The sequence below is a fragment of the Trinickia caryophylli genome, from assembly GCF_034424545.1.
Taxonomy (GTDB): Bacteria; Pseudomonadota; Gammaproteobacteria; order Burkholderiales; family Burkholderiaceae; genus Trinickia; species Trinickia caryophylli.
Genome location: NZ_CP139971.1, coordinates 976,601 through 1,033,335 on the forward strand (window position 1 = coordinate 976,601; position 56,735 = coordinate 1,033,335).

The 56,735-nt window shown below is 63.1% G+C and carries 52 protein-coding genes and 1 pseudogene (2 of these 53 running past the window's edge); 18 read left to right on the forward strand and 35 right to left on the reverse strand.

The features are described 5' to 3' along the window. Window positions 1–636, forward strand: partial view of a universal stress protein gene (locus tag U0034_RS23550; protein WP_085229758.1) — the 3' portion only. It extends 189 nt beyond the left edge of the window; only the last 636 of its 825 coding nucleotides appear in the window; the start codon falls outside the window, past its left edge; the stop codon is at window positions 634–636. 107 nt (window positions 637–743) lie between these two features. Here U0034_RS23550 and U0034_RS29285 read toward each other — a convergent pair whose 3' ends face one another. The 5 genes from U0034_RS29285 to U0034_RS23575 form a co-directional block, all read right to left on the reverse strand. Beyond that, window positions 744–1,118, reverse strand: coding sequence for a transposase (locus tag U0034_RS29285; protein ID WP_407702980.1), 375 nt, complete (start codon window positions 1,116–1,118; stop codon window positions 744–746). Continuing rightward, window positions 1,119–1,367: a hypothetical protein gene (locus U0034_RS29325; protein WP_233212125.1), complete on the reverse strand. Its 249-nt coding sequence runs from the start codon at window positions 1,365–1,367 to the stop codon at window positions 1,119–1,121. 64 nt (window positions 1,368–1,431) lie between these two features. After that, complete coding sequence (locus U0034_RS23565; RefSeq protein WP_085229737.1) at window positions 1,432–2,079, reverse strand: hypothetical protein; 648 nt, start codon at window positions 2,077–2,079, stop codon at window positions 1,432–1,434. A gap of 392 nt (window positions 2,080–2,471) precedes the next feature. Then, window positions 2,472–2,849 (reverse strand): type II toxin-antitoxin system VapC family toxin, encoded by a 378-nt coding sequence (locus tag U0034_RS23570; protein ID WP_085229739.1) that lies wholly within the window; start codon window positions 2,847–2,849, stop codon window positions 2,472–2,474. Further along, window positions 2,849–3,082, reverse strand: coding sequence for a type II toxin-antitoxin system Phd/YefM family antitoxin (locus U0034_RS23575; RefSeq protein ID WP_085229740.1), 234 nt, complete (start codon window positions 3,080–3,082; stop codon window positions 2,849–2,851). The genes U0034_RS23570 and U0034_RS23575 overlap by 1 nt, the downstream gene beginning before the upstream one ends. Window positions 3,083–3,477: 395 nt before the next feature. Here U0034_RS23575 and U0034_RS23580 point away from each other — a divergent pair, with 395 nt between their 5' ends. The 3 genes from U0034_RS23580 (at window position 3,478) to U0034_RS23590 (ending at window position 6,872) form a co-directional block, all read left to right on the forward strand. Next, the gene (locus U0034_RS23580; RefSeq protein ID WP_085229759.1) at window positions 3,478–5,643 is read left to right on the forward strand and encodes a PAS domain S-box protein; all 2,166 of its coding nucleotides are present in this window, start codon (window positions 3,478–3,480) and stop codon (window positions 5,641–5,643) included. After that, window positions 5,640–6,290 carry a response regulator gene (locus tag U0034_RS23585; protein WP_085229742.1) on the forward strand — a complete coding sequence of 217 codons (651 nt, stop codon included), beginning with the start codon at window positions 5,640–5,642 and terminating at the stop codon, window positions 6,288–6,290. Before U0034_RS23580 ends, U0034_RS23585 begins: the two co-directional genes overlap by 4 nt. A 156-nt stretch (window positions 6,291–6,446) precedes the next feature. Next, on the forward strand, window positions 6,447–6,872 hold the full coding sequence (locus U0034_RS23590) for a response regulator transcription factor (RefSeq protein ID WP_085229743.1): 426 nt from the start codon (window positions 6,447–6,449) through the stop codon (window positions 6,870–6,872). A gap of 53 nt (window positions 6,873–6,925) precedes the next feature. Here U0034_RS23590 and U0034_RS23595 read toward each other — a convergent pair whose 3' ends face one another. From U0034_RS23595 to U0034_RS23660, 14 genes are all read right to left on the reverse strand, one after another. Next, window positions 6,926–7,240: a hypothetical protein gene (locus U0034_RS23595; protein ID WP_085229744.1), complete on the reverse strand. Its 315-nt coding sequence runs from the start codon at window positions 7,238–7,240 to the stop codon at window positions 6,926–6,928. 304 nt (window positions 7,241–7,544) lie between these two features. Further along, window positions 7,545–8,249: a glycine-rich domain-containing protein gene (locus U0034_RS23600; protein ID WP_176072617.1), complete on the reverse strand. Its 705-nt coding sequence runs from the start codon at window positions 8,247–8,249 to the stop codon at window positions 7,545–7,547. 12 nt (window positions 8,250–8,261) lie between these two features. Beyond that, window positions 8,262–11,651 carry a bifunctional diguanylate cyclase/phosphodiesterase gene (locus tag U0034_RS23605; RefSeq protein ID WP_244951889.1) on the reverse strand — a complete coding sequence of 1,130 codons (3,390 nt, stop codon included), beginning with the start codon at window positions 11,649–11,651 and terminating at the stop codon, window positions 8,262–8,264. Between the two features lie 398 nt (window positions 11,652–12,049). Further along, window positions 12,050–13,138: a porin gene (locus tag U0034_RS23610; protein ID WP_158243594.1), complete on the reverse strand. Its 1,089-nt coding sequence runs from the start codon at window positions 13,136–13,138 to the stop codon at window positions 12,050–12,052. A gap of 209 nt (window positions 13,139–13,347) precedes the next feature. After that, window positions 13,348–16,863: an ImcF-related family protein gene (locus tag U0034_RS23615; protein ID WP_102623150.1), complete on the reverse strand. Its 3,516-nt coding sequence runs from the start codon at window positions 16,861–16,863 to the stop codon at window positions 13,348–13,350. After that, window positions 16,860–18,104 carry a hypothetical protein gene (locus U0034_RS23620; protein ID WP_085230866.1) on the reverse strand — a complete coding sequence of 415 codons (1,245 nt, stop codon included), beginning with the start codon at window positions 18,102–18,104 and terminating at the stop codon, window positions 16,860–16,862. Before U0034_RS23620 ends, U0034_RS23615 begins: the two co-directional genes overlap by 4 nt. A gap of 10 nt (window positions 18,105–18,114) precedes the next feature. Further along, window positions 18,115–18,363, reverse strand: coding sequence for a PAAR domain-containing protein (locus U0034_RS23625; RefSeq protein ID WP_085230867.1), 249 nt, complete (start codon window positions 18,361–18,363; stop codon window positions 18,115–18,117). Window positions 18,364–18,366: 3 nt separating this feature from the next. Next, window positions 18,367–20,463 carry a DUF2235 domain-containing protein gene (locus U0034_RS23630; protein WP_085230868.1) on the reverse strand — a complete coding sequence of 699 codons (2,097 nt, stop codon included), beginning with the start codon at window positions 20,461–20,463 and terminating at the stop codon, window positions 18,367–18,369. A gap of 11 nt (window positions 20,464–20,474) precedes the next feature. Further along, complete coding sequence (locus U0034_RS23635; RefSeq protein WP_085230869.1) at window positions 20,475–20,936, reverse strand: DUF3304 domain-containing protein; 462 nt, start codon at window positions 20,934–20,936, stop codon at window positions 20,475–20,477. A 16-nt stretch (window positions 20,937–20,952) separates the two neighbouring features. Beyond that, window positions 20,953–21,402, reverse strand: coding sequence for a DUF3304 domain-containing protein (locus U0034_RS23640; RefSeq protein ID WP_085230871.1), 450 nt, complete (start codon window positions 21,400–21,402; stop codon window positions 20,953–20,955). 16 nt (window positions 21,403–21,418) lie between these two features. Next, window positions 21,419–21,868: a DUF3304 domain-containing protein gene (locus U0034_RS23645; RefSeq protein WP_085230872.1), complete on the reverse strand. Its 450-nt coding sequence runs from the start codon at window positions 21,866–21,868 to the stop codon at window positions 21,419–21,421. Window positions 21,869–21,929: 61 nt separating this feature from the next. Then, complete coding sequence (locus U0034_RS23650; RefSeq protein ID WP_170151708.1) at window positions 21,930–22,148, reverse strand: hypothetical protein; 219 nt, start codon at window positions 22,146–22,148, stop codon at window positions 21,930–21,932. 54 nt (window positions 22,149–22,202) lie between these two features. Beyond that, window positions 22,203–23,129: a DUF4123 domain-containing protein gene (locus U0034_RS23655; protein ID WP_085230870.1), complete on the reverse strand. Its 927-nt coding sequence runs from the start codon at window positions 23,127–23,129 to the stop codon at window positions 22,203–22,205. A gap of 10 nt (window positions 23,130–23,139) precedes the next feature. Continuing rightward, window positions 23,140–25,488, reverse strand: a complete 2,349-nt coding sequence (locus U0034_RS23660; protein ID WP_102622993.1) for a type VI secretion system Vgr family protein — start codon at window positions 25,486–25,488, stop codon at window positions 23,140–23,142. Window positions 25,489–26,418: 930 nt separating this feature from the next. Here U0034_RS23660 and U0034_RS23665 point away from each other — a divergent pair. From U0034_RS23665 to U0034_RS23675, 3 genes are all read left to right on the forward strand, one after another. After that, window positions 26,419–26,826, forward strand: a complete 408-nt coding sequence (locus tag U0034_RS23665) for a DoxX family protein (RefSeq protein WP_085228916.1) — start codon at window positions 26,419–26,421, stop codon at window positions 26,824–26,826. A 237-nt stretch (window positions 26,827–27,063) separates the two neighbouring features. Beyond that, entirely contained in the window at window positions 27,064–27,399 is a 336-nt protein-coding gene (locus tag U0034_RS23670; protein WP_085228917.1) for a DUF4148 domain-containing protein, read from the forward strand. A gap of 291 nt (window positions 27,400–27,690) precedes the next feature. Continuing rightward, window positions 27,691–28,692: a VTT domain-containing protein gene (locus U0034_RS23675; RefSeq protein ID WP_085228918.1), complete on the forward strand. Its 1,002-nt coding sequence runs from the start codon at window positions 27,691–27,693 to the stop codon at window positions 28,690–28,692. A gap of 25 nt (window positions 28,693–28,717) precedes the next feature. Here the strand turns inward: U0034_RS23675 and U0034_RS23680 are convergent, their stop codons facing one another. The 3 genes from U0034_RS23680 to U0034_RS23690 all read right to left on the reverse strand — a co-directional run bounded on the left by U0034_RS23680 (window position 28,718) and on the right by U0034_RS23690 (window position 32,077). Then, window positions 28,718–29,770 (reverse strand): aldo/keto reductase, encoded by a 1,053-nt coding sequence (locus tag U0034_RS23680; RefSeq protein ID WP_085228919.1) that lies wholly within the window; start codon window positions 29,768–29,770, stop codon window positions 28,718–28,720. A 286-nt stretch (window positions 29,771–30,056) separates the two neighbouring features. Next, window positions 30,057–31,544 carry a YncE family protein gene (locus U0034_RS23685; protein ID WP_085228920.1) on the reverse strand — a complete coding sequence of 496 codons (1,488 nt, stop codon included), beginning with the start codon at window positions 31,542–31,544 and terminating at the stop codon, window positions 30,057–30,059. Further along, complete coding sequence (locus U0034_RS23690; protein ID WP_085228921.1) at window positions 31,541–32,077, reverse strand: DUF305 domain-containing protein; 537 nt, start codon at window positions 32,075–32,077, stop codon at window positions 31,541–31,543. The genes U0034_RS23685 and U0034_RS23690 overlap by 4 nt, the downstream gene beginning before the upstream one ends. 257 nt (window positions 32,078–32,334) lie before the next feature. On the opposite strand from U0034_RS23690, the gene U0034_RS23695 reads away from it, so the two are divergent. Further along, window positions 32,335–32,853: an RNA polymerase sigma factor gene (locus tag U0034_RS23695; RefSeq protein WP_085228922.1), complete on the forward strand. Its 519-nt coding sequence runs from the start codon at window positions 32,335–32,337 to the stop codon at window positions 32,851–32,853. Beyond that, on the forward strand, window positions 32,850–33,713 hold the full coding sequence (locus U0034_RS23700) for an anti-sigma factor family protein (RefSeq protein WP_085228923.1): 864 nt from the start codon (window positions 32,850–32,852) through the stop codon (window positions 33,711–33,713). The genes U0034_RS23695 and U0034_RS23700 overlap by 4 nt, the downstream gene beginning before the upstream one ends. Window positions 33,714–33,807: 94 nt before the next feature. Here the strand turns inward: U0034_RS23700 and U0034_RS23705 are convergent. Next, a pseudogene (locus U0034_RS23705) lies at window positions 33,808–34,491 on the reverse strand (FadR/GntR family transcriptional regulator); the annotation flags it as partial. Window positions 34,492–34,812: 321 nt separating this feature from the next. Here U0034_RS23705 and U0034_RS23710 point away from each other — a divergent pair. From U0034_RS23710 to U0034_RS23725, 4 genes are all read left to right on the forward strand, one after another. Continuing rightward, window positions 34,813–36,144, forward strand: a complete 1,332-nt coding sequence (locus U0034_RS23710) for a C4-dicarboxylate transporter DctA (protein ID WP_085228925.1) — start codon at window positions 34,813–34,815, stop codon at window positions 36,142–36,144. 60 nt (window positions 36,145–36,204) lie between these two features. Then, window positions 36,205–37,215, forward strand: a complete 1,011-nt coding sequence (gene alc, locus U0034_RS23715; RefSeq protein WP_085228926.1) for an allantoicase — start codon at window positions 36,205–36,207, stop codon at window positions 37,213–37,215. Beyond that, window positions 37,212–37,721 carry an ureidoglycolate lyase gene (locus U0034_RS23720; protein ID WP_085228927.1) on the forward strand — a complete coding sequence of 170 codons (510 nt, stop codon included), beginning with the start codon at window positions 37,212–37,214 and terminating at the stop codon, window positions 37,719–37,721. The genes alc and U0034_RS23720 overlap by 4 nt, the downstream gene beginning before the upstream one ends. Window positions 37,722–37,964: 243 nt before the next feature. Beyond that, complete coding sequence (locus tag U0034_RS23725; protein ID WP_085229067.1) at window positions 37,965–38,915, forward strand: hypothetical protein; 951 nt, start codon at window positions 37,965–37,967, stop codon at window positions 38,913–38,915. A 9-nt stretch (window positions 38,916–38,924) separates the two neighbouring features. Here U0034_RS23725 and U0034_RS23730 read toward each other — a convergent pair whose 3' ends face one another. From U0034_RS23730 to U0034_RS23745, 4 genes are all read right to left on the reverse strand, one after another. Further along, the gene (locus U0034_RS23730) at window positions 38,925–39,332 is read right to left on the reverse strand and encodes a GFA family protein (RefSeq protein WP_233211946.1); all 408 of its coding nucleotides are present in this window, start codon (window positions 39,330–39,332) and stop codon (window positions 38,925–38,927) included. A 43-nt stretch (window positions 39,333–39,375) separates the two neighbouring features. Further along, window positions 39,376–39,693 (reverse strand): YnfA family protein, encoded by a 318-nt coding sequence (locus U0034_RS23735; protein WP_085228929.1) that lies wholly within the window; start codon window positions 39,691–39,693, stop codon window positions 39,376–39,378. A gap of 71 nt (window positions 39,694–39,764) precedes the next feature. After that, a complete protein-coding gene (locus tag U0034_RS23740; protein ID WP_085229068.1) occupies window positions 39,765–40,814 on the reverse strand; it encodes a porin in 1,050 nt (349 codons plus the stop codon). 285 nt (window positions 40,815–41,099) lie between these two features. Then, the gene (locus U0034_RS23745; RefSeq protein ID WP_085228930.1) at window positions 41,100–41,936 is read right to left on the reverse strand and encodes an NAD(P)H-dependent oxidoreductase; all 837 of its coding nucleotides are present in this window, start codon (window positions 41,934–41,936) and stop codon (window positions 41,100–41,102) included. 86 nt (window positions 41,937–42,022) lie between these two features. On the opposite strand from U0034_RS23745, the gene U0034_RS23750 reads away from it, so the two are divergent. Continuing rightward, on the forward strand, window positions 42,023–42,916 hold the full coding sequence (locus U0034_RS23750; protein ID WP_085228931.1) for a LysR family transcriptional regulator: 894 nt from the start codon (window positions 42,023–42,025) through the stop codon (window positions 42,914–42,916). 98 nt (window positions 42,917–43,014) lie between these two features. Here U0034_RS23750 and U0034_RS23755 read toward each other — a convergent pair whose 3' ends face one another. Further along, window positions 43,015–44,559 (reverse strand): methyl-accepting chemotaxis protein, encoded by a 1,545-nt coding sequence (locus U0034_RS23755; RefSeq protein WP_158243532.1) that lies wholly within the window; start codon window positions 44,557–44,559, stop codon window positions 43,015–43,017. A 252-nt stretch (window positions 44,560–44,811) separates the two neighbouring features. Next, the gene (locus tag U0034_RS23760) at window positions 44,812–45,510 is read right to left on the reverse strand and encodes a phosphatase PAP2 family protein (RefSeq protein ID WP_085228933.1); all 699 of its coding nucleotides are present in this window, start codon (window positions 45,508–45,510) and stop codon (window positions 44,812–44,814) included. 322 nt (window positions 45,511–45,832) lie between these two features. Here U0034_RS23760 and U0034_RS23765 point away from each other — a divergent pair, with 322 nt between their 5' ends. Continuing rightward, a complete protein-coding gene (locus tag U0034_RS23765) occupies window positions 45,833–46,966 on the forward strand; it encodes a 3-deoxy-7-phosphoheptulonate synthase (protein WP_085228934.1) in 1,134 nt (377 codons plus the stop codon). A 39-nt stretch (window positions 46,967–47,005) separates the two neighbouring features. Here U0034_RS23765 and U0034_RS23770 read toward each other — a convergent pair whose 3' ends face one another. Further along, window positions 47,006–47,200 carry a hypothetical protein gene (locus U0034_RS23770; protein WP_085228935.1) on the reverse strand — a complete coding sequence of 65 codons (195 nt, stop codon included), beginning with the start codon at window positions 47,198–47,200 and terminating at the stop codon, window positions 47,006–47,008. Between the two features lie 474 nt (window positions 47,201–47,674). On the opposite strand from U0034_RS23770, the gene U0034_RS23775 reads away from it, so the two are divergent. Continuing rightward, on the forward strand, window positions 47,675–48,538 hold the full coding sequence (locus tag U0034_RS23775; RefSeq protein WP_085229069.1) for a DMT family transporter: 864 nt from the start codon (window positions 47,675–47,677) through the stop codon (window positions 48,536–48,538). Window positions 48,539–48,577: 39 nt separating this feature from the next. Here U0034_RS23775 and U0034_RS23780 read toward each other — a convergent pair whose 3' ends face one another. Further along, window positions 48,578–50,053, reverse strand: coding sequence for an aminotransferase-like domain-containing protein (locus U0034_RS23780; protein ID WP_085229070.1), 1,476 nt, complete (start codon window positions 50,051–50,053; stop codon window positions 48,578–48,580). A 212-nt stretch (window positions 50,054–50,265) separates the two neighbouring features. Between U0034_RS23780 and U0034_RS23785 the strand changes: the two genes are divergently transcribed. Next, window positions 50,266–50,634 (forward strand): hypothetical protein, encoded by a 369-nt coding sequence (locus U0034_RS23785; RefSeq protein WP_139831187.1) that lies wholly within the window; start codon window positions 50,266–50,268, stop codon window positions 50,632–50,634. Window positions 50,635–50,747: 113 nt separating this feature from the next. On the opposite strand, the gene U0034_RS23790 is transcribed toward U0034_RS23785, so the two are convergent. Both U0034_RS23790 and U0034_RS23795 read right to left on the reverse strand, forming a co-directional pair. Next, window positions 50,748–51,665 (reverse strand): transporter substrate-binding domain-containing protein, encoded by a 918-nt coding sequence (locus U0034_RS23790; RefSeq protein WP_233211945.1) that lies wholly within the window; start codon window positions 51,663–51,665, stop codon window positions 50,748–50,750. Between the two features lie 170 nt (window positions 51,666–51,835). Continuing rightward, window positions 51,836–52,063 (reverse strand): hypothetical protein, encoded by a 228-nt coding sequence (locus U0034_RS23795; RefSeq protein ID WP_085228937.1) that lies wholly within the window; start codon window positions 52,061–52,063, stop codon window positions 51,836–51,838. A 306-nt stretch (window positions 52,064–52,369) separates the two neighbouring features. On the opposite strand from U0034_RS23795, the gene U0034_RS23800 reads away from it, so the two are divergent. After that, window positions 52,370–52,543, forward strand: coding sequence for a hypothetical protein (locus U0034_RS23800; RefSeq protein ID WP_170151707.1), 174 nt, complete (start codon window positions 52,370–52,372; stop codon window positions 52,541–52,543). 20 nt (window positions 52,544–52,563) lie between these two features. On the opposite strand, the gene U0034_RS23805 is transcribed toward U0034_RS23800, so the two are convergent. Beyond that, entirely contained in the window at window positions 52,564–53,223 is a 660-nt protein-coding gene (locus U0034_RS23805; protein ID WP_085228938.1) for a response regulator transcription factor, read from the reverse strand. A 72-nt stretch (window positions 53,224–53,295) separates the two neighbouring features. Further along, on the reverse strand, window positions 53,296–56,735 hold the 3' portion of the coding sequence (locus tag U0034_RS23810) for a trifunctional serine/threonine-protein kinase/ATP-binding protein/sensor histidine kinase (protein ID WP_244142498.1). It continues 2,074 nt past the right edge of the window; the window shows 3,440 of its 5,514 coding nt (coding positions 2,075–5,514); its start codon lies off the right edge, out of view; the stop codon is at window positions 53,296–53,298.

The window sequence follows — 56,735 nt, forward strand, 5'->3', positions numbered from 1 at the left end:
CATGCCGAACGGCTGCGCGAAGCGCAAGACCGCTTCACCGCGGCCGGCGAGCAGGCGGGATGCAAATGGGAATGGCGCGCACCCGCCGGCCCGCCAGCCGATGCCGCGATCCTTCACGCGCGTCACGCGGACCTCGTCGTGCTCGGCCAGGAAGATCCGGACGATCCGGCCACCCACGTAGCCGGCCATTTCGTCGAAGACGTCGCGATGTGCGCGGGCCGGCCCGTCGTGGTCGTACCGTATGCTGGCCCGGTGGCGACGTTCGGCGAGAACGTCATCGTGGCCTGGGACGGCGGCCGCGAAGCAGCCCGCGCGCTTGCCGATGCCCTGCCGATTCTCGAACGCGCGCGCTTCGTGACCGTGGCCACCGTGGAGAAGCGCGAGCGCGAGGCGCCGGCCGGCTTCGACGTGGCGAGATACCTGGAGCGCCATCGCATCCGCGCGGGCTTCGTCACGATCCCGCGCGATTCGGGAAGCAGCACGGGCGCCACGTTGCTGAACCAACTGAGCGATCGCCACGCCGATCTGCTCGTGATGGGCGCCTACGGCCACGCACGCGCGCGCGAGCGGATCCTCGGCGGCGTCACGCGCACCCTGCTCGAAACGATGACCGTGCCCGTATTCCTATCGCATTAGCGCCGCACCGACTCCGGACCGCCCAGTTGAAACTTCTGTGCGGTTTTCCGCCCGTGCCCGGCATGGGCGGCTTTTTTGGGGTATCCGCATTTCGCGGTTGAAATGGGTCAGATTTCGCCTTCCTCGATCAACCTCGCCAGTGTTGATATGTCCACGCCATGGTTTTTCGGCTCATGTGTTGATGCTATCCGCTCGCGAGGTGCCTTCCCGGGTTTTTCGACGACAACCAAGTCCACCACACCCATACCCATCGCGTCGTCAGGTACGCCATGCTTCAACATGTCGCCAATCTCGCGCGGTTTCACACGCTGCTCGAACTTCGGGCGACTGTTTGTCCGCTTGAACGCGCCTTCGGCAAACAGGATCTTCGCGCGCAGCGCCTCGAAGCTGTAGCCGCGCCCGAGCCGGTTCATCACGCGGATTAGGTTGTTCAAACTCTCCGTGTACGCGTTCGTCACGGGGTGGTCGAAGTACGCCAGAATCTATGGCATCCAGTTCTGGAACGCCTTCGTCAGCGGCTCGAAATGCCCGTGCAGGCCGTGCGGAATGGACTTATACCAGTTGCCAAAGGCTTCATAAGCCTCGTCCGGAGTGGTGGACTCATAGTCGCCTGCGGCAGCACCGCGCGCGCGGCGTCGCGGTACGGCCGCCACATGTCCATTGCGACGTACTGCGTCGTGCTCGACCGCTAAAACGGCATAAGCGGGCAGGTTCAGGATGTTCGCAGGCATTTTTTACTTCGAGCGGCCGGGGACGAAATCATGCAACCTGCGTCGATGCAATGCTCCGCGCTCCCTACCTGCACTCTGTACCAGATTGCGTTTCGAAGTTGGGGTTGCTCATGTAGACCTTAGCGCGCCCCGTCCTTGGTACGATGTGTCCATCCTCGTAGATGATCCAGGAAAGCGCGATTGAGTCCTCCTTACCTAGACCTTTCATTTGGATGATCGGGTAATAGACAGCATCCATAAATGCCTTCGGGCCAAGGCCTTCGTAAGCTCCCGACGCCCCGGCAGGAATTCGAGAGGCGAACATGTTCTCGCCCAGCGCGAGTGGGCACGAGTGCAGCCAGGAGTAGAGCGTTTGGCCGTTGGCAAGAGGAATCTTCTTGGCGAAGTAGAGCGCTCGTCGCTCGTCGTTGGGAAGATGCCCGTCAGTACCGCTCGCCAGGCGAGGGTCCGCCCTGCGGATCACCCTGTCAAACGTGTCCTCATCGACGTCGCCCCGAATGTATTGACGCTCTATATCATTGACTAAAATCGTTACCGACGGCTCGGGTGCCTTGGCTACTGGGGGGGCAGATTGAGCCGGTTTGGCGCTCAACGTGGCGTCATGATTGCTACACCCGACAATACACAGCGCTGCGAGCGCAAGAGTGGCGTGCCTCAGCCATTCATGCGGCCAGCTCTCGTTCTGCTCGCGAAACTTCAGTTCCTCAGCCATGCTGTTTTCCGTGCTATTGCTGAACGGTACGGTTTTCTATAATCGCAGTAGGTGCGGGCTGTATATTCGGGCGCGTGTACGCTGGGTCATTCGCATCCAGACAGCGAAATGTCACGTCACTTGTGGTATCGATGCCCATGCGGGTCCGACGCGAATCCTCGGTGACTAGCTGAAAATGCTTGCCCATTGAAGCGCACTTCTCGTTTCCCGCCGCGAACGCACTTTGGCGGCCGGATGACGCCGCGCGCATACCGTCGGAAGTAGCCGAGACGCTGTAGGTATCTTTGCCAACTTCTACGACGTCCGAAGTGCTGATACAGGCAGCCAGGACAGTCGTCAGCGCTGCGATAAACAACACGTGGTTCCCCTTCATCACTGCTCCTGTTTTCCGATTAGAGCGAAATTACAAGGTCGGAGTACCGACTCACGGTGTCATCGTTGGTTAGCAGCCGCAATGGCTCAGTAATGGCCTGTGCGACTAGCATCCGGTCAAACGGATCGCGGTGAATATCGGGCAGATTGCGAACCGCCGCAGCGTGTGTCGCCGTCACGGGCAGTTCGCGAAAGCCCGCTTCTTGCATGCGGGCTACTAGCTCGTTCACGTCTGCGTCCAGCTTCCCGATTCCAGACTTGATTGCGATTTCCCAAATGCTCGCGGCGCTGACGAAAACGGTTTCTGCGCTCAACATGATGGTCTCGGCCTTCTTCGTGAGTTGTTTGTCGCCGCTCATGGCCCACAGGAAAATGTGCGTATCGATCAACAGGCGCATCAGCGACCCTCAAATGTCGCCAAGACATCGTCCGGCAAAGGCGCGTTGAAATCGTCAGCGACCTTGATCTTCCCCTTCATCAGACCGAAGCGAAGTTTGGGCTTCGCCTCGACCGATACGAGGCGCACCACCGGGGTTCCAGCCTTCGCGATAACAACTTCTTCGCCACTGACAGCAGCCTCAATGAGACGCGAAAGCTGCGACTTTGCCTCATGAATATTTACGGTTTGCATAACATCCTCATCAATGTGAGCTTAGTTTAGCCTAGCTAACACGAAAATGCAAGCAGCGCATACATCGCACGCGGGCGGTGGTCCAGCTCCGCATGGCCTGGAAGCTGCTGCACGAAATACGGATACCCCTTTTTCGAAAGCCCCCTCAGCCCCTCGTCCCGCCATCCAGCCCCGTCCGCGGCCACCAGCCGTACCGCCGAAGCTTCCGACCCCCGCATCCGCCACATCACCCGCCCGCCACGCGATCCGCCATTGGCATCCCGTCCGTATTCGCGCACAATTTGACAAAGCCGTCCGCGGCCGCGCAAGCGGTGCGGACACCCGCGACTTCAACGAATGCGCCGCGGCTCACCGTCACTGCCGCGCCGATTTTTCCGCGCCCATACAACGATCGCATGCCTGCCGCCGGTCTACCGACTCCGCCTGTTCCGCGCAAACACTCCGCAGGCCGGCGAGCCGCCGCTCGCGGGCCGCTCGCCGCCGCCGTGCTGACGGCCGCGGTCGTGCTCGCCATCACGTCCATCACGGCCTTCATCGTGCGCGAACATCTGATCGATGCCGCGCGCTCGAGCTTCGATGCGCGGGCCGCACGCGTCACCGCCGATCTGCGCCGCGAACTGGGCCTGTGCACCGAGGTCCTGCGAGGCGCAAGCGGTCTGGTCGCGGCCGAAGAGGCCTCCCCTGGTACGCCGTTATCGGCCGATGCCTGGGAGCGCTATGTCGCCCGGCTCGCACTCGAAGACGCCCCACCGTGCGTGCGCACGCTCGATTATGCGCGGGCACCCGGGGCCCCCTCGGCGGCGGGCGCGGGACCGACGTCGGGCACGCCCGAAGGGGTGCCGGCACGCCTCCTGCTGACCTGGCCCCGACGCGGCGACAGCACGGCGGACCAGATGCTCGGCCTGCGCCCGGACACGCGTGCCGCGCTGCTGCGCGCCGCCGACTCCGGCGAACCCGCGCTGCTCGTGCGCAGATCGCAGATGGCCGAGGGGCCGGAATCGCCCGATGCCGCCGGCCGTGCGCGTGTCGACCTTTACCTGCCGGTCTACCGCGTTGCGCCGATTCCGCTCGCGCCGGCCGCGCGCCGCGCGGCGCTCGCGGGCTATGTCGCCGCGCAGCTCGATACCGAGTATCTGTTCGCGAGCGTGGCCGCGCGCACGCCGCACATCGACATCCGGGTGGCCGCCGGCAGCCCGGCGCTCGCCCTTTATCCGCCCGGCTCGGCGCTGCTCGATATCCGCGACGACTCGCCCCGTTTTCGCCGTACGGACACGCTGCGCTTCGGCGGCCAGGTCCTGGCGCTCGCCTATGCGACGGATGACCCGGCCCTCACCTCGCCCGCCGATTTCGGCAGCGCCGCGTTCGTGGCGGCGGGCTGCGTGGCGGCTCTGCTGGCGGGCCTCGGCGCGTACGTATTCGCCCGCCGGCATGGACCCCGGACCGCGGCGGGCGGGGAGCGCGCGCTGTCGTCGCTGACCGAAGCGCGCATGATGGCGATCATCCGCTCGTCGTCGGAGGCGATCATCACGATCGACGAAGTGCAACGCATCGTCATCTTCAACCCGATGGCCGAGCAGGTGTTCCGCTGCTCGGCCATGGAAGCGATTGGCGAGACGCTGGACCGCTTCATTCCCGCGCGCTACCGCGAGGTACATCGCAAACACGTCGAGCAGTTCGGCGCGACCGGCGTTGCCGAACGCCAGATGGGCAGGCAGCGCATCCTGACGGGCCTGCGCGCCGACGGCGAGGAATTCCCGATCGAGGCGTCGATATCCCAGATCGCCGACGGCGATGGCCGCCACTTCTACACGGTCATGCTGCGCGATGCCACGGAGCGCCTCAAGGCCGAAAACGAACTCAAGGCCTCGCGCCAGGAACTGCGCAAGCTCTCGGCGAACCTGCAAAACGTTCGGGAAGAAGAAAAGACGCGCATTGCGCGCGAGTTGCATGACGATCTGGGCCAACAGCTGACCGCGCTGAAAATGGATCTTTCGTCGGTGCAGCAATTGCTGGCCGGCGCCACGACGGTGCCGCCGGCCGCGGTCGCCCAGTTGCAGGGCATGCGCCGGCTGATCGACTCGACGGTCGGCTCGGTGCGCCGCATCGCGGCCGATCTGCGCCCCGTGATGCTCGACGACCTCGGGCTGCTGCCCGCGATCGACTGGCTGCTCAACGACTTCAAGACGCGCTACGGCATCGAGGTCGAGCGACGCATCGAGCTTGGCGACATGCTCCTTTCACGCAACGGCGCGACCACCGTCTTTCGAATCGTGCAGGAAGCGCTGACCAATGTCGTACGCCATGCCGAGGCCACACGGGTGTCCGTCGCCCTCACGGCGCAGACCGACCAGTGCACCGTGCGCGTGGCCGACGACGGACGGGGCGCCACGCCCGCTCAAACCGAGGGCCGCGGGGAGAAATCGTTCGGCTTGCTGGGCATTCGCGAGCGCGCGCATATACTAGGCGGTTCTGTATCGATCGAAACCGCCGTCAAGCGCGGTTTTACAATCACAGTCATACTGCCGCTAGCAGCAATACAACAGGAAGAGGCGCTGCCATGACCAGAGTACTATTGGCCGATGACCACACGCTCGTGCGCGATGGGCTGCGGCACATCCTGCAGGGCACGAGCGGTTTCGAAGTCGCCGGGGAAGCATACGACGGGCCCACCACGGTCTCGCTCGTGCGCAATACGCCAGCCGAGGTGCTGGTGCTCGATCTGTCGATGCCGGGGCCGCGCAACGGTGTGGAACTCGTCAAGCAGATCAAGGACGAAATACCCTCGCTGCGCATCCTCGTGTTGACGATGCACGCCGAGCAGCAATACGCGGTGCGCGCATTCAAGGCCGGCGCATCGGGCTACCTGACCAAAGAAAGCGCAAGCACCGAACTCGTCGCCGCCGTGACGAAAGTGGCGGCGGGCGGCGTGTACGTCAGCCTTTCGATGGCGGAGCGGCTCGCCCAAAGCCTGAACGAGCCGGCCGACATGGCGCCGCACCAGCGCTTGTCAGACCGCGAGTTCGACGTCTTTCGGCGCATCGCCGCGGGCCAGACCATCACGGAGATCGCGCATGAGCTCTGCGTCAGTGCGAAAACCGTCAGCACCTATAAAACCCGCATTCTCGAGAAGATGCAGATGCCGCACGAAGCCGCGCTCGTGCGCTATGCCATTCAGCACAAGCTCTTCGAAGACGGCGATCAGATCTGATCGGATTCGATCGCCCCGACCATACCCGTCGTTCATGGCCCGGCAACGGGCCGCCCCGGGAACGTAGGAAAGCGCCTACAGGTTCTTCCCGATCGCCTACGCGATCTTCCTATTTGACCGATTTCCAAGCAGCTGGGCTGTGACGATACTTTCGTCATGAGCACACCCGATTCGCCGCAGCAACCACAGCAGCCACTCAAGGTTTTCGTCGTCGAGGATTCTCTTCTCGTGCGCGAGCGGCTGGCCGCGCGTATCGAGCCGCCTGCGGGCGCGGCGCGCGTGGTGGGGGAGGCGGAGGATGTGGAGACGGCGCTGCGCGGCATCTCGGAGAGCACGCCGGAAGCCGTGATCGTCGACCTGCGCCTGACCGACAGCCACGGCATCGATCTGCTGCATGCGCTGCGCAACCGCACCGACGAAATCGTCACGATCGTGCTGACGAATTACTCGAGCCAGGTGTTCCGCGAGGCGAGCATCATCGCCGGCGCCGATTACTTCTTCGACAAGACCACCGAATTCGACCTTGCGATGGATACCATCGCAAGGCTCGCCCGCGAGAAACAGGACGGGCTCGGGCGCTGACGCACCCACCGCTCCCGTCCCGCCTCCGCCTCCGCTTCCGCCTGATGGATCGGCTAGTGTTTTCCGCAGGCTTCGGGGTCGAGCAGTGCCTGCTCGGCCCGATCGAAAGCCAATCGGATTGCCGCCTCCGGGTCGGCGTTCGCGCAGTGTGGCATCGGAAGCAGCTTGCCGTCACGGGTGACCAGATCCAGCCGCGCATCGTAGTCGGTGCCGGTAACAGTCGTCGAATGCATCGCCTCGATCGCGAGGTGGCAGCCGCTGATCGCCCCGGAAAACCGCTCCAATCGGAGTAATTCGACAGCGGCTGCGGCTTCGATGCGCGCGGCCCCCGGAAACCCGAGGTACACGATTTGCATGCCGATTCCCATTCTCCGCCTCCGCACCACATCCATATTTGCCTGTCGGGCGTTCGGCGATGCTGCCGACTGCCATGGGTTTTATCTTGTCGTACCGGGGCAAAAACGCGTTGATATGGGTCAACGGACCTTCGGGCCGCGCGCGTGAGCAGATCAGGCCGCGGATCGCCGCATCGACTGCCCATCGCTGCGCATGCGGCCAATGCGTATGACGGAAGAAAAGCGCCGCGCATGCTTGCGGCACCCGCGACGGATCGCACGCAAGAGCGGGCAGCAGGCGCCGCGCTCGCCACATCGTCACCCGCTTCAGAGCAGTTCAGGAATCGGATCGCGCACGGCCTGAGTGCGTGCGGGCGTCGATCGCCTCTCTCACGCAATAGGCGTCGGGGGTCGGTGCCGAAACGGCCGGCTGCGCGGCATACACACAATAAACCGCCGATGGCACGTTGATCGCCGGACGTACGCAATAGGCGCCCTTCGCCTTCGTCCCGGCCGGCGCGTTGTCGGCAAGCGCACGCACGCAGTACGCAGCCGTCGATTCGTCAGCGAGCGCGCGCACGCAGTAGGCGGCGCTTGCGGTCTCCGCAAGCGCGAGCACACAGTACGCCGCGGACATCCCGCCATCGCGCGCCGCCGCGCCGAACTCCGCGTCCATCAAAGACTGACTCGCTTCGATCAGGGCCGCTCGCCGCGCCTCGTCCGCTTCGTCGGCGTCGATGCCGAGATACGGATCGTGATGAATCATGTGCCCGAAAATGCGCTCGCAGTCGGCCGCGTAGCGCTGCGTATCGAGGATATGTATGTGCCAGAACTCGTCGACTTCCTCGCTTGGCACGACCTGCACCTCCGGATACTTTGCGGCAAGCTTGAGAAACTGCCGATATCCGGTCTCCGCACGCGCGATCGCGTCCGCGCCGAGGCGCCCCTGGGTACGGTGCGCGAGCTTCGCTTTGATCCGCTCGAAATCGAGCGCATCGATGGCTTCCCACATCGTCGCAACGTCTAGGTCTTGCACTTGCATGGTCTCGCTCCATCAGGTGTGGCAAGAACGCCCCGTCCCCGAGTGCCGGACGTCCTTGATATCGGGCCTCGGCGCATCGCCGCAGCCACGGTGTACCGGTCGATCGAGGAAGACCCTCATATCGCCGGCGGACAATGGGCGGCTGAAGAAGTACCCCTGCACTTCGTCGCAGCCCTCTTTGCGAAGGAAATCGATTTGCGCCTGCGTTTCCGCGCCTTCCGCGATGACGGTCAGCCCAAGGCTGTGACCGAGCGCGATCACGGCGCTCGTGATCTGCGCATCGCTATGGCTTTCAGGCAGATGGCGAATGAACGAACGATCGATCTTGACCGTGTCGATCGGGAAACGGTTCAGATAGGCCAGCGACGAATATCCGGTGCCGAAATCGTCTATGGAAAGGTGCACGCCTGTTCTCTTCAGGCTCGTCAGCCAACGCACAGCCTGCTCGGGGTGCCGCATTACCATGCTTTCGGTCAGCTCGAGTTCGAGCAGTTCTCCCGGCAGTTGCGCCTCGTCGAGCGCTTCGAGAATGCGTTCCAGCAGACGCCTGTCCGCGAACTGCCGCGCCGAGAGGTTGACAGCTACGTGGATGTCGCCGAGCCCGCTCGAGCGCCACTCCGCCGCCTGCCGGCAAGCTTCGCCCAGCACCCATTCGCCGATCGGCACGATCGCCCCCGTCTCTTCCGCGAGTGCGATGAAGTCGCCCGGCATCACGAACCCGAGCGTGGGGCTGTTCCAGCGGATCAGTGCCTCCACCCCCATGCAATGATTCGTGCGCAGATCCACGCGCGGCTGATAAAAGAGCGTGAACTCGCGGTTTTCCACGGCACGGCGCAAGCAGGCCTCGATCTCCACGCGGCGCTGCAGCGACATGCCCATCTGCCGCTGATAAAGCTGATAGGTGTTCTTGCCGCGCTGCTTGGCGCCGTACATTGCGATATCGGCCGTTTTGAGCAATGTCTGCGCATCCTGGCCATCGCTCGGGAACGTGCTCACCCCTATGCTCGCGCTTACCTGTAATTGCACGCCGTCGGCGACAAACGGCTGCGCGAGCGCCGCCTGAATGGTTTCGATCGTGGTGAAGACGCTCTTCGTTCCCTCGCTCGCGCACGGTTCTTTCAGCAGCATGATGAACTCGTCGCCGCCGAGCCTCGCCAGCATATCCGCCTCGGGCACCCGCGCCGCGAGACGCTCGGCCACGGCACGCAGCAGTTGATCGCCGACGTTGTGTCCTAGCGAATCGTTGATGTCCTTGAAACGGTCCAGGTCGATGAACAGCACATAAAGCGCGGTGTTGCCCGCATCGGCGCGCTCCAGCGAATCCTCGAGATGCGCCTTGAACATGAGGCGGTTCGGCAAGCCGGTGAGCGCATCGTGATTGGCGAGGAAATGCAGATTGTTCTCGGCCCTCCTGCGCTGCAAAAAGTGATTCATCTGGCTCGCGATGGAGCGCGCCATCGCCAGTGCCTGCGGCTCCACGTGCAAGCGCTCGCGCGCGTAGAACTGCGCCACGCCCAATACCTCGCGGCTCGTCGTCAACGGAAAGGAAAACGTCGTGACCATCCCGCCCGCGGCAAGCCATGTAGATGCGCCGCCCACCTTCGTGCCGTGCCCCACGACCCAGTGCGGCGACTCCGGTACCTCGTCGGCCGATACCTCCTGCGCACGCTCGCCAAGCCACGATGCGAGCGCCGGCTCATGTGCGGCGTGCACGACGCGTAGCCGCTGCCCCAAGCCTGCCGGCGTGGGCCAGAATGCGCCCGCATCCCAGTCCATGCCGCTCGTCAGCAATTCCACGAGTTCGCGCAGCACGTCGTACTCGTCCGCGGCCGTCGCGAGCTGCAGCGTGAACGCATGCTCGAGCTCGCGCACGCGATCGATTGCTTTTTGCTTGGTGATTTCGAGCGCGGTGCCGCGCAAACGCCGCGCCCCCGGCGGCCCGCATGCGCGGCCGATGATGCGCAGCCAGCCGCGCCGGCCGCGCGCCGAGCGATAGCGGCATTCGAATTCGAACGGCGCCCGCGCAATCAGCGTGTTCCTGAAGTGAGCAACGAAGGCTCGGCGGTCCGCGGGTTCGATCGCGCGCACGAGCACGGGCAATGTCGGAGCGCGACGCCAGCCGATGAGCCGCGCCATCTCCTTCGAAAAGTGCACGGTTCGCGCATCGAGGTCGACGCGCCAATCCCCGAGGTGGGCGATCCTCTGTGCTTCAGCCCGCGCCATTTCGCTCTCGCGCAAATCGGCCGTGATGGCATCGGCGAATTGCAGTGCGCGCGCACGTGCACTCGATAGCGCATAGGCAAGCCCCGCCAGCAGCAGGCTGATGACAAGCCCCGATATCAGCGAGAAAAACGGCAGGTACCGCTGCGAGCCCATCAGCACGGCGGGGTCGGCCGAAAAGACGATCAGCCAGCGCCGTCCCGCGAACGGCAAATGCGCCTCGCGCACAAAGTCGCGATCGATCGCGCGCTCCGGCGTCGCCCGCGCGTCGTTGGCCAAGCGCGCGACCATGGCCACCCGGCGCGCGGTGCCGCTCGAGCTGGAAGCGGCGGCGCCCGTCACGCTGTCGTAAAGCAGCGAGTCGTCGGATGCGTTCGCGTTGGCCGCTCGCAGCGGGCCGGCATCGTAAATGCGGTAATGCATGAGCCGCAGCGTTTCCTCGCTCAGCAGCCCCGTCATCATCCCGTTGATACGAATACCCGCGCCGACGGAGCCGACATAAGCGCGCCTGCGATCCTGCACGGTGCCGGCCGGCATGCCCCGGCGGTACACGGGCAAACGCATGGCCAGGCCGATCTGCTCGGGGCCGTGGCCCGCGATAATGCGGCGCCCGCTGCTGATGGCCTCGCCCGAATCGCGTGCAATGGCGAGCGCCATGCTGCGTGCGCCGCCGTCTTCCATGTCCACGCCGAGCGCGGGCCGGTTAATCTCGAGCGGCTCGACGTAGGTCAGTATCTCGTGGGTGGGACCCGCGCCTTGCGAGCGAACGGAGAATTCCACGCCCTCATTGCGCAACAGCGGATCCGCGCGCTGCTCGCCGGTAAAGCGCGGCAAGTCCGCCTGTTGCAGGCGAACCGCAAAATTAAGCGTTTGGAATCCCGGATAGCGGCCAGGCAAGTCGAGACCATTGACGAAGTCGCGAAACTCGCTGCGTGAGACCTGCTCATCGGCGCCGAAAAGCGCACGCATCGTCACCAGAACGTCGGAATAAAGCCGCACGCGCAATACGATTTGCTGCTCGACGCTACGCGAATCGTTGTCGAAGCGCAGCTTCGCCTCGCGTTGAACGAAAGCGCCCAAGAGCGAGTAGACGATTGCCGTTGCCACGAGGCCCAGCAACAATGTGCCGAACGCCAGCCCGCCGGCATAATGCTCGCGGCAATAGCGCCGCAAGTACTTCAACCCCTTGCGCACCACCTTCCCCCCGGGCGATGCGCGCGATCTTGCGTCGCGAACCGCCGATCGGCAATCACACCCGTCGCATGGTGCGCGACTTGCATGCGCGCCAACGACCGCGAGATGCCTTCAAAGCCATTTGCCGCTCAGAGCGGCCTTTTACCCACGAAAAGAGAATACCCCGCCCCAATGAAATTAAACAACACCAATGACTTCGACCATCTTATTTTTGAATCTCGATTCTTGTTTTGATATGTTCGGAGGATAACCATTCTTACGCGCCTTTCAACCAAAGGAAACCCTATCAACGCAAACCCGAAAATATAGTATTGATCGTTTTCAAATTTGCGACAGATCAAGGAAGCCCCCGCTTTTTCGGGGCGCCATGTACAGTAAGAATTAACTTAAAAAAGATGCCGCATACCGAACGACACGACCGTTTGACTGGACGAACTCGATGCGGGCAGCAGAAAAATTTCGGCGCGCGCACCCGCGCTTGCATGCAGCCGGACGGCAGCGAGGTAGATATCGGTGCGCTTCGAGAGCGAATAGTCGCCGCCAGCCGAAAGTTGGGTCCATCCCGTTTCGCCGAGCGACGAACGAGCGAGGTGACCCGCGAGCGAGAACGCATAGCTGACCGTGTACTTGATCCCGCCTTCGATCGTGCGCAGCGAAGCATGCTGCCCCGACTGCCGAAACCCCACCGCCGTATACACGGCGTGCAGGTTGGCGGGCCCGAGTTGATACCCGGCGCCGATGCCCGATACCGTCAGCTTGTCGAAGGTCTGGAATCTCGGCAACAAGCCTTGCGGCGATGTACCGACGAGGGACTTGCCGAGCACCGTCGAGCCGATTCCGGCAACCGCCGTGAAATCGTGTATCTCCACATAGGCCGCTCCGGCCTTGAACGGGCCATAGCCGTAGGTGACGCCGAAGCTCGCGGCACTGCGCGACACGAAACTTCCCGGTTGGCCGCCGAACGAATAAAGTGCGCCGAACTGCCAGCCGGCGAGATCGGGCGTGACATACCGCACCGCGTTGTCGAGGCGCTCGGCGCCGAGCCGATCGAGGTCGCCAAGATGGAAGGCGAAGACGGCGGGAGTCAACGTTCCGGCCGAGAATGCCGTCAGGTTCGTGCTCATGAAATCGTATTGCCGGCCGAATGTGAGGGTGCCGAACCGGTCGCTGGCGATGCCCACCCAAGCCTGACGGCCGAATTCAAGACCGCCCTGGGAAAACCGCCCGTCATTGACCGTGAAACCGTTCTCCAGCCGGAAAACGGTCCGGTAGCCGCCGCCGAGCTCCTCCTGGCCGCGCAGGCCCCATCGGTTCGATTGCGCAATGCCGCTCGTTTGCGTCCAACTGCGGCCGCCCGCGGCGTTGCTGACATATGCCAGCCCCCCGTCGACGATGCCGTAAATCTGCACATAGCTTTGCGCACACACTTCGCTCGCCAAGCCGAGAAACACCGCACATACAATCCAGCGTTTCATGATGCCCCCGATTTTATTTTTCGCGCGAAAGTGGCCCGACACTCCGGTCATTTTTCGACTTCTGGCTGGCAGAATACGCCATTCATGCCTTGCATGAGCGGCTTTCTTTGAAGGTGTTGAAATACCGCTCGCCGATACGTCCCCTTTCAAACAACCGCACCGATTGCGTCAAGCTGGCTCGTATTAATCCTGGACAGTCCGCTGTGCACTTACTCCATGTCGAGTAGAGAGTCGCGGGGAAGCGGTACTGCGGCGTGCTTCGCTGCAGTAACGGCCGAAGGCGGCAAAGGCGGCGGCTCCCCGGCCGAGAGTTTCGGCGCGGCCATTGCCGGGCCGGAAATGAAGACGCGCGCCGGCAACACGAAATGCCGCAACTGCAGCACATCGAGCGGCCCCGCGCCGGCCTCGCTGCGCAATTGCACGCTCAGCGGGATGCCCTGGCTCGCGTCCGGCGTCCACGCGAGCAGATAGCGCGCGCTGTCCTGTTGCGTCGCTTTCGCCCGCTCCAGCAGCCGGATCAGGCCGAAGCGGCCTTGCGCATCGAGCGCCGTGCGCAACCCGCCCCGCTCCGTTTGCCATTCGATATGCGACAGGTTCTCGAGCGATTGGCCCGGCCACTCGAACGGCACCCACGCCTGCTTCTGGTTGAAGTAGTGCAGCTCGCGCCCCGACAACACGAACTTCATCTCGGTCACGCCCGGCGTGGGCACCGCCTGCAGTTCGTAGCGAACGTGTGCGTCGCCGGACGGAAACAGCACCGTCGAAACGCGCGCAAGCCGGTTCAGGCTGCTCAGAAAGGCCGGATCGATCGCGAGCGCGCCCTGGCTGGCCCCCTGCGCGGCCACCCAGCGGTCGCCCTGCCGCTCGATGACGCCCGCGAGGTGCGTGGTCACGAACTGCGTGATGACGCCGTTGTCCGGCCGCATGAAACGCGCCATTTCCGGCAGCGACGCATCGTTATCCGAATCGGCGAACGGATAGCGGCCGCCAAACGCCCTGTTCCACTCCGTGACGATCGCCGTGCGCCAGATTTCGTTCAGGCTCGAGGCGGCCGGCTGTACCACGACTTGCCATGCCTGATCGAACGGCGAGCGAAACAGCTCGCCGAAGCCCGACCATCGTTGACCGAGGCTCGCGGCCACGCGGCTTGCGTAATCGCGGCTGTCGGCGATATCCGACGCCTTGCCCTGCAAAACCGCTTGCGCGGCAAGACGCGCCATCGCATCCGGGTCGGGGTTCGAGACGATCTGCTCGAGCTTCAGCCGCATCGCCGTCACACGCTCCAGATAACGCGCAAGGCTCAGGTCGCTCGTCGCGGCGAGTTGCACGGCAGCCTTGCCGTTCGCGGGCATGCCGGTGGCCAGATCGCTGCCGGCCAGCCGCAGAACGGGCGCGAAAGCCGACGCCAGCGGTGCGAGCGGCGGCTGGGCGCGCTTGGCCGAATCCTTCTCGCCCGCGTTGACGAGTTGCTGCGCCTTGCCGATCAGGTTGTCCGCGAGCGACTGTGTGTTCGCACCCGCCCCCGCCTGGTAGATGACCGCATTCATCAGCGCGACGAGCGGCGAGCGCTGCGGGTCGCCCAGCAGGGCCAACTGGTCGGCCGTGGCCGAGAGCGTCGGCGCCCGCTGCCAACGCACGCTGTTGAGAAACTGCGCCCACGCGCGGGCGTAGTCCTCGAAATAGCGCTGGCGCAGCTCGGCTTGGAGCGTCGACGGGGCGGCGTTGGCAGCCTTCGCGTCCGACAGCACCCAGTCGCCCGCGAGGTTGCGCTGCGCGCTCGCGTCGTCGATTGCTTTGGCAATCCGCTCGTCCCACGCGGCGCGGGTGAAGACACCTGGGATCGTCGCCGAGGTGTTGAAGAGGCCCCGGCTCGTCGTCTCGCCCAGCAGGCTCGTGAGAGACACCGGTGGGTACTTCGGCGTCGCTTCGTCGATGATCTGTTGATAGAGCGCGTCCTTGGAGTTCTGAATGCCGCGCACGCCGATGATCGTTTGGCGCGTTGAGGCGACGAGTCCGAGGTCCGGGGGAACCGGCTGCAATTTGCCGCCTGCCAGGTGCTCGGCGAAGAAGGCGAGCGTGTGTTGGCGCAGGTCTTCCCAGGTGCCGGGCGATACCGGAGCATTGGCTGGGCGCGCCGGGGCCGCTGTTGCGACGAGCTGGGGGGTCAGGAAAGTCGCCGCGGCGCGTTCCGGCTTGGCGAGCATGAGGTAGGCCTTGAGTGTGTCGTAGGCAGTCTGCACCTGTGCATCGCCGCCGCTGGCGATCTCGGCGTCGGACAGCGACCCGAGGTGACGCAGGTGCGCCTCGAGTGTCTCGTGGATCGGGGCCACGAGGATGCGGTTGGCCGCGTCGGTGTAACGCGGCCATAGCGCTTCTAGTAACGCTTCGTCCCGGTTCAGGCCGAAGCGGGCGGCCCACGGCGCGCCGTCGCGTTGATGCGTTTCCAGTGTATCGATCTGACGATCGAGGCGATCGAGCACTTGCAAAGCCTGGGGTGGGTTGCCGAGGCCGGACAACTGGGTCACGGTGTCGGTTGCGCTTCGAATCGTCGCGCGGTTGGCAACGCCGGAGAGCATCGTGCCGGCCATCCAGCAGGCGATCAGGCCGGTGGTGAGCCATGCCGCGGACGTCGATAGCGAGAAGCCGATGCGGCGGCCGTGGACCGTGCGGCTGTGTTCCGCAACGGTCTGCCAGATTGCACGGTGTGGGGGCCGGACAGGCGGCGCGGCGTTGCTCGCGTCATCGGCACGCAGCAGTGCCAGTTCGCGCTCCTTGGAGAGCGGTGCGAAAAGAAGACCGTGGACCGCGTGTCGCCAGACACGGGACTGGGATGTCCGCACAACCAGATCCGACAGTGCGCTGCGCAGGTTCGAAATGTGCTGCGACAGTTCGGCGGGATAGCGGTCGCGAGCGTTCTTCGTCAGCCGCACGACGCCCGTGTCCGCGAGGGTGTTGGCGAGGCCTTGCAGCGACGCGTCGATCTCGTCCGCATTGACGCGTGCGTTCGACCACGTAAAGCCGATTGCTTCGTCGGGGCTCGATGACTCGCCGTCGAAATCGGTGATGTCGAGCAGATACGCGGGCGCGGCCCAGCGCAGCGCGCGGGCATGGCGTGCGAGCCGGTGAGCAAGGTCATCGGTATCGAATGGCGCACTGACTGAGCCGCGGTTGTGCGTCACCGCCACAATTGCGTCGATCGGGCGGTGGCGGCGCAGGCGGCGGATCTGGTCGAGCCAACCAGTGTCGAAGGTGTCGCGCGTTTGCTTGGCGTAGAGCAGGATTGTGTTGCCGGTGAGGGCATAGCCGGCGTCGACGAGCCCCGGTGCAAGGCGTTTGACGAGCGATTCGTCGCCGGCGATCAGCACCCAGCGATCGCGATAGCGCCAGCGCCAGCCGTGGCGGTCACGCAGCGCGTCGCGGAGATTCGTGCTGCGGTAGGCGTTGACATCGACCACGTCCTCCTTCTGCGCCGCTCCGATTCTGGCCAGCGGATCGCGGTCGTACCGCTTGCTCGATCGACCGGGGGCATGCTTGGCCACGATCCGCCACGCACCTGCCAACGGTGCGCGCAACGCCAGCAGGAACACGCCGATGACGACAATGACCAGCACCCGATGAAATGGCGACGGGTCCAAGGTCGATCCCTTGAACCAAGCGACCAAAGCAGCGGCGATCGTCGCTGCAATCACAATAATCCAGTAGCCGAAGATTTTGTGTACCTTCATGCATTCAATTCCATTTGTTCTTTTGATACTGCTGCTGGTTGCGCGACTGCGAGGCGCAACGATCGTTCTCTCCATGCCGTGAACTGCGGGACACCGGTTTGCTCGGCATGTTCGATTGCAAGTGCGACGGCAAGCCACCCAGCGCACACGCCGGGGTTGCCCAACGCTGTATCGATGTCATGCAAGCCTGCCAGTCCCGTCGTTTGCGACAGGGCCAATTTTGTGTTCGAGGCCGTTTGAAGAAGCGCCCCTTTATCTTCGCCGAGCATTGCCGCCTGCCAGAGGTCGCTCACTTGCGCGGGCGTCGCCTTGCCCCACAAAAGCGCTAACTGGACGTCGTCATCCAGTACAGCGGTATCGACTTCCAAGGGACGATGCACCATCGCCAGGGGCCGAATCCCACGTCGGTCGGCGAGGGGAGCCCATCCGAGCAATAGCGCGACCGCAGCTTCAGCACTGTTTTCTGGCGGAGCGTCGTGTAATTGCGCTGACACAAAGAGAACGAAGCGCTCGAGCGCGGGACCGCCTTTAATGTCGAGCCACTCGTCCAGCGCCATCAATCCCTGATCCGCCGAAAGCAGGGTCGCGGACGCGTGTCGTAGCCCCGACTTCGACCAGCATTGACGCCACGCTTGAAGGCGCATCTCTCTATGTTCGTCATCGGGTAAATGCAGACGCACGTCCAAAGGCACGTCTTGCGGGAGCGCCATGATTGCGGGGCGGATTCGCATCAGCAGACTCTCGAAGCACGGACCATAACGTCCCATCCCATCTTCGTTGTCGATCAACGGCAGCGATGTGTGGCGCTTTCCGTCCTTTCCGTCCTGAGAAGTTTTCGCGGCAAGTGTCGCCTCGCCTTCGGCGATCTTCTTTGCGACATCCGCAGTGCCCGAGCCACATAGGTAGCTCAATCCCACGACTGCAAGGGGTTCGCTTGCAAAGCGAATTGCTTTTGCCTGATCTTCCCGCAGAACTTCATCCTCGGCTCTTTGTCGTGTGACTTCTTCGTCGTAGTAGTGCAGCCGCAAACCAAATGCGAGCGCCCATGCAAGCGCGGGTAACGCGAGTAGTTGTACCCAGAACCACGGCGTGCCGGTAGGTTCCGTCTTGGGCCATGTCAGCAACGTACCGACCACACCGACAAGCATGAAGACCACAAACAGCGCCAGCCAGACAACAGCTCGCGGCGGGCGAGGTTCGTCCGATCGTTGCCGCGGGGAAACAGGAAGGACAACCGGCATTGCCCGCCCTTCAGATGAGGCTGGAGATCAAGCGGCAACCGCACACGGCCCGGTAGCCGTGGCGAGCGACCGGCACGCCGTCGTCCGTCATCGTCTCGTCGCCATCGATGATGAGATTGGGTGTGATGTCGTGTTTCGGGCAGGACACTTCGTCACTCTTGCGCGCGACAAAGCGGCCACCGAATTTCATTGTTTTCGAGGCGGTGATGACTTTCCCACCATGGTCCGTGGAATCGCCCAAGAGAACCAGATCGATCATTCGTCATTCCTTGGCAAGATTGTTGAGCGGTGAAACGTCGCTAATTGGCGAGCCGATCCCCAACGGGTCCGGGTAGCGCTGCGAGCCTTGGGTCCACGCGGCGGCATCCTGAAGCTTCTTCAGCTGTTCCTCGCGAATCTGATCGGGGTTCGGGAGAATTTTCTTAGCGGCTTTATTGGCGGCGTCCTTGGCCTTGTCGATGGCCTGATCTTTGCCACTCTTGTCCTCAATCGTTCGCAACTGGAGAAACACACTGTCTCCGAGTGAAATGTTATTCGCCCGTGTGATGGTGTTATGGACAAAATGGTCAAAGAAGGCGAGCACCTCCGGCGACAGGGAGGCGGGCTTCACCCACGCGGTTGCCAGCTCCCGAACCCTCGGATCGCGAATGTCATCGACGCTGTGAGTCTCACCCAAAAGATCAGGGCGCGGCGTCCCCTTCTCCGCCCCGTTGTAATAGTCTGCCCTGGCGTTGTAATCGGGAGTGGGCGTGCCGGGGAATATCTTGTTGTAGACCTCTGCATCGATCGTGTTAACAAAAAGATGGCTGCCGGTGCTGTTTGTGCCTGTTCGGTCGTGCAGAGTACGCGCCCACGAAATGAACAACTTCTGATGCGCGAGGAAATGATGCTCGAGCGTACTTTTCCCGCGGGGCAATAGTGCGGCGTAGGCCTTGAAAAGGTCGTTCACCGTGGCGGTTTTTCCGTTTACTAAAACCGTCTTCGTATATGTGAACAGCCTCAACGTGTCGGGGTCATTCTCAGCGCGCATGTCTTCCAGTCGTCGCACCGGTACCCCAGATGCCCATGCCTGGTCGAGCATGTTTGTCGCCGAAACCTTCGCTAGCTCCGCTGATTTCCCATCGTCGCCCTCCACGAAGCCCCCACCTACATCCGCCTGACTGCCGGGATAGACGACTTCAGTCAGGTTGCCGGCTTCCTTCGAGTTGCGCGGAGAATCGATCGGCTTGTAGAAGCGCAGCTCGGTGGCAGCCACGTGGTGGACAATCTTACGAAACTCCCCCGGCGTGTCGAATTGGCCGAGCGTCCGTTTGCCGAGCGCGACCAATTGACTGAGCCCCTCGATCGCAACCCGGACCACGACCCCGCCCGCACCCCCGGCTTCCGGAGTGGTAATCGTCCCGGCCGCCATTAACAGCTGTGTTCCTGCTTTCGCGAAGAAGCTGTCGCCATAGGCACTCGATACGCTGTCGAACAGCCCCATGAAGTCGAATAGTACTTCTGCGCCTTGATAAGTAATTTTCTCCCCGTCTTTCTTGCACACCTTTTCGATCAGTTCATTCGCGAATTTTCGTGCAGCAACCGCTCCCCGGTCGAAACCGAACATCGAAATCCGAATGAACTGGATAGGTCTGGGATCGCTGCGGGCTTGCACGATGATGTCCGTGAAGTCCTTCTTCGCTTGATCCACCCGTGCGTCAAAACCCGTTCCGAGCCACGCGGCCGGCGCTCCCATATCCCGGACACTTGGAATGGCGTCGGCAGATGCCTGTACGATCACCGGAATGATTGTCTTCACGCTGGTGACCGACGCACCCACCTTCTTCAGAATCGCACCCGGTTTGACTCCCTCGCCGAACTTCTCGAGAGCGTGGACAAGAGCGGACTTCACGCCGCCGTTCGTGCCTGTGCTGTAGGCTTCCGTTGCGCCTTTCGCAAAATCCTTCGTGGCTTCCTTGCGTGCGTCACGGATGCTGTCTTTAACTGCATCCGTGACCGCACGCCCACTTTCTTTGACGGTGTTGGCGGCCAGCGTGCCCGCGATCCCCACTGTTTGCTTGGACAGCGGGCGGCCCATACCTTCGTAATAGCGCCGGTAAATACCCTTGTCGCTGTCTGACTGCTTGTGCGCCAAGAACAATCTAGCGACATTGGACAGAGCATCTACATCCTGCGAGGTCTTGCCGAATCCATCGAAGAAGAAGCTGATGTAAATTGCCTGGCGGCAGCGGAAACAACCATCCGGCGGCGCAGAAGGCTGGGTGAGTGTGAAACTCGCCGCCCGTCCCACGCGATCGGCCATGGACGGACTATCTTCCGCGGCTGCTGAAGCCGAAATGGCCGTTTCTTTTGTACTCATACCGTTTCACCTTAATGCGAACCATTTGGAATATGTGGCGTTGCCGGGAAATCCACCCATTTCGCTTCGATCTTCCTTCCCGGCAGGAAGTGGAATTCGATGTAGCCCTCGTGCTTGTTCGGCAGCTCCGGAACCGGGATGTCGGTTTCGTAGGTTTCGTTGGGTAAGTTTTTGTCAAACTGTTCCCACGTCAATCCAAGCGCGACTTTGATATGCAGCGTCTTTGCGTGCTTCGGGATGTCGAGGCAACATACTTCACCACCGCCCCCTCCCCCTCCCCCTCCCGTGTAATGAGCACTGGAGTTCGCGCCCCAAGTGCCGTTAACCCAAAAGCTTGCAATGTTGCGATCGGTGTAGTTGTAGCCAGCAATGTGATACGGCCCATACGTTTCCTGCGAGCACGCTCGGCCGACTACGAACACAGTGACACAGGCGAGGAGCAGCAAGCCTCCCCAGCGTTTTAGAATATTCATCAGTGTCTCTCTGTCCTCAACTCGTAGCGCTCGGAATGTGTGGCGTGGTCGGGAAATCCACCCATTTCGCTTCGATCTTCCGTCCCGGCAGGAAGTGGAATTCGATGTAGCCCTCGTGCTTGTTCGGCAGATCCGGAACTGGGATGTCGGTTTCGTAGGTTTCGTTGGGTAAATTTTTGTCAAACTGCTCCCACGTCAATCCAAGCGCAACCTTGATATGCAGCGTCTTTGCGTGCTTTGGGATGTCGAGGCAACACGTTATTCCCCCGCCCCCTCCAATTTTATGGGCGCGCGAATATCCCGCCCCAAAGTCGTCGATATCGAAGGCAGCGATATTGCGATCGGTGTAGTTGTAGCCGGTAACGTGGTACGGCCCATACGTTTCCTGCGAGCACGCCCGGCCGACTGCAAATACGGTTACACCCGCGAGCAGCAGTAAGCTTCCCCAGCGCTTTATATTTTTCATCAGTGCCTCCCTGTCCTCAGCTCGTAGCATACGGAATGTGCGGCGTTGTTGGGAATTTCACCCATTTCGCTTCGATCTTCCGTCCCGGCAGGAAGTGGAATTCGATGTAGCCCTCGTGCTTGTTGGCCAGCTCTGGAACCGGGATGTCGGTTTCGTAGGTTTCGTTGGGTAAATTTTTGTCAAACTGCTCCCACGTCAATCCAAGCGCAACCTTGATATGCAGCGTCTTTGCGTGCTTTGGGATGTCGAGGCAACAAACAAATCCGCCTCCTCCACCAGACTGGTGGGCTGCCGAATCTCCAGCACCAAAACCATCAACGTCGAAAGCAGCGATGTTACGATCGGTATAGTTATAGCCAGTGACGTGATACGGCCCATACGTTTCCTGCGAGCACGCTCGACCGACTGCAAACGCAGTGACACAGACTAGGAGCAGCAAACTTCCCCAGCGCTTTAGATTTTTCATCAGTGTCTCTCTGTCCTCAGCTCGTAGCATACGGAATGTGCGGCGTTGTTGGGAATCTTACTCATTTCGCTTCGATTTTCCTTTCCGGCAGAAAGTGAAATTCGATGTAGCCGTCATGCTTGTTCGGCAGATCCGGGAGAAAAATGTTGCGGTCAGTGTAGTTGTAACCGATCACGTTATAAGGACCATATGCTTCTTGTGAGCAGGCTTTCCCAACCAGAAGTACAGTGATGGTGGCCAGCACTAGCATGCTCCCCCAGCGCTTAAGGATCTTCAACATTGTCGCCACTAAAATGAGGTTAAATATTTGCAATTAGAGAGTATCGACGTTGCATCAGGAATGCGATGCAGATGTCCCCACGGCTTCCCATACGTCGACGGAGATCGATGAGAAAACTTCTTGCAAGGGCTTGTCCGCGCGCTCGCGTGCGTCTAGCTTTTCGCTGATCGCGGGATGGGCGTCAAACTCCCGATTGACGTTCAAGCCGACCAGAGTGAACAACATCAAATCGTCCACGTTTCGCAGCCTATAACGATCGAACGCTCGATCAAGGAGCTCGCGAGCGTGTGCGATGCAGGTACGGCCGTCGACATCGGACATTGGTGGCAACAACTCATCCTTGATCTCGTGATAGACCGTTTCGGCCAACGTCGCCATTGCCAGTCGCTGCTGCTGGTCGACGGTAAGCCGAACACTGTCGGCCGCAGCATCGAGATTTTCGAGGGCGCGATCGAGGCCCTCGACTTCTTGCCACGTTCCGCGCCAGTACCGCACCGCACGAAATGGCGCGACAAACTTGTCGTGCTGCTCAGGCGTGAGTGCGTCCAGCAATGTGTTGAGAATCAACGGATCGTAGTAGCGGAGAAGTGCCTTCCGTCCGTCCGCCAATTCGACTTCCGCAAACGGATGGAGATAGCGGGTCAAATGGGGCAACGGCACCCGTGACGCAATCCATAGCACGAGGTCTGTATGCTCGCTCTGCCGCAGGAGCGTTCGTGCGAGTGCTGCCTGGCCCTGATCGTCCAGCCTGAGCTCGACCAGATAAGGGGCGATGCTGGGTGAGGCTGCTTCCAGCATCGTGTCAGGATAGAGGCATTGCCACGCCGCGTCGCGCTCGGTCACGAGCTGCAGCATGCCTGCACTTAATGCACCATCAACGAGCGCGTACAGGTTAAGCGGCGTATCGTGACCGTCACCCAGCGATTCGAACCATTGGGTAAGCTCGGCGAACCGTTCGACCTGGAAAGGAGCAGCGTTCATACGGGAACTCCTATGCACGTGGCGTCAGGGCGCTGCGGCTCTGAGCCGCATGCGTTCGGCAATCCTTGCAGACGCCCTGCGGAAGTTCCGGCATCTGAATCCTGTCGCTCGCAGCGGAGGGCTTGTCCCACGACGCGCACTTTTCGAGAATATCGCCCGGCGTGCCGTTCTCGATGCCGTTGGGCGTCACCTTGATATACGACCCACCCGCTCCAATCCAGACCTCCTTGGTGGCCGCGAGAATGAGCTTGCCGTCGACACTGGAGATCTTCAGGTCCCTCAGTGCACTGATTTCCATTTCGTCGGTCTGCGCCTGAATTTCGATCTTTCCCTTTGCCGCAAGGAACTTCATCCCGCATTTTTGCGCGAACATTGAAATCGCTTCACCTGCTGCGACCGTAAGTTTTTTGAACACGCCGATATCGGCGGCCCCTCCGGCGCTGACCGCAAGATTATTGCTCGCAGCCAACTGAAGGTGCTGGCCGCTCGTTAGCGCGATACCGTCCGGCGCCGACGCCAGAATGACAGCGCGCTGCAATCCATTTAGCCGCTGCTCGAGAAACTGCTTTTGCTGTTCAAGTTCGGCCAAGTGGGCACGAGCGGCTTGCGCACTGGCAGTCAGGTTTTCCATCAGCAAAAATGCGTCTTCAAGCTGAGCTTTCGCGGCAGTCATGTCGAGCTGCCTGCCGCTGGCCCCTTCTTGCACTTCTGCGGAGACCAACACGCCCTTACCGCGGACGGCAACCGGCCCATCCGAACGCAACTCCGCCCCCCGCCCACGCTCCTTGCGATCCCCATCGACCATATGCCCCAGATTGAGCTCGCTGGTCTGATGCGGCGTGGTCAGGTGGATGTGCTCAATCCCTTCCTTATCCTCCATCCGCAATTCGTTCTGCGCCGCAGTGCGAACGATGTTCCGGGTGTGATTCAGATTGTTGACGAGGTCCGGATGCAGGCTGTCGTGCATCGCCCCGATAATCACGGGCCGATCCGGATGACCATCGGTAAAGACAATGGCCACCTCCGCCCCGTCGATCATCGGGAAGTGATGCCCGTAGTTGTCGCCGCTATACGGCTTCGCGAACCGCACCGGCCGGCTCGTACCGCCCGGGCTCCATTCGTCCAGATCGAACGGCAGCTTGATCACATACCAGCCCTGCTCGGTCAGGTACGCGTACTTGTAGTTACCCGGCGACGTGATCCGCGCCGGCAGGATGCCGTCAATGGTCGGCCGCCTGATCACAGCGATGGGCGTGCGCCAGACCCGATCCGATGGAATCCCCTCGAAGGTCAGCCAGAATGAATCGCCACGCCCGCCGCTCGATTCGACGGACGTGATAAAGATCCCGTGCTTGGCGTCGGCCGGATTCGGATCGACGCGCATGACCTCGCCCGCCTCGAGCCAGAACGGATTGCCGGTACCCTTGAAGGTGATCTGGTTCGCCAGATACGCCTCGTGACGCCGACGAGCGACGCCTTTGCCCTCTTCCGGCGTCTCGTAGTGCTCGCCCCAGCGGTAGTCGATGCCGCTCGTCGTCTTGTCGTCGCGCGCCGCGTTTTCCTCTACCAATAGCGGCACACCCGCCTGACGGTGGTTATAGTCGTGCAACCGCACAGCCTCGGGCACGCGCCGGGTCCGCTTCTCGAGCGTCTTGATCGCGTCCATACCGCCGCTCTCGAGCCCGGAGTCGCGCCGGTACAGCACCGTGCGCTGCTTGCGCGCGTACGCGTCGAGATCGTCGCCGAACACCACCACCGACCGATCCTTCTTCTGCTCCCAACGGAACCAGATGCCCTCTTGCGCGCAGAGGCGCTGGATAAACGCGAACGTCGTCTCGCGATACTGCGTGGTGTACTCATGCCGCTTGTACTGGTGGCGCAACTGAAACACGAAGTCCACGCCGGCCCGGTAGCCGTAATGGCGCAGCGTATCGGTGATGATCTCTTCGACCGACTGCTTCTGGAACAGCCGGCTCGTCACACCCCGGTTCAGGTCGGCGAGCGCCGGCTCCAAGCGGACCCGATAGTGCGTCTGATCGGCGGACGTCGAGAACTCATCGAACTCCGTGATGACGCCGTGAACCGTATAGGCGGCCGGCATCTTGCTGAACTGCTCCGCGTTCTCTCCGAACATCGTGCGCAGATAGTTCATGTTCGGGTCGATCGGGGCAACGATGAACTTCGCGGGACGACCCACCACCTGATCCATCGCGATGCCGGCCACGGGGCCCGTAAACTCGATGTCGTATCGATAAAGCTCGCTCAGCGCATCCCTGCCCGTGAACTTCAGGACCGAGGTGGGCGCCGGATGCGGCGCCAGCTTCAACTCATAAGCCTGTGTAGGCAGGATCGACGACATGCGGAGACCTCAGAACATGCGACATCAAAAAGGAAGCCGCCACGACGCCACGCCATCGCGGCTCGCTCGGACGGCAGCTCGACCATCGACCGTCTATTGCGCGCCACCCGCAGGCGAACCCAATGGAATCGGGGCACAACGCTTCGGAAGCGGGCGCTGAAAGCTGCCTATCAGGGTCCCCGTCAAGTCGGAACATCCCCCCCGCGAAACTCGCCCATTTCGATTTCATTCCGTGCGCGCAAAGCGGCGCCAGCGGAATGCCCAACGGCATCCGCTACGTATTGTCTAAATTCGATCAATCGGCTACAGCGCGTATTAAACATCTTTATCCGGTCATCGTCAAAGCTTATGCAAGATGGCAATGAGTCGGCTAATTGTCAAATAATGTGAAATCCCATAATTATCAGACGATGTTACGCATACCCCTGCGGAACGGTTCATCCAGATGCCAATCGTAAACTTATCCCTTTACGCAGCAACGCATCCGCACTTCACCAACAGAACAGTTACATGTTGTTTCAACATTTTTGACATCCCACCTCGTGCACTCGTTGCACGTGGGCGCCAATCACAGGCACTGGATACTCTAACGATGACCGCACTTCGCCAGCACAACTCGAACATTTAAATCAAACCGTAGAGATACGGATTTGCAAATCCCGACAATTACGGCCACGACGCTCATAACCATCTGGAATCCGAAGTTCAACGTTTGGGGATGTCCGACGAGAGCCGCGGCTCCTACGTATCTGGCCGATCGTCAACCATCAGTAGATGATGGATCAATCAGACTCCCGTTGATCCGGCCCTCCGCTGCCCGTATCGTTTGCGCAGCTGTCGGCGTCCGTTCCTCGCGTTTCATCGGGTACACGAAAGGCCGCACACCGTCACGTCACGCATCTTTTTCCTCATTCATCAGGACCTACCGCCATGATCAACGAACGAACCGCCCCGCTTGCCGCGCTACTGTTGCGCGTGAGCCTCGGCATCCTGTTTCTCGCGCACGTCGGCCTCAAGATCTTCGTCTTCACGATTCCCGGCTTCGTGGGCTTCTTCGGCTCCCTGGGCCTGCCCCCGATCGCCGCCTACCTCACCCTTGCCCTCGAAACGGTCGGTGCCATCATGTTGATTCTCGGCATTTACGCGTCATGGATCGCGCTGCCGCTCGCCGCCGAAATGCTCGGAACCATCGTGATGGTTCATGGCGCGAATGGCTGGCTTTTCACCAATAAAGGCGGTGGATGGGAATATCCCGCGTTCTGGGCTCTCGCACTCGTCGTGTTGTTCCTGCTCGGCGACGGGGCCTGCGCATTGCGTCCGGCGCGCCGCGCGGCCTGACGCGGCACCTGCGACGAGCGGCAACGCCAGCCGCTCGTGTACGAGGCGGGCACGGGAAACCGTGCCCGCCTCGTTTCGCGTCTTCCGCCATGCGCCGTTCGCGGATTGTCGCCAAAATCGTAACGGTGATTTCTCCGAATAAGAGTTAACCCGTAGTCGTTGCCTCGCTAGACTGCAGTTATCGGTTGCAGACAAACAGCAACGGATACGACAAACAAATTCCCGGAGGTAATCATCATGAAATCGCTCGTTCAAGCCGCAGTCATCGCCGCCGTCTTTTCGGTCCCCGCTCTTTCGTTCGCGCAATCGGCCAACAATGCGCCGATCACGCGCGCTCAAGTAAAGGCGGAACTGGTGCAATTCGAGCAGGCCAACCCGCGCGCCAACGCCGGTATCGATCCCTATTACCCGGCCAGCACGCAGGCCACGGAAGCACGCATCGCCGCGCAAAACAACGAAACGAGTGCATACGGCGGCGCGGCCGCGGGCTCGTCGGCGGCGGGCAGCGCCACCCGGACAGCCGCCCCGAGCCGGCCGGCGAACCCTGTCAACGACATCTATTTCGGCCACTGAGCGCCCGCAGCGGAAGCGCGCCGCAAACGCAGTCGAGCATCGCACAGGCGCCTCGCGCCAACGACCCTATCGGCACTGCCTGATCGGAGCCGGCCGGGCGCCCTACTGAACGGCGCCCGGCCGCCATGCCATCGGTACCTCCGCCGCCGGCAACCCGGCGGTTTCGCCTAGTCGACCAATCGGCTAGGCGTTTTTTCGTTATGAATCGCCAGCGCGCAAGCCTCGCGCACAAACGGCATAATTGCGCCTGACACGCACGCCCGAAACCACGCAGCCGCCAGAGGCTATTCCATGCTTCACGATCTCGTCGCACGCTATGGCCCCGCACTCGTCTTTGCGAATGCGCTCGCGGCCTCGCTCGGCCTACCCGTGCCGGCAATGCCGACGCTCGTCGTATTCGGCGCACTGGCTGCGCTCGGCTCCGCGTCCGCCGGCGCACAGCTCGGAGAGGTCCTGATCCTTGCCGTGGCCGGCACACTGATCGGCGACAGTATCTGGTTTCTCGCCGGACGTCTCTATGGCGGCGGCACGCTGAAAGCCATCTGCCGGCTGTCGCTGTCACGCGATTCGTGCGTAAAGAAAACGGAGCGGTTCTTCGGACGCTGGGGCGTACGCGTGCTCACCGTCGCCAAACTCGTGCCGGGCCTCTCGCTCGTGTCCGTACCGATGGCCGGTGCCATGGGCACGCCCTACCGTGCGTTTCTGAAACACGATAGCGTCGGCGCCGCATTGTGGGCCGGCATCGGCCTCTTGCTCGGCGTTCTGTTCTCGCGGCAGATCGACTTTCTGCTCGCGATGGCGGGCCAGCTCGGCCGGGCGAGCGCACTCGTCGTTGCCATGCTCGTTGCGCTTTACACGGGCTGGCGATGGATGCGCCGCCGTGCGCTCATTCGCGAGTTGTCCCTCGAACGCATCGACGTGGAAGCGCTTCGCGCGTTGATCGAAGGCGACGATGCACCCATCGTGTTCGACATTCGCTCGGCCGAAACGCGCAAGCTCGACCCATTTTCGATTCCCGGCGCGCGGCTCGTCGACGATCGCGACATCGAAAGCGTCATCTCCGCCTACCGGCCCGATCAGGCACTCGTCGTCTATTGCGCGTGTCCCAACGAAATCTCGGCCGCGGCCATGGCCAAACGCCTGCGCGACGCGGGCTTCGCCGATGCAAAGCCGCTGCGCGGCGGCCTCGATGCATGGCGCGATGCCGGCCTCGCCGTCGTGCCGCTCGTGCAAGAGGAAGTGCCGGCCATGCGGCTCGAAGCCCTTTCGGGCCCCGATCCGAAAGCCGTCTGAGGCGCGTGCCCGCCCACGCCTCGTTTCAGGCGCGTTCGCTATCGCTCAACTGCTTGCGGCGCACCTCGCCCTGGCGCGCGAACATCCAGCCCGGATACTCGGGCGGCAGCGCGCTCACTTTGTCGAGCGTGGCGAGTTCTTCGCCGGTCAAGCGCAGCGACGTGGCGGCGATGTTGTCGTCGAGCTGCTCGATGCGCTTCGCACCAACGATGACGGTGGTCACGGCCTTCTGATGCAGCAGCCACGCCAGTGCAACCTGCGCCACCGAGACGCCTCTCGCGTCGGCGATCCGGCGCATCGCATCGATGCAGTCATAGCCGCGCTCGAGATCGACCGGCGGAAAATCGAAGGTCGTGCGCCGGCTGCCCGCCTCGGCCTCGAGGTCGCGTCCGTATTTGCCGCTCAGCAATCCGCCGGCGAGCGGGCTCCAGACCATCAGCCCCACACCTTCGCTGCGCAACATCGGCACGATCTCGCGCTCGAGATCGCGGCCCGCGATCGTGTAATAGGCTTGCAGCGATTCGAAGCGCGCGAGGCCAAGGCGCTCTGACATGCCGAGTGCCTTCATGATCTGCCACGCGGCCCAGTTCGATACGCCAACGTAGCGCACAAGCCCTTGCTGAACGAGCGTATCGAGCGCACGGATCGTCTCTTCTATCGGCGTGGCAGGGTCGAAGCCGTGCACCTGATATAAGTCGATATGATCGAGCTGCAAGCGTCGCAGGCTGGCTTTCACTGCCTCCATGACGTGGTAGCGCGACAAGCCCCGAGAATTGGCGCTCTTCGTGCCCGTCTCACCGAATACTTTCGTGGCGACGACGACATTTTCGCGCGGCACGTCGAGGTTTTTCAGTGCCGTGCCGGTCATCGTTTCGGATACGCCGTCCGAATAGACGTTGGCCGTATCGATGAAGTTAATGCCCGCGTCGATAGCCCTGCCGATCAGTTTCTCGACGTCGCCTTGCTGCAACTGACCGATTTGCCCCCAGAGGGCGCCGGTCTGTCCACCGAACGTCATCGTGCCAAGGCAAAGCTCTGAAACGAAAAGACCTGTCGAACCCAACTTTGCATACCGCATGATCCGATTTCCTCCATGGCGTGGGAGTTTCAAACGAGATCGGTGATGCTCATGCCGGGAACCGCAGCGCCGCAGGCACGGGCAAATCGACCGCGAAAGTATGGACCCGAGGGTGCGCGGCTTCGATACCCAATCGTCTTTGTCTCATGCCTGTTTCTCTCGGCGACGAACAAAGCATGCCTGGGCGAATGCCGAAGATCCAGCCGCTCTCTCAAACCGGATAAACCCGATAAACCGGATAGACCGGCCACCGCCGCACCCCGGCAGGCGGCAGCCGGCAGCGGGCTCAAAGCGCCTTCGCCGGCTCCCGTGCCTGAACCTGTACCGCCGGCTTGCCCAAGCCTTGCGGCACGATTACGAGGTAGCGCCGCTCGTCGTCATGGGCGGGCGCGCTCGACGCCACCACCTGCCGGATCTGGCCAACCGCGTTGACGATGGCCGCCCCGGCCGGATTCGTCATGAAATCGGCGAGCGGCGTGACGGCACCGCTGCCGTCGGGGTGAGCACTGAGTGCGAGCACATAAGCGGCTTTCGGCTCGAGCCCGGTCACAGCCGCCTGAAGCACCTGCAGCAGCCCCTGATCGAAAAGCGCGACCGTCGTCTGCGGCGTGGCCGCATCGGCACCTTTCGCGCCCGCGCGCACGAGCGCCAGATGCGTGACGTTGCCGGCCACGCCGAGGGGCTGCAGATTGCGCGCGCCGTCCCCATCGGGTACCGCGTCGGGCACATAGACGACCGCCTGCGGCGCCTGTCCGATCGGCACGGTGGCAACGACCTTGTTCGCTACCGTGTCGATGACTGCCATCGCGTCGGCGTTTTCCAAGCCGACGTAAATGCGGCTGCCGTCGCCCGACGGCCAGAGGCCATGCGGCAGATTGCCGACAGGAATCGTCGCGACCTGCGAGAAATCGTCGGTGCGGAACACCTTGACCTGATTGAGGCCGCCCACGGTCACGTAGGCGAACGTGCCGTTCGCGTTATGCACGATATTGACGTGGTTCGTGATCGGCCCCGTATCGAGCGTCTTCAACAACGAAAACGGCGGCCTTGCATCGAACACCTGTGTCTTGCCCGTGTCTTTCAACGTGAACCAGACCTGCTTGCCGTCGGGCGACGCGGCGATGTTAGGACAGAAGGGGCTCGCCTGCGTCACCTTGCCGACGATCTTGTGATCGGCGACGGAGACGATATCCGTCTCGGGATTGAACGACGAGCAGACGTAGCCGTATTTGCCATCCGGCGAGAATATCTGCATGCCGGGCCCGGCCGGCACGACAATGCGCGTCTTCTCCTCGAACGTCTTGCCGTCCAGCACCGCGACGTAATTCTCGCCGCGCACCGTCACCCAGACCTCGCTGCCGTCGGGCGTGAAGAATGCCTCGTGCGGCGATCGGCCCACATACGTGATGTGCTTCACCTCGTTCGTTTGCGTATCGATGAACGCAACCGAATTCGATCCGATCGAGACGACCGCGAGCGTACGATGGTCGGGAGAGAACCCCATGCCGTGCACGAGCAATTGGCCGCGATAAAGCGGACTAAAATTGGCTGGCGTCGGATCGCCGAGCCGGATCGAGCCAAGAAGACGGTTGTCGGCAGGATCGATGACCGAGACCGTGTTGGAAAATTGCTCCGCCGAATAGACGCGATCGTGGTGCGTCACCGGAATATCGGGGCTCGATGCGGAGCCGGGCACCTGCCCCGCGAAAACTGACTGGGCGCCGGCCAGGCATGCGACCGCAGATACCGCGGCGGCGAGCGAACGAGCTTTCATTCGGACTCCTTCATGGTTGAGTTCGTTGATGTGGAGGATGTGTGGTGATGAGGCATGGCGGCGACGCCATGCATTGCATGCGATCCTTGAGTCGCTTGAGCGACATGAGCCTCGTGGCCGCCGTCCTGGGCGGAGCTGCCCGGTTGCGGCTGATCCGGCGCGGGCGCCGGCGCAGGCAGCGGCTCGCCGAGCGCGAGGCGCATGGCGACGATCTCCTGCTGCTGCTCGACGATGATTTCCTGCGCGATGCGGCGCAACTGTTCGTTGCGGCCATGACGCAATTCGGACTGAGCCATATCGATGGCCCCCTGATGATGCGCGACCATCATCGCCACGAAATCGCGGTCGACGTCGCCGCCCGGCTTGATGGACATGCCATCCATCATGCGTGTCATCGCACGGTCGTTTTCCGCGAGAAACGCCGCCTCGTCGGCCGCTCCCGGCCCCGCCGCGCGGGCGGCGCCGATGCAGACGGCCGAAACGGCCAAACAAAGCAGGCCCAGGCGCCGCACCCGGCGCATCGAATCGTTCATGGATTGCCTCTGAAACGCGATGCCGCGCAAGCAAGCCGCGGCAGAAAAGTTCGTGTCCCCCCCATGAAGCGCGCTGCGGCAGCACAGCTGGGGGCTCATGGGGCGAACACGGCCGCGGCCGCATCTATTCCGCGCATCGCGCCGAAATTTCGTCCGAGCGCGGAAAATCGCGCTTGGGAATAAACTGCGCTCGCGAGTGTTTGCCGTTGCATGCGGGCATCGAAGCCCGAAGCCGCCGACTTTCACCGATACGAGAAATGCAAACCCGCGATGAGTTGATGGAGCACATACCGCGTCTGCGCCGCTATGCGCGGGCGCTCGTGCACAACCAGGAGCTCGCCGACGACCTGGTTCAGGACACGCTCGAGCGCGCCCTTGGCCGCATCGATCTCTTTGCCGCCGGCAGCGATCTGCGCGCGTGGCTCTTTACGATCATGCACAACGTCTTCGCCAATCAGCTGCGAAAAGCGTCTTCGCGCGCCCAGCACGTCTCCGTCGACGACGACGCCATTGCCGAAAGCGAGTTCGCCGTACCGGCGAACCAGACCCGCTCGCTCGAAGTGCGCGACCTCGATTACGCGCTTCAGCGCCTGCCGGCTGACCAGCGCGAGGTCGTGCTGCTCGTCGGGCTCGAGGAGATGAGTTATGCCGACGTCGCGCTCGCACTGGGCGTGCCGATCGGCACGGTGATGTCGCGGCTCTCGCGGGCGCGCGAACGGTTGAGGATGTTGATGGCGGGCGGCCAGCCGGCCCAAAGACTGAGGATGGTGCGATGAAAGACCAACGGGATTCGATCGGGGACGAGCAAATCCATGCCTATGTGGACGGCACGCTCGGCGAAACCGAGCGCGCCGAAGTGGAGCAGGCCATCGCGCGCGACCCCGCGCTCGCACAGAAGGTCAACGATTATTTCTCGTTGAATGCCATGCTTCACGAGCGCTATGACCGCGTGCTCACCGAGCCCGTTCCCAAGCGTTTGCGCCGCGGCCCCGCCCGGCACCCGCGCGCGGCGGCCAACTGGCCGCGCTTCGCGGGGCTGGCGGCCGAGCTCGTGATCGGTGTCGGCATCGGCATGGGGCTGGGCCTGCATCTCGGGAAAACGAGCGCGCCGACGGTTGCAACGGCCGATCCGGTGGCAAGCCCGGCAGCGAGCCAGGCATCGCCTCTGGTCACGGCCAGTGTCGCCAACAGCGCCGACGCCTTCGCACAGCGCGCTGCGATTGCGCACGTGGTCTACATGCCGGCTGTCGACCGGCCTTCGTCTGTGAGCCTGAGCCACGAGCAGGATTTCGTGCAGTGGCTCTCGGCTAAACTCGGCACGGACATCCATCCGCCGGCGCTTGCCCGCAGCGGCTTCGAACTGATGGGTGGGCGGCTGCTGCATGACGGCAGCGGCACCACGGCCATGTTCATGTATCGGGATGCCGAAGGTCAGCGCGTTACGCTGTGCGTTTCGCGCAGGAAGCAGGGCGTGGGAACGACGGCGTTCAAGCTTTACCGCGACGGGCCAGTGAACGTCTTTTATTGGGTGGACGGCGACTTCGGCTACGCGATCTCGAGCGGCATCGGCCGCGACGCACTGCTCGATCTCGCGCACGACGTGTACGAGCAGGTTGCCGCCCCTGCCAAGGGCTGACGGCCCGGGTGCGGGCTCAGCGTTGCGCCGCTTTCTTCCCCGGTTGGCGCGCCGCCGCAGCGGACCACTTTGCCGCGTCGCCCGCGCTCGCGAGCGGCACGGGGAAATGAACGCCGGCACGCTGCGCGGCCGCGACGATATGGCCTTCGATGGCCTGCCCGGTACGATCCGGGTCGCGAGCCCGCAGCGCCTCGACGATGGCCGCATGCTCGCGATAGGTCGCAAGCGCCAGCTCGCGCTGATAAAACGGCAGGCGCTGGCTCTCCTGCATAATCTCCGCGCTGTTGCGCAGAATCGATTCGATGGCCGAATTACCGGCCATCGCCACGATCCTCATGTGGAAATCGAAATCGAGCTGCGCCGCCCGCTCGTAATCGCCTTCCGCAAGCGCTTCGTGCAGCGTCTCGACGTTGGCGCCCAGCACGGCAAGATCATCGTCGCCGACGGCAAGCGCGGCGAGCCGGGCGACGAACCCTTCCAGCGCGTAGCGCATCTGATAGGTATCGGGCAGAGAAACCTGATCCTCGAAGCGCCAGCGTTGCGCGCGCGCCGGGCGGGTGCGGTTCACATAGACACCCTTGCCGGCGCGGATCGTCAGCAGCCCCACGGCTTCGAGCGTCGAAAGTGCCTCGCGCAGCGACGCACGACTGATCTGCAACTCCTCCGAGAGTTGGCGCTGCGCCGGCAACAGGCTGCCGACCGGATAGACGCCCTGCTGGATACGCTCGCGAATCGTCGCAATCGCGGCTTCGGTAACGGTTTGGGGGATGCTGTTCATGCGTGGCCCTTGGCGGTCAGACCGGTAGTTTAGTACGGCGCCGCCCTTCCGGCATCCGAGGCGGTCCGAATCGTGCTTGACGCGTTTTGTCCGCCCCCACCGGCACGGGCCCGCCGAAGTTGCTCCCCTGCACGATTACGGCCCCCCATTGCGTCCACTCGGAAGCCGCCAGCCGCCCGCGAAGCGCGCGGGTTAACCCCGCTCGCCTTTGCCTTGACTCGCTCATATTGGATTTCTAATATTGGCCTTAGCGCGCCCGGTCTGACCAGTATGACCAGTCCGACCGAGAGTGATCTTCTGTTCATTCCAAGGAGGCTGGCTGTGTCGAAGTTTCTGAACTCCCTGTTCGGGCGCGTCGTGATCGCACTCGTCATCGGCGCGGCGCTCGGCGCCGCATTTCCCCACGCCGGCGAATCGCTGCGCCCGCTCGGCGACGGATTCCTCAAGCTCATCAAGATGGTGGTCGGGCCGATCGTGTTTTGCGTGGTCGTGAGCGGTATGGCCAGCGCCGGCGATCTGCGCAAGGTCGGCCGCGTGGGCGGCAAGGCAATCGTCTATTTCGAACTCATGACCACGATCGCACTCGTCATCGGCGCGCTGCTCGCCTGGGTCATTCGCCCCGGTGCCGGCATGAACATCGATCCGCGCACGATCGATAGCGCATCGCTCGCCACCTATACGGAGCATGCCAAGAGCCTCAAGGACGTCGGCGGATTCATGCTGAAGATCATTCCCGATACGGTGGGCGATGCATTCGCGAAAGGCGACATTCTGCAGATCCTCGTCTTTGCGGTGCTGTTCGGCTCCGCGCTCTCGCTGCTCGGCGAGAAGGCGGCCCGCGTATCGTCTTTCATCGACGAACTCGCGCAAACGCTCTTTCGCATCATGAGCTTCGTCATCAAGCTCGCGCCGCTCGGCGTGCTCGGCGCCATCGCTTTCACCACCGGCAAGTATGGTGTGGCATCGCTCAAGCAACTGAGCCTGCTCGTGGCCGTGTTTTACGCAAGCTGCGTCGTATTCGTCTGCGTGGTCCTCGGCCTCGCGATGCGGCTTGCCGGCTTCAACATCTTCAAGCTGATCCGCTATTTCAAGGACGAACTGTCGATCGTGCTCGGCACCGCATCGTCCGATGCCGTGCTGCCGCAGGTCATGCGCAAGCTCGAATGGCTCGGCATCAAGGATTCGACGGTCGGCCTCGTCATTCCCACCGGCTACTCGTTCAATCTCGACGGCTTCTCGATCTACCTCACGCTGGCGGTGCTGTTCATTGCGCAGGCGACGAATACACCGCTTTCGCTGCACGATCTCATTCTCGTCGTGCTGATATCGCTCGTCACCTCCAAGGGCGCGCACGGCATTCCCGGCTCCGCCATCGTGATCCTCGCCGCCACGCTTTCGGCTATTCCCGCCATTCCCGTGCTGGGCCTCGTGTTGATTCTTCCGGTCGACTGGTTCGTCGGTATCGCGCGCGCCCTGACGAATCTGATCGGCAACTGCGTGGCTGCCATCGTCGTGGCCGCGTGGGAAAACGACATCGACAAGGCGCGCGCCCGCCGCGTATTGAACGGCGAGCCCGGATTGCAGTTCACCCCGCAGGAAGCTTCATCCGTGCCGGGCGAGGCACCCGCGGTCGCAGCCGCGCGCGCCGGCTGACGTGCGTTCGCCCAGGCCGGAGTCAACACCTTCTCGTACCGCCAACCCGACATCTCTACCATGGCCATTATTGCAACCGATCCTCATGCGCCCGAATTCGTGCGCCGCTACGTCAATCTCGCCGACTCCCGCCTGGGCGCCTGCGCGCTCGAGGCCAGCGACGAATTCTTCGCCCCCAAGGCGCGCATGCTCAATCCCGAACCCGCCGTTTTCATTCCGGGCAAATACGACGAGCACGGCAAATGGATGGACGGGTGGGAAACCCGCCGCAAGCGCACGACGGGCTACGACTGGTGCATCGTCAAGCTCGCGCGGCCCGGCGTCATCAAGGGGCTCGACCTCGATACAAGCCATTTCACCGGCAATTTCCCGCCGGCCGCGTCCGTCGAAGCGGCCTTCGTCGAAAACGACGCGCTCGCCACGGCCCAATGGACCGATATCGTTGCGTCGGTCACGCTTCAAGGCAACACGCACCACTACCACGCCGTGGCCGATAACCGCGCATTCACGCACGTACGCGTGAATCTTTACCCCGACGGCGGCCTTGCCCGGCTGCGCGTCTATGGCCAGCCTCAGGTCGACTGGACGCACGTGGGCGACAGCGAATCCGTCGATCTCGCCGCAATGGAAATGGGCGCGTACGTCGTGGCTGCCAACAACGAGCACTTCGGCGCCGCCTCGAATCTGCTGATGCCCGGGCGCGGCGTGAACATGGGCGACGGCTGGGAAACCCGGCGCCGGCGCGAGCCCGGCAACGACTGGTGCATCGTCGCGCTCGCGCACGCGGGAGAGATCCGGCGAATCGACGTGGATACGGCCCACTTCAAGGGCAACTTCCCCGACCGATGCTCGATTCAGGCCGCATGCGTCACGGGCGGCACGGATGCCTCGCTCGTCACGCAATCGATGTTCTGGCCCGTGCTGCTGCCCGAGCAGAAGCTCCAAATGGACCACGTGCACAGCTTCACCGAAGGAATCGCCGCACTCGGCCCCGTCACGCACGTGCGGTTCAACATCGTTCCCGATGGCGGCGTATCGCGCCTGCGACTGTTCGGCAGCCCCAAACGATGAAGACACTCGCGATCGAACCGCTGACGCGCGAGGCGTTTGCGCCTTTCGGCGACGTCGTCGAGCTCGACGGCGCGCGTCATTTCCCAATCAACGGCGGTACCACCGAGCGGTATCACGACCTTGCGCGCATCGACGTTGGCGCGGGCGAGGGCCGCCCCATCGTCAGCCTGTTCCGCGCGCAACCGCGCGCGTGGCCCATCGACGTCGCGATGATGGAGCGGCATCCGCTGGGCTCGCAGACGTTCCTCCCGCTCGGCGAAACGCCCTACCTCGTCGTGGTCGCGCCGCCCGGACCGTTATCGCCCGCCTCGCTGCGCGCATTCGTGACGCAAGGATGGCAGGGCGTCAATTACGCGCGCGGCGTCTGGCACCACCCGCTGCTCGCGCTCGAATGCGTAAGCGACTTCGTCGTCATCGATCGAGCCGGCGAAGGCCACAACTGCGATGAACTGTCGCTCCCCGAACCGATCCGGCTGGCGGTGCCGAGCATGGCAGCAACGGCATAGCAGCCCCGCCCCGCCTTGCTGCACAGGGGGGCGGCCCTGTGTTCCACCACATCGCCCCCTCTCGCTCGAGCCCTGCAACGCCACCATGGTGTTGCGCAGTTGACAGCAGAAAACGCGCTCCCTGATCCAGAATGCATGCGCTATTGCTATTTCTATTGCTACTGCCATCGGGGATCGGAGTTGAAACGCAGCACGCGCTTATTGGCCCGGCTTTGGCCGATCGGTATCGGGATCGGTGTCGGAATGACGGCTGTACTTTCAACGTCGTGCGCATCGGCTCAGGAGTTGAGCCTGTATGCCGGCCCGCTGACCGGAAGCAGCGGCAACCGGTCGTACTCGTGGGCCCTCGATTACACCGAGGGATTCGGCCGGTATTTCGCCGGCAGCATCGAATGGCTCAACGAAGGCCATGTGCCGGGCCATCATCGCGATGGGCAGGCCGTACTGATTTGGGCCCGGCTGCCAAGCCCGACGCGCCGGTTCGTTTTCTCCGTCGGCGTCGGCCCGTATCGCTATTTCGATACCGAAACGGCCGCCAATGGCGGCGGCTATTCGAATACGCATGGCTGGGGCGTGGTTTATAGCGCACGCGCCTCGTTTTACAGCGCACACCGGTGGACGGCCAACCTGCAACTCAACCGTGTTCAGGTGTCGAGCGGCCCAGCGACCACAGCGGTGCTGGTCGGTATCGGCTACCAGCTCGACGCGCCCGGCGAGCGCGGGCCGCGCGCCTTCGCCCTGCCGCGCACGCAAAAGGTGACGAACAACGAGGTTTCGCTGCTGGCCGGGGAGACGATCCTCAACAACAATGGCTCGAATACGTCGATTGCCGAGGCGATCGAATTCCGGCACGGCCTCACGCGCTATCTCGATGGCACGATCGGCTATCTGCACGAAGGCGGTGCGCTGAAAAGCCGTCGCGACGGCATCACCGCCCAGCTCTGGCTCACGCGTGCCTTCTTCGACGAGCGCCTGACGCTCGGTATAGGCGCGGGCACCTACGCCGCCATTCACCGGCCCGACGGGGCCGATGGCGGTATTACCGGCGACGGAATATTTTCCGGTCTCGTGTCCATTACGGCGTCTTACCGGCTCACGCCACATTGGTCTGCGCGATTGACGTGGAATCGCGTTGTCACGCATTACAGCCGCGATACGGATGTCATTCTCGGCGGCATCGGCTATCGTTTTTGAGCCCGTTGCTCAAACGCCTGACGCGGACTGCCCATCGCGCGCGTATTGCGGCAAGCCATCCGACAGCACGATCCACGGCAGCTTCTGCGAAACCCACGTGTGAAGCGTGGGCGGCACCGCGGCCGGCTCGTCGAGCGTGCCGGTCGCCACGTCGATTTCGCCCGCATGCTTCGCGTGGCGATAAGTCAATTGCGAGCCGCAGTGCCCACAGAACGTGCGCATTACCTCCGCGCTGGACGTGATCGCCTTGGGTTCGCCGCGCACGACACGCAATTCGCTCGCCTTCACCGTCAACCATGCGACGAACGGCGCACCCGCAATGCGCCGGCAATCCATGCAATGACAAATCAGCGAACTGAACGGCGCCGCGAGCAATTCATAGCGGATTCGACCGCAAAAACAACCTCCCTCCAGCATCATCGCCTCCTTTCGCGTGGGACGAATGCGCCCCGGCCACGTGCTACTTCGGCTGAAATGCAATCAGTCCCATGCCCAGCAATGCAAGCGACACGCCAGCCAAGTCCCAGCTCGACGGCCTGACGCCGTCGACGAGCCAGAGCCACACCAGCGCGACCGACACATAAACGCCGCCGTACGCCGCATAGACGCGCCCCGCGGCAGCCGGATGCAGCGTCAACAACCACGAAAACACCACGAGCGAGGCCGCGGCCGGCACGAGCAGCCAGGGACTTCCCCCCTCCTTCAGCCACCGATAAGGCAAATAACAGCCCAGTATTTCCGCAATGGCGGTCACCACAAAGAGAAAAACGGTCTTCACGATTGCGCGGTCTTTCCGGAGAGCGTTCAGGCCGCCTATGGTACCCGCCCTGCAACCCAGGACCGCGCCGCTCAGAAGCGGTCGATCATGCCGATCTGAAACCCGCGCACGGGCGCGCCGGGATAGGCGACCGGCAAACCCGTCACGTTCACGCCGCGCAGCGTGAACGCGCCACTCCCCCGATTGCGCAGCGACGCCGCACTCGCGTAGAACAGCAGCTTTTTCGACACCTCGTATTCGCAAGCCACGCTGAATTGATCGGCATCGTTGCCGGCGCCCGAGCGGTCGCGCATATACGTGTAGCCGAACGACGTGCGAAAGCGCGGTGTCACGGCGTAACGCGCCGATACGGAAAGGCCGTCGTCGTGGTAGCTTGGCGACGCGCAATAGCCGTTGAAGAAAGAAACGAAAGCCGTCCAGGCACCGAGCAGATAGGAAACACCGCCAAGGTTGGCGCGCAGCGCGCCGCTGCCGTTTGTTTGCTGATGCGCAAAGGAGGCGTGCAACGGGCCACGGCGGTAGTCGATCGTTTCGAAGTGACCTGCAAGGCCATTGCCCGCGTTCGCCCCACCTTCGCGCAGCGAAACCATCGTGGTTGCCGAGAAGCCATGCAAGTCCGGCGAAAGGTAAGTAAGGGCGTTGTTGACGTAGGGCGTGATTTTCGAAAGATTATTGAGCCCCGAGGCGATCGTGCCCGCGCCGAATGCGTCGAGTTGCCCCTTGAACGGAATGTAAATGGGCGAATATTGCCGCCCCATCCTCACTTCGCCCCAGGGCGCGCCTACTCCGATCCACGCCTGCCGGCTGAAAATCGTATTGGTGGACGCGAAGCTGCCATCGGCCGAACTGAAGCCGTTCTCGAGTTCGAACAATATCCGCGTGTGCGCGCCGATCGGCTCGGCACCGCGGATGCCGAAGCGCGAGCCGCGATACGCGCCGGAATCGAGCCGCGGCGTCCAGCCCGAGCCCGGGTTCGTGATTTCGATGCTGGTATCGAGGGCGCCGTAGAGCGTGACGGAGCTTTGCGCTCGCGCGCCGTGCATCGCCATGAGCGCGCCGGCCGCTATACCAAGATATCGAAAGCGTTGCCGGCGCCTCGCCTGTTGGCGCTGGCTCCTCATGCATTCCGTTGCGTCGAGCATGGGCAACTCCGGGATCCGCGTAGCGGCAATGACTGTTCACGTTTGGCAGCAGCATAGCAGCTGGGATACACCGGCGAGGTCCAAAACTGGCAACCGTCTTTGCCGAGCTCGATCGGGACGGTTGCTCTTAGCTACTCCCAATGCCCTATCGACATGCTCGAGAGCCATGCCCGGGCCGCCGCATCGTGGACCGGCCGCGCGCGGAAACCGCGCACCGACATCGGACGCTATTCATTCATCGGCAGCGGCGGCGAGAACGCGTATTCAGGCTTGCGCCGCACGGATATCGGCCTCGTCGGAGGCCTTCGCACCTTCGCCGTCCCCATCGACGACATGTACGGCAAACCCGGTACGCCCCGGTGCCAGATGCGGCGCGAGCGTCAGTTGTGGAATGTCGTAATCTCCCCCGTTTTGCCGACGGAAAGCAATGGGTTCGGTAGTCGCCAGCGCATCGAGCCGTTTGCCGAGCGAATCGCTGATCGTCTCGAATCGCGCGGCGTCCACGCGGCTCGTACGATAGACGACGAACGGAGGCAGCACGTCGAAGCCGGGGTAGTGAAGCACGCCATGCTGAATCGGAAACAGCAGATCATCGATCGGCCCGTTGATTCCGCGCGCGCTGTAATGCGACTCCCATCCTCCCGTCGTCACGATCAGCATCGCACGCTTGCCCGCCAGGGTGCCCTCGCCATATCGATCGCCCCAATGGGCATTCGAATGCTCGCCGACGCCATAGCCGAACCCGTAGGCGTAGACGCGGTCAACCCATCCCTTGAGAATCGCCGGCATCGTGAACCACCAAAGCGGAAACTGCAAAAGCACCGCATCGGCCCACTTCAGCTTCTCCTGCTCGCGCGCGACGTCGGCGCTTTGCACACCGCCCTCGAATGCGCGGCGTGAGTCGAGCGACGGGTCGAAGCGTTCGCCGGCCGGGCGGTCCGGAAAGTCCGCTGCGTCGAGCGTCGCTTTCCAATTCATCGCGTAGAGATCGGACACCTGCACCGTATGGCCGGCGCGTTGCAACCGGTCGACCGCGAACGCCTTGAGCGATCCGTTCAACGAGCGCAGCTCCGGATGCGCATAGACGAGTAGAACATTCATGATCTGGGCTCCTGGTTTTGACAAGGCACAGGTTAGGCTCGCGTCGGCTATAGTTGAAATGAATTGTGCCAATTGCAGGTATTGCCATGAACAATCTCAAGCGCATCGATCTCAACCTCCTGCTCACCCTCGACGTTTTGCTCACGGAAAAAAACGTTACGCGTGCCGCGGAGAAACTCCATCTTGCTCAACCCTCGGTCAGCGTGCAGTTGGCCAAGCTGCGCGAGCTCCTCGGCGACCCACTGCTGCTGCCGGGGCCACGCGGCATGCGCCCCACGGCAAGGGCCGACGAATTGCGCGAGCCGCTGCGTCAGGCGCTCGAGGCCCTCGACCGCGCCGTATCGCCGGCTGCCCCTTTCGATCCCGCCCGGGCCGACCATACCTGGCGCATCGACGCTTCCGACTACGGCGAATCGACGATCGTGCTGCCTGCGCTGCGCTCGCTGCGCACCGCGGCACCCGGCACACGGCTCGCGGTTCTTGATTCAGCGCCCACGGAAGTCGCGCGGCAAGCGGAACGAGGCGAGATCGACCTCGCGTTCCATACGACCGACGATGCGCCGCCCACCTTGCGCCGCCGTGCGCTCTTTATGGAACGCTACGTGCTCGCGGGCCGCACCGGGCATCCCCGGCTGAAACGTCGCCCGTCGGCATCGCAGTTCTGCGCGCTCGAGCATGTGATCGTATCGCCGGACGGCGGCGGCTTCCGGGGCCCGACGGACGAAGCGCTATCCGCACTCGGGTTGACGCGCCGCGTCGTGTTGTCGGTGCCGCACTTTCTTTTTCTCTCGTCGGCGCTCTTGAATTCCGACCTCGTGGCGGTGATGCCCGAACGGCTCGCGCGCGAAGCGCCCGGCTTGCGGATAGTAGAGCCACCCGTAACGGTGCCCGGATTTGAAATGTCGATGCTTTGGCATGAACGCCTGCACCGCGATCCCGCCCATCAATGGCTGCGCGAGCACATTGCGCATTCGGTTTGAATGCGATTCGTCGTCGAATCGCCGGGTCGGCGTAATGCCATAGGTAGGACTGCCCTTTTCGTTCGATGCGGCCGGGCGCGACGCGCGCGCCCGGCGCCTCACGCTTCGAGCTTGAACGCGCCCACCACGTGCCGCAGCTTCGCGGCCTGCGCATCGAGCGACTGCGCCGCGGCGGCTGCCTGCTCCACGAGCGCGGCGTTTTGCTGCGTCACGGTATCCATCTGCGTCACCGCGAGCGCGATCTGATCGATGCCCGTGCGCTGCTCGTTCGACGCGGTTGCGATGCCGGCCATGATGTTGTTGACCTGCGAGACGGAATCGATGATCTCCTTCATCGCCACGTTCGCCTCGTCGACGAACGATGCGCCGACGTGTACGCGCGAGACCGAATTGTCGATGAGAACCTTGATCTCCTTCGCCGCGTTTGCCGAACGCTGCGCGAGCGCCCGGACTTCGCCCGCGACGACGGCAAAGCCGCGCCCCTGCTCGCCCGCCCGCGCGGCTTCGACCGCCGCGTTGAGCGCGAGGATGTTCGTCTGGAACGAAATCCCTTCGATGATGCCGATGATGTCCGCGATTTTCGAGGAGCTGTCGGTAATCTCGTTCATCGTGCCGACCACGCGCCGGAAGACTTCGCTGCCGCGCGTCGCGACCTGCGACGCGTTGTCGGCCACGTTGCTTCCCGCACTCGCGTTGTCCGCGTTCTGACGCACCGTGCCCGTCAACTCCTCCATGCCGGCCGCCGTTTCCTGCAGCGAAGCGGCCTGCTCCTCGGTACGCGCGGAAAGGTCGAGGTTGCCGGCCGCGATCTGCCGCGTGGCATCGGCAATTGCCTCGCTGCCGTCGCGCACCGCGCGCACGGTCTCGCGCAGCGCATCGCGCATGGTCGCCACGCCCGCGAGGATCTGCCCCATCTCGTCGCTGCTCGTGACGGCAACCGGACGGCTCAGGTCGCCCTCGCTGATCGCCTGGAAGTGCCCCAAGGCCTGATCGAGCGGCCGTGCTATCGCGCGCCGCAGTGTGATCCATGCAACGACCGCCGCCAGGGCCCCGACGATCATCATCGCGATGGCGACCATGCGAAACGTCGAATAATGCGCAAGCGCGCTGTCGTAACGCCCCTTCGCCGAGCGGGCCTGAAACTCGGTAAGCGCGTCCGATGCCTTGTCGAGCGCGACGTAAGGATCTTTCAACGCGAAAGTCTTCTCGCGAATCGCCGCGACGTCCTTGGTCTTGATCGCATCGATGAGCCGATCGATAGCGGCGTACATGCGCTGGCGCGTGCCGCTGACGGCCTCGGCCAGAGCGGTTTCTTCCGGGCCGCGCTGCAGCGCCAGATATTTGTTCCACCAGTTGTTCGACGTATTGCGATACATCATCGCGCGCGCCAGCGTCTTGTCGAGATCCGGTGCGTCCGGAATGAGTGCCGCACGGTCGAGCACGACGCGCTCGCGCAAAACGAACGCAGCAGCATTGCCGGTCGCGATGGCCGATGGCAGGTTGTCGGAAAACACGTCATACGTGGCATCCGTCGCTTTGCTCATGCCATAGAGGCCGAGCACGCTCACCGCGATCAGCAGCGCGCCCAGCAGGCCCATCACCAGCGCGATGCGCGCTTTGATCGTCAGTCGTGATTTCTTCATTTCTTTCCCGGGAAGGAGCATGTCGCTTTTCGCACGATCGTGCGCGCTTTTCCGCTGCGCAGATCCTGCCACTGCTTATCGGCATTCCGAGGAAAGAATTGAATAAATTATTTTTATGCGGCAGCCATGCCTCGGCAAATAGTTGGACGATTGGACGCCGACCGATTAGACACCTATTTCATCGTATTAAAACCGGTTCCCAGGAGATGCAGGCAACGATGCAGCGAAGCGGCGACATCGTTGACCGGCGAATTACGAAAGCGCCTTCGATATGGATTGCTCGAGCATCAGCAATTCGTCGAATTGCGTGATCAATTCAAAGCTCAGTAGAAACCCGAACGTGTAACACGCCGAGGGAAATCGCTGCATTGCGCTTAATACGGGCGCGGCAATTCGTGTGCGGATCGCATCGCGCGTCATGACGTAGACGATGGCCACGCCGAGCGCGGCGCCGGCGATGACATCCGTCGGGTAATGCAGGCCGAGATAGACGCGTGGCAGACAGATGAAAGCCGCGGCGTAGAGCAAGGCGAATACGCCCAGGCGGCGCCACGTCAGAAAGACCCCCATGGCGATCGCGACCCAGAGCATCGCGTGGTCGCTCGGGAAGGAGCCCCAGGTCCGAAACGGCGGGTCGTGGAGCCCCGCCGGAGGAAAGTGCAGATGCAACTCCGGATTGTTGATCGGCCGCAGCCGGAACGGCAGATAATGCGCCAGCGCACGGCCGATGACCAGCGCGGCGAGCCCGCTCAGAATCGTCGCAATCACCATTTCGCGCCGCCATTCGGTCTGTGCCTGCGGCTTGAACCACAGCCACCAGAGCATCGGAATCAGCACGAAGCCTTTGAACGTATATAAACCCGCGACCACCCGCACCGCATGGTTGAGCAGCACGGAAGCAAACGCGTGCTGTGTCAGGAACGACTGGATCGCCGTGTCGAAACCGTTCATGAGTCCTCCCTTGATTTATCGTACGAAATGCGTTCGTCACGCCTGTCGCGGAGGTTTCGAGCCACGAGAGAGGCGAACGTAACACTCAAAAACGCGCGGAAAAACACAAAAAACGGGGAGGGCGGGCTAATCCCTATCGGGACCGTAATGCGCCTGCGGGACCATTGCGGTGCCGCAACATCGATGGCCGGCGAAAGACGGCTGCGCCGGTTGCCAATCGAACCCGCCACGCGCTGCATCTTCCGCGCGAGCCCCGGCCGCGGCGCGCCCGCCCGACGAATGCCATAATTCGGGGCTGCCACCACGCATTCAGGACAAGACAATGAGAAGCATCGACGATCCGCAACACGACCAGGAGGTGGGTGTCGCGGACAGCACGCAAGACACGACGCGTATCGACGACGTGCGCATCGGCGCCGTACGTCCGCTGATTTCCCCCGCGTTGCTGCAGGACGAACTGCCCGTGCCGCCCGCGGTACAGGCGCTCGTCGAGCGCGCCCGCGCGGAGATCGGCGATATCCTGCACGGACGCGACGACAGGCTGCTGCTGATCGTCGGCCCCTGCTCGATTCACGACCATGACCAGGCGCTCGACTACGCGCGCCGGCTCAAGGCAGCCGCCGACGCACTGAAGGACGACCTTCTGATCATCATGCGCGTGTACTTCGAAAAGCCGCGCACGACGGTGGGCTGGAAAGGCTACATCAACGATCCGCGGCTCGACGGCAGTTTCCGGATCAACGAGGGTTTGCGCTGCGCGCGGCGGTTGCTGCTCGACATCAACGGCCTGGGCCTGCCGGCCGGTACCGAGTTCCTGGATCTCCTGAGCCCGCAATACATCGCGGACCTCATCGCCTGGGGCGCGATCGGCGCGCGTACGACGGAAAGCCAGAGCCACCGCCAGCTTGCCTCGGGGCTCAGTTGCCCGATCGGGTTCAAGAACGGTACGGACGGCGGAGTGCAAGTCGCGGCGGATGCGATCGTTGCCGCGCGAGCGAGCCATGCCTTCATGGGCATGACCAAGATGGGCATGGCCGCCATCTTCGAGACACGCGGCAACGACGACGCGCATGTGATTCTGCGCGGCGGGAAGAAAGGCCCGAATTACGACAGCGCGAGCATCGCCGAAACCTGTGCGGCACTCGATGCGGCGGGACTGCGCGCCCAGGTGATGGTCGATTGCTCGCATGCCAATTCGAGCAAGGCGCATCGGCGCCAGATCGAAGTGGCGGACGATCTCGCGCGGCAACTCTCGCAAGGCGAGGAGCGCATCGTCGGCGTCATGATCGAGAGCAATCTCGAAGAGGGCCGCCAGGACCTGAAACCGGGCGTACCGCTTTGCTACGGCGTGTCGATTACCGACGCCTGCCTGAGTTGGGCGCAGACCGAACCGGTGCTCGACGTACTCGCCAACGGCGTGCGGGCGCGGCGCCAAACGAAAGAATCGTCGCGCTGATCGAGGGCTCGCGAACGCGAGCCCGGATGGAATGCCTGCTTAGTTGAGCCAATAAATCGTGCAGGGATCGTCGGGCTTCATCGAGCAGGCGTTCATCGGCCACGTGCTGCTGGCCTGCACGACCTCGTGCACGGCTTCGCGGGCGCCGGGGCTGCGCCCATAGACGACCACGGCAAAGCACATCAAGCCGAACAACGTCACGAGCGAAAAGGCAACTTTCTCAAAGGCTTTCATCTGATCAATACCGCTTACCGGACACGGCCGCTATTATATCTTGAAACCTAGGGTTTTCCCCTAAGGGTTTTGAGGCAAGCACCGCGTCACATCCATTCCCGCAAGAATCAGGCAGCGGGACTTCGCCATCCCGGGGGAGCCCACCGGATGGCCTGAATGTAGAGGGCGCCGATTCACCGCGTGTTGCGCTCGGACAAAGAAAACGAAAAAGTCACCGATGGCGGCGGTCGGTCGTTATCGGCAGATACCTCGTCACGGCCCGCAAGCTCTTTGGGAGCATCGGCGTCCGCTCCCATCGGGAGGGCGCGCTGGCAAACGTTCATTCCCGCAAAAACTGGCATACAGTCGCCGTACCGCGGGAATCGCCGCGATGCCGGCGACGGCTCGGCCGCCGAAGCCTCGCATTCGTGTAGCGGGGATCTCGCGTGGGCCGCGTGGCGCCGCGAGGCGAACGCCGAAGGGGGGACCGTTACAATGTCGCGCTCACGGATTGCCATGATCACGGTCGTGACCATGGCCGCATTCGCGGCCAATTCACTGCTTTGCCGGCTCGCGCTGCGCGGCACCAGCATCGATGCCGCAACGTTTACGACGATCCGAATCGCATCGGGTGCGCTTTCGTTGTGGCTGATCACGGCGCTTTTCGGCACGGGCGTCAAACGCGCCGGCAATTGGGCGTCCGCTTTCGCCCTTTTCGTGTATGCGGCCGGCTTCTCGTTCGCTTACCTGAGCCTCGACGCCTCCACGGGCGCGCTGCTGCTCTTCGGCGCCGTGCAATCGACGATGATCGGCTACGGCCTGCGTCGCGGCGAACGGTTTGCCGCGCGGCAGTGGGCGGGGCTCGCATGCGCGCTTGCGGGCCTCGTCGGCCTGCTGCTGCCAGGGGTTTCAGCGCCGCCGCTTTCGGGCTCGCTGCTCATGATCGCGGCGGGAGCCGCCTGGGGCATCTACTCGCTGCGCGGCAAAGGGGCCGCCTATCCGAGCGCCGCGACCGCCGGCAATTTCATGCGCGCACTGCCGTTCGCCGTTGCCCTGAGCGCCGCCACCTACATGCATGCGACAGTCGGGTTCGACGGCGCGTCGTATGCCGTAATCTCGGGCGCGGTGACATCGGGGCTCGGCTACGCGCTTTGGTACGCCGTACTGCCTTCGCTGAGCGCCGGCGTCGCCGCCACGCTGCAATTGAGCGTACCGGTAATCGCCGCCCTCGGAGCCGTGGCATTCCTCGGCGAACATCTGACGTTGCGCCTCGCACTCGCGTCGCTCGCTATTCTGGGCGGCATCGCCCTCGTCGTGCTGCGCCCGCGCGCGGTCGAGCGCGCGCCCAAGTCAGGCTGAGCCCCGAACGCCATCGCGCGCGATCGGCATCCGGGGGCCTCAGCGCACAGAACCGGCAAGATGCCCGAGCCGGCGGAGTGCCTGCTCGAGCGAATGATCGAATGGACGCGGGCAACTGATCCGCACAAACGAACGGAAGCGGTCCGAATTTGAAAAGATCGACCCTGGCGCGACGCGAATGCCCTGCACCAGGGCAGCCTCGAATACCTTTTCGGAATCCGTTCCCTCAGGCAAAGCGATCCAGAGCAGCAACCCTCCTGTCGGCGAGCTCGAACGCGTACCCTCGGGAAAGTAGCGGGCGACCGCATCGATCGTTTTCTCTCGTTGCGCGCGCAACTTTTCGCGCAAGCGATGCAGATGCCGATCGAAGGCGCCGGAGCCGATGAACTCGGCCGCGACGAGTTGGGGCAGCGCCTCGTTATGGCGGCTCTGGGCAAACTTGAGCATCCTGACGCGCTCGTGCCAACGCCCCGCCGACATCCAGCCCAGCCGCATTCCCGGCGCCAGGACCTTGTTGAAGGACGCACAATGAATCACGTGCCCGCCGGTATCCCACGCCTTGATCGGCTTCGCGTTCTCGGGAGAATCGGAAAGCTCGCGATAGGGCTCGTCCTCGATGACGGCCACGCCGTACCGCATGCAGAGTTTCAATAGCGCGGCCTTGCGTTCGTCCGGCATCACGCAACCCAGCGGGTTCTGCAGATTCGGCACGACGACGAGCGCCTTGACGTTGCCATAGGCCGCGAGCGCGATTTCGAGCGCCTCCAGCGACATGCCCATGGTCGGACTCGTCGGAATCTCGAGCGCGCGCAAGCCCAGGCTCTCGAGAATCTGCAGCAGCCCGAAGAACGCGGGCGATTCGATCGCGACCGTATCGCCCGGTTGTGCGACGGCGCGCAGCGCCAGATTGACGGCTTCGACACCGCCGGTCGTGACGATGATTTCGTCTGGCGATACCGTCACGCCCGCGGCAAGCGCACGCCTCGCGGCGGCCTGCCGAAACTCGGGCACGCCCGAATCGGCCCCGGCCTCGGTCAGCAGCGTGGGGCGGTGCCGAAGCAGCCTCGTGGTCAGCGTCTGCAGTGCGGCGGTTGGATAAAGATCGGCCACCGCCGTCGCGCCCCCCAGATTCAACGCGTCAGGAAAGGCGGCGGCGCGCGCGATGACGCGCGAGACCTTTTCGTGCAAACCGACGTACTGCGCCTCGTCGGGCACGACCGGCACCTCCGGCTCTCGGACCGTATCGAGCTTTGGCGGCACCGGCGTTCGCACGAAATAGCCGGCGCGCGGCCTGGCATGGAGCCAACCGGCGTCCTCGAGGCAGCGGAACGTCTGGATCGCGGTGGACAAGCTGACGCGATGCCGGCTCATGACGGCTCGAATCGACGGCATGCGGTCGCCGGGCGCAAGCGTGCCCGCAGCGATGATGCGCCGGTAGTACTCGGCGAGCCGCCCGTACAAGGGCTCCCCCGTATCGGGCAGATTGCACCGCGCGTCGTCTTCGTAGGAATGCATAGGCGATATGTTGCGGCGAAGCATGCCTGCCCCGCCAGATACAGCGAAACCCAATTGCGACCGATACAGAAACGGCGAATGCCGTCCTGCTGCGCTACAGATTCCAGCGCCCTGAATCTGTCTGCCCGCCCGGGAAAAACGTAACGTCGGAACGACCGGCCGCGACTCATCGCTCGCGGCCGACACCGACCCGACGAGCGCACGAGAGCGATATGAAAATGGAAGAACAGCGGTATTTCCCAGGGCAAACCCAACTCTGCTCCGTCGCGCGCGCGACGTGCATCCTTGCGCCCAACGGCCCTTTGAAGCTGCGCTACAGGGACCGCTCTCTCTCATCGCTCGACGCCGCGTTCGAGATCGTCGTCGACCTCTACGAAGGCGAACGGTACGTGATGCCGTGCGCTGCCTGGGTTGCAATCTCGGCGATGGGCAGCGCGCCGGTGCGTGCGGTGTTCATCCGCCCACCCGCCTGGCCGCTGCGGGTGGCGCACGTCGCTTCGCGCCTTCGCGCCAGCGTCATGGCTGCACTTGCCGGCGGTAACATGTCAGCCCGGAGTCACACGCCGCGAAACCGGCCATGAGCACACTCACCCCGGCGCGTACAGAGCCGGAGGGCCGCTAGCGCAAACTGATGACGCTCACCGATATGCCGCTTGGCGCGATCCGCGAAGTGGTACGGCGCGGCGGCGCCGAATCAGCGCTCGGGTTTGTCGCTGAGCGCGCTCAGGTTGGCACGCAGACGCTCGCTCATCGGCATGCCGAGCGTGATCCCTTTTGGCGGAATCGGCTGCTCGAACCATTTTTCGTAAAGCCGGGTGAATTCGCCTGATTTCATCATGCGTGCGATCGTCGTGTCGACGAGTTGCTTGAAAGCCGGGTCGTCCTTGCGAACCATGCAGCCGTAGGGCTCCACTTGCAGCGTATCGCCCACGACCTCGAGCGAGGCCGGGTCCGACGCATTCGCTTTCAAGCCGTATAGCAGGATATCGTCGAGCGCAAGCGCTTCGGCCCGATCGGCGAGCAGCAACTGCAACGCATCGCCATAATCTTTGCCGGCCACCGTCTCGATTCCAAGCCCGTGCTCCTGGCCGTACTGCTCGATGACTTTCTGATTGGTGCTGCCGGCAACCGTGGCAACGCGCTTGTGCGCCAGATCGCCGTAGTTGGCGATGCCCGAACCGCGTTTGACGAGCACGCGCGTGCCCGCAAAGAAGAAGCTGATCGAAAACGCCACTTCCTTACCACGCGCGGCGTTATTCGTCGTCGATCCGCATCCGAGGTCATAAGTACCGTTCACGAGCAGCGGGATGCGGTTTTGCCCGGTCACGGGGAGATAGGCGACGTGCAACTCGGGCCGGCCAAGTTGCTTGCGCACGGCATCGATGATCGCCTCGGTCAGGTCGACGGAAAAGCCGGCCGGTTTATGCGGCGTCAGCAGATAACTGAACGGGACCGCCGATTCGCGGTAGGAAACCGTGATCGTATTGGTCTGCGCAATCTTCTTCAACGTTTGCGCGCAAAGATCCGGCGCGACGGCCGCAACGCCGATCGCGAAACACGCGGCTGTGATTCGTTTAACGATGCCCATGGTCTCCTCGCTGTTTTTCGTCATCGAAGCGCGTTCGGTGACCCGTCCTCGTCGGCACTCGACGAACAGGGTCATGCCTGCAATCTAGGCAGAGGCGAAAAAAGCGAGTTGACGCAAATCAACGGGCGCGGAGCAATGTCACGCCTGGACGCGGAATACCTGTGCCGCCTGTGCGGCGACGCACGCAGCAACGATCAATTGGATTTCGTGGGCAGACGCTTGAGATCGTCCTGGCCGACGGCGCCGACATACTGCCAGCCGCCCGGCATCTTGACGAACGTGAAGCCTGTCGGGGTATCGACGTAGACGTCGAAAACCTGGGCCTGGGCAGCCGAGGCGACGGTTTTTGCCATTGCCGGCAAGGCGCCGGTCAGTCCGAACGACAGCGCGGCACAACCGATAACGAGTGCGATCTTCTTCATTTTCAAATCCTCAGTCAATTGAATGTTCGTTTGTGTCTCCTATCTTGTGATTTGCTGGGTACATCCACGCCTGCACGGGTCAAAAAACCGCACACGCCGCCAGCGAGCGCGCATTTTACACATACTGGCCGACCTTCATTGTGGTTGCCCCCCGTGACGCCGGCTTGACGCGTATCAAAACGAAGCGCGGGACGAAACGCCGCAGCCCGATGCGGCGGCAGCGATCGCCGCACCGCCTTGGCAGCGGCGCAGGTCCGCGGATTGCTCGCATTGTTCTCGGTTCAGGCGAAAAGGAGGAGCCGGCTCATGAACGAAACGACAGGCACCCCGCAACAAGCGGATTTCAAACACCCAAAGCCCGCGCAGCACAACGACGACGCCCGCAGCCGCATGCCGGAGCGCCACGACGAAGGGCGCAAACAATCGCCGGCCGACAAGCCGGGACGCAAACCGGGCGAGGGAGAAACACCGGTAGGTTGACGTGCGGACGCCCTCGCGCGTCAATGCAGCGTGTGCTTCGGCCCGCGCGTCCCCACCAGGCCGAGCGCATCGGCCTTCAGGACGAAATCGGCGAGCGAGCGAGCTTCCATCTTTTTCATGGCCTGCGCGCGGTGCAGCTTGACGGTCATTTCGCTCAATGCCATTTCGGCGGCGATCTGCTTGTTCAGCAGCCCCTTTGCAACGAGCGCCATGACCTCGCGCTCGCGCGCCGTCAGCGATTCGTAACGCGCGCGCAGGATCTCGAACCACCGCTCCGCCTCGCGCCGCGTCTTGTCCTTCGCGAGCGCATCGGCAACGGCGTCGAGCATGTCCTGCCCTCGAAACGGCTTGGAGAGAAAATCGATCGCGCCACCCTTCATCGCCGTGACCGACATTTCGATATCGCCGTGCGCGGTCACGAAAATAATCGGCAACCGCCGCTGGCGCGCGATCTGATCCTGCGCGGCCAGCCCGCTTTGCCCACGCAATCTCACGTCCAGAATGAGGCAGCTCGGGATATCCGGCATATCGAACGCAAGAAACTCATTGACCGAACCGAACGTCTGCGCCGCTACGTCGACGGAATTCAGCAAAACGGTGATGGCCTCGCGCATGTCCTGGTCGTCGTCCACGACGTAGACGATCGATTCGCGCGCCTGATCGGGTGTACCGTTGATCATGCCTCTATCCCCCTGTATCGCAAGTGATCCGTCCCTGTGACCGGACGATCGAGATTCTAGCAAGGTCGCACGTCAGTGGCCGGCACCCGCCTCACCGGGCACGCCAAACTCGAATATCGCGCCGCGCGGCGTATTGGCAGCGGCTCGGAGCCATCCCGCGTGGGCATCGACGATGGTCTGGCAGATGGCCAGCCCCATTCCCATGCCGGTGGCCTTGGTCGTGAAAAACGGCTCGAACAGCCGGTCGCGCTCAGCGGCCTCGATTCCGGGGCCCGAGTCCGAGACCGTCACGACCGCCGCGCCCGACGCGTCCTTTTTCGTGCTGACGACGAGCGCCCGCTGCCCGTCCTCCATGGAGCCCATCGCCTCGATGGCGTTGACGATGAGGTTCAGCACGGCCTGCTGGAGTTGCACGCGGTCGCCTCGAACCCGCGGCAAGTCCGCCGCCAGCCGCACGCTGACCGAAACGCCGCCTCGCTGCGCCTGCGTGCGCGTCATGGCGATGACTTCCTCGATCGCTTCGTTCAACAGGACAGGCTCCTTCGACGGCGGCGCATTTCGGACGAGGCGGCGAATGCGGTCGACCACTTCGCCCGCGCGCATCGCGCCATCGATGATGCGACTGAACGCCTGGCTCGCCTCCGCGAGCTTCGGCGGCTGAGCGCTCAGAAACCGCAGCCCCGCTTCGGCATGCGTGACGGCCGTGGCAATCGGCTGCTTCACCTCGTGACCGATCGCCGCCGCCAATTGACCCATGGTCGTGACGCGATTGACGTGCGCCAGTGCCGTCTGCACTTCGCGATAGCGTAGTTCGTTCTCGCGCGCTTCCGCTTCAGCCTGCTTTTGTTCCGTCAGATCCAGCACGAAGGCCACCCCCTCCGAGCCTGCTTCGTCGAAGTTGGCCACGCCGATCAGGATCGGCACCCGGCTGCCGTCCTTGCGGAAGTACTCCTTTTCGAAGGGCGGTACCTTGCCCGTGTCGCGCAGCATCGGCTCCCAGATCCGCACGTCCCGCTCGAGCCATTCCGGCGGCGTCAAATCCCGCCACCAGATACGGCCGGCGGCCAGATCCCGTCGATCGTACCCGAGCATGCGCAACAGGGCCTCGTTGGCCTCCAGAATCCTGCCTTCCTCCGAATAGATGAAAATGCCGACGATGTTCGAATCCACCAGCCGGCGGATCTTGGCTTCGCTTTCCACCACGCCCCGATACAGGCGGGCGTTTTCCAGCGTGGCGGCGGCCTGCGACGCCAACACCTCCAGCACGGCAATCGCGGCAGGCGAAAATACGTCGGCGGCCAGATCGTTCTCCAGGTAGAGCGCACCGATCAGCCTCGCCCGTACGATCAAGGGTACGCAGAGAACCGAGCGCACGCTGTGGTTTTCGATATACGGATCGGAGGAGAAGGAGGAATCGCGCGCGGCATCGCCCACCACGACGCGCTCCCTCGTGCGCAGGACATAGCGAAGAATCGTCTCCGACAGCATGGCAGGGCCGACAGGCTCGTCAACAAGCCGTATCGCCACGCCTGCGCCGATGCTCGTCGCCCTCGCCTGGATCCGCTGCGCTGGGCCCTGAGAAAGCACGAGCAAACCGCGATTCGCCCCCGCCTGCTCGACGGCGGTGCGCATGAGCACGTCGATCAGCTTGTGCAGATCCATTTCGCCGGCAACGGCCTGCGACAGCTTGATTACCGTGGCAAGGTCCAACTGTTCGACCGTGTTGACGGAGGGTCGAGCGGAAGCCGGCGCGCCTTCGCCGGTCCGCAGGCACGCATGCGTGGCCTCGAGCAACGAGGCTTTGGCGCCGGCCCCCCATTTCAGATAGCACTGATGCGCGTGGCGCAGATACGCCTGCGAAGCGATCTTGACGTCGCGCGCGGCGAAGAACGCCGCCGCAAGCTCGCTGGCAAGCGCCTCGTTGTGAACGAAACCATTGTCTTCCGACGAGCGAATAGCCTGTTCGTAAAGCGACTGCGCCTCGAACGCACGCCCCTCGATACGCGCGATCTCCGCGCCTACGAGCGCCGCGCGGCCCTCGAAATTGTCCGGACAATACCGCGCCCAGGTGGCCAGTTGCCGATGATGAACGGCGATCGATTCGACGAGTTCCCGCCGGCGCGCCGGCGCAACCGTATCGCTGTACGCGGCAAGCGCCAGGGCCGCATAGAAGTGAAACTCCGCTTCCTCGAGAAAGAGCGTCGATGTCCACAGCAACGCTTGCGCTCGGCACGCGGCATCGACGGCGTCCGCATAGCGACCGGCCAGGTACCGGGCTTGCAGCTTTCGAATCCAGTACCAGCACTCGGCGATGGCGAGCGAGCGGCTTTCGGACAGGCGCTGCTCCAACCGGGGTTCGCCCACGAGCTCGTCGTCGAGACGGCCGAAAGCGGGCGAGCCGCCGCGCAGCGAGCGAACGAAGGCGCGTTGTGTGGAAATGATGTCGACGACGAGACCGAAACGCGCCGCTTGCGCAAACGCGAGGCCGCGCTCGATTTCGTCTTGAGCTTCATGCAGCGGCGTACCCGCAAAGAGCAATTGCGAGTTGAGGTTGTTGCAGGCATATGACGCGTAGAGCAGGTCGCCGGCCCGATTGGCCGTATCGAACGCGCGGGACAGCAAGGGGCCGCTTTCGCGCACATGCTTCATCCAGCGCGCCACGACGATGACGAAAACGAGGTACGTGCTCGCCGCGAAGCGCCCCAGCCCGCGCTGCTCGACGAGATCGTAGCCGAGTTGCCCGAAACGGAAACCCGCCTCGAAATCGCCGAAGCGCGGGCCCGCGATGCGCGCGAGCATCACGTAGGCGAAACACGAAGCGTCGCAATTGCCGTGCGCGAGACTCAGGTTGACCGCCTTGCAGATCGATATCGACGCGAGATTGATATCGGTGAATATTGCCGGCGTCTGCGCCTTGACGAGGACCTCCACGGTCGAGAGCGCCTCCGGGTTCGTCATGACTGGCGACGCGACGAGCGCTTCGATCGAGCGCCCCCCGAGCGAACGGCCGATTTCCTGATATTCGGCACGGACTTCGTCGTCGGTTGGATTCGCGGGCCAGTGGATGCCCACGCCCCGCAGGTAGTCGAGCGCCACTTCGATGGCGATGTCGCTGCGGCCCTGCGCCGTGCAAACATCCATGCGCAAACAGGCCACAGCAGCCTGCTCGACGGTGCCGATCGCACGCGCCGATAGTGCAACGAGCCGAGCGCTCGCGGCCTCCAGTTCGCCGGTCAACAATTCGCATTCGGCCCGCTCGAGTTCCAGCGCGTACGACAACCGATGCTGCCGTTGCCACGCGTCGCCGCCGAGCAGCGCCGCACCGATCGTCAGGTAACCGAGCGCGGCTGCGTAAGCCGTCGAAGCCTTGGCACGCTTGCCCGCCATCAGATTCAGTTCGGCCAGCGCCTCGCGCTCTGGTTGCTGCGTGATGAGCGCAACCGCACGGTTGAGCTGGCTGACGAGGTCGAACACGCACTCCTCGCGCCTCGCTTCCGGCGTGTTCGAGAGAA

Excerpts from the sequence above, each read along its gene's own strand:
- U0034_RS23570 (WP_085229739.1), bottom strand. The coding sequence starts at position 2,849 with ATGCGCCTGTTGATCGATACGCACATTTTCCTGTGGGCCATGAGCGGC.
- U0034_RS23780 (WP_085229070.1), bottom strand. The coding sequence starts at position 50,053 with ATGCATTCCTACGAAGACGACGCGCGGTGCAATCTGCCCGATACGGGG.
- U0034_RS23775 (WP_085229069.1), top strand. The coding sequence starts at position 47,675 with ATGTCGCGCTCACGGATTGCCATGATCACGGTCGTGACCATGGCCGCA.
- U0034_RS23755 (WP_158243532.1), bottom strand. The coding sequence starts at position 44,559 with ATGAAGAAATCACGACTGACGATCAAAGCGCGCATCGCGCTGGTGATG.
- U0034_RS23725 (WP_085229067.1), top strand. The coding sequence starts at position 37,965 with ATGACGGCTGTACTTTCAACGTCGTGCGCATCGGCTCAGGAGTTGAGC.
- U0034_RS23675 (WP_085228918.1), top strand. The coding sequence starts at position 27,691 with ATGCTTCACGATCTCGTCGCACGCTATGGCCCCGCACTCGTCTTTGCG.
- U0034_RS23600 (WP_176072617.1), bottom strand. The coding sequence starts at position 8,249 with ATGCAAGTGCAAGACCTAGACGTTGCGACGATGTGGGAAGCCATCGAT.
- U0034_RS23680 (WP_085228919.1), bottom strand. The coding sequence starts at position 29,770 with ATGCGGTATGCAAAGTTGGGTTCGACAGGTCTTTTCGTTTCAGAGCTT.
- U0034_RS23745 (WP_085228930.1), bottom strand. The coding sequence starts at position 41,936 with ATGAATGTTCTACTCGTCTATGCGCATCCGGAGCTGCGCTCGTTGAAC.
- U0034_RS23685 (WP_085228920.1), bottom strand. The coding sequence starts at position 31,544 with ATGAAAGCTCGTTCGCTCGCCGCCGCGGTATCTGCGGTCGCATGCCTG.
- U0034_RS23785 (WP_139831187.1), top strand. The coding sequence starts at position 50,266 with ATGAAAATGGAAGAACAGCGGTATTTCCCAGGGCAAACCCAACTCTGC.
- U0034_RS23575 (WP_085229740.1), bottom strand. The coding sequence starts at position 3,082 with ATGCAAACCGTAAATATTCATGAGGCAAAGTCGCAGCTTTCGCGTCTC.
- U0034_RS23640 (WP_085230871.1), bottom strand. The coding sequence starts at position 21,402 with ATGAAAAATATAAAGCGCTGGGGAAGCTTACTGCTGCTCGCGGGTGTA.
- U0034_RS23690 (WP_085228921.1), bottom strand. The coding sequence starts at position 32,077 with ATGAACGATTCGATGCGCCGGGTGCGGCGCCTGGGCCTGCTTTGTTTG.
- U0034_RS23590 (WP_085229743.1), top strand. The coding sequence starts at position 6,447 with ATGAGCACACCCGATTCGCCGCAGCAACCACAGCAGCCACTCAAGGTT.
- U0034_RS23630 (WP_085230868.1), bottom strand. The coding sequence starts at position 20,463 with ATGAGTACAAAAGAAACGGCCATTTCGGCTTCAGCAGCCGCGGAAGAT.
- U0034_RS23655 (WP_085230870.1), bottom strand. The coding sequence starts at position 23,129 with ATGAACGCTGCTCCTTTCCAGGTCGAACGGTTCGCCGAGCTTACCCAA.
- U0034_RS23625 (WP_085230867.1), bottom strand. The coding sequence starts at position 18,363 with ATGATCGATCTGGTTCTCTTGGGCGATTCCACGGACCATGGTGGGAAA.
- U0034_RS23565 (WP_085229737.1), bottom strand. The coding sequence starts at position 2,079 with ATGGCTGAGGAACTGAAGTTTCGCGAGCAGAACGAGAGCTGGCCGCAT.
- U0034_RS23645 (WP_085230872.1), bottom strand. The coding sequence starts at position 21,868 with ATGAAAAATCTAAAGCGCTGGGGAAGTTTGCTGCTCCTAGTCTGTGTC.
- U0034_RS23620 (WP_085230866.1), bottom strand. The coding sequence starts at position 18,104 with ATGCCGGTTGTCCTTCCTGTTTCCCCGCGGCAACGATCGGACGAACCT.
- U0034_RS23665 (WP_085228916.1), top strand. The coding sequence starts at position 26,419 with ATGATCAACGAACGAACCGCCCCGCTTGCCGCGCTACTGTTGCGCGTG.
- U0034_RS23580 (WP_085229759.1), top strand. The coding sequence starts at position 3,478 with ATGCCTGCCGCCGGTCTACCGACTCCGCCTGTTCCGCGCAAACACTCC.
- U0034_RS23805 (WP_085228938.1), bottom strand. The coding sequence starts at position 53,223 with ATGATCAACGGTACACCCGATCAGGCGCGCGAATCGATCGTCTACGTC.
- U0034_RS23670 (WP_085228917.1), top strand. The coding sequence starts at position 27,064 with ATGAAATCGCTCGTTCAAGCCGCAGTCATCGCCGCCGTCTTTTCGGTC.
- U0034_RS23660 (WP_102622993.1), bottom strand. The coding sequence starts at position 25,488 with ATGTCGTCGATCCTGCCTACACAGGCTTATGAGTTGAAGCTGGCGCCG.
- U0034_RS23720 (WP_085228927.1), top strand. The coding sequence starts at position 37,212 with ATGAAGACACTCGCGATCGAACCGCTGACGCGCGAGGCGTTTGCGCCT.
- U0034_RS23635 (WP_085230869.1), bottom strand. The coding sequence starts at position 20,936 with ATGAATATTCTAAAACGCTGGGGAGGCTTGCTGCTCCTCGCCTGTGTC.
- U0034_RS23760 (WP_085228933.1), bottom strand. The coding sequence starts at position 45,510 with ATGAACGGTTTCGACACGGCGATCCAGTCGTTCCTGACACAGCACGCG.
- U0034_RS29325 (WP_233212125.1), bottom strand. The coding sequence starts at position 1,367 with ATGCCTGCGAACATCCTGAACCTGCCCGCTTATGCCGTTTTAGCGGTC.
- U0034_RS23740 (WP_085229068.1), bottom strand. The coding sequence starts at position 40,814 with ATGAGGAGCCAGCGCCAACAGGCGAGGCGCCGGCAACGCTTTCGATAT.
- U0034_RS23800 (WP_170151707.1), top strand. The coding sequence starts at position 52,370 with ATGAACGAAACGACAGGCACCCCGCAACAAGCGGATTTCAAACACCCA.
- U0034_RS23730 (WP_233211946.1), bottom strand. The coding sequence starts at position 39,332 with ATGCTGGAGGGAGGTTGTTTTTGCGGTCGAATCCGCTATGAATTGCTC.
- U0034_RS23765 (WP_085228934.1), top strand. The coding sequence starts at position 45,833 with ATGAGAAGCATCGACGATCCGCAACACGACCAGGAGGTGGGTGTCGCG.
- U0034_RS23750 (WP_085228931.1), top strand. The coding sequence starts at position 42,023 with ATGAACAATCTCAAGCGCATCGATCTCAACCTCCTGCTCACCCTCGAC.
- U0034_RS23700 (WP_085228923.1), top strand. The coding sequence starts at position 32,850 with ATGAAAGACCAACGGGATTCGATCGGGGACGAGCAAATCCATGCCTAT.
- U0034_RS23615 (WP_102623150.1), bottom strand. The coding sequence starts at position 16,863 with ATGAAGGTACACAAAATCTTCGGCTACTGGATTATTGTGATTGCAGCG.
- U0034_RS23650 (WP_170151708.1), bottom strand. The coding sequence starts at position 22,148 with ATGTTGAAGATCCTTAAGCGCTGGGGGAGCATGCTAGTGCTGGCCACC.
- U0034_RS23695 (WP_085228922.1), top strand. The coding sequence starts at position 32,335 with ATGCAAACCCGCGATGAGTTGATGGAGCACATACCGCGTCTGCGCCGC.
- U0034_RS23585 (WP_085229742.1), top strand. The coding sequence starts at position 5,640 with ATGACCAGAGTACTATTGGCCGATGACCACACGCTCGTGCGCGATGGG.
- U0034_RS23595 (WP_085229744.1), bottom strand. The coding sequence starts at position 7,240 with ATGGGAATCGGCATGCAAATCGTGTACCTCGGGTTTCCGGGGGCCGCG.
- U0034_RS23795 (WP_085228937.1), bottom strand. The coding sequence starts at position 52,063 with ATGAAGAAGATCGCACTCGTTATCGGTTGTGCCGCGCTGTCGTTCGGA.
- alc (WP_085228926.1), top strand. The coding sequence starts at position 36,205 with ATGGCCATTATTGCAACCGATCCTCATGCGCCCGAATTCGTGCGCCGC.
- U0034_RS23770 (WP_085228935.1), bottom strand. The coding sequence starts at position 47,200 with ATGAAAGCCTTTGAGAAAGTTGCCTTTTCGCTCGTGACGTTGTTCGGC.
- U0034_RS23790 (WP_233211945.1), bottom strand. The coding sequence starts at position 51,665 with ATGACGAAAAACAGCGAGGAGACCATGGGCATCGTTAAACGAATCACA.
- U0034_RS23610 (WP_158243594.1), bottom strand. The coding sequence starts at position 13,138 with ATGAAACGCTGGATTGTATGTGCGGTGTTTCTCGGCTTGGCGAGCGAA.